The following is a 56638-nucleotide window of genomic DNA, read 5'->3' on the forward strand; positions in this document are numbered from 1 at the left end:
AGGAACTCCTCTTCACGGGGCTCGTACGGAGAAGGCGCCTGGGGAGCGAGCATGGTGCGGCCCATCAGCGTGGCACCACGGCCACTGCCCATCGCGATGCCGAGGCCGAAAGGAACGGTGATCAGGAACCACATCCACACCGGGGCGGGGCTGCCCCAGAGCCACCGCGAGGCCCCGTACACGGCGACCGTGGCGAGCCAGGTGGCGATGCCCGCGGCGATCGCTCCGCGGGGGAACACATCCCGCCAGCCCGCGCTCTCCAGTGGCTGTGGGTGGTTGAGCTGCCGCAGCCGCAGAGCCAGGTCGACACCGGCCCCGACCGGCACTCCCAGAGCCGTGACGACGGTCAGGTAACTCGTCGCGAGCGTCAGCATGTACGCCATGATCGCCAGATAGATCCAGATGGAAAGCGACCAGGTGAGGACCGCCCTGGCTCGCGGGCGGCCCCAGCAGGGAATCTGCCACCACCGCAGGTCGTACGTCTTCTCCTCGGTGAGCCGCTCGGCGATGTACCTGAGCGTCCGCTCCGCCTGCTCGGGGGAGTAGCGGGGACGCTTGCAGCCGGGTCTCGGGGTGTAGGCGGCCCGGACCGCGTGATCGAGCAGGCGGTCCTCGACGGCACGGGAGCCGCGCAGGCCGAGGATCTCCTCCACCGCCCCGCTGTCGGGGCCCAGCTCCCGCAGCAGGCTGATGGCCAGGGGTTTGGTCAGCGCCTTGGCCACGGCGCTGTTCGGCTGCTCCACCAGGCGGCGAGTGAGTTCCTGCCAGGCCTCGGGTACGGGATCGGGCAGTGGCAGCCTGAGCAGATGGTCGGCCGCGTCGGCGGGGCGGACCGACCGGAGAGCCAGGGCCACGGCGTCGCTCAGCCGCGCCTGGCCCGGGGTGTGCAGCGCCTCCACGGTGCGGGAGACCAGCAGCACGCGGTACGGGGCAGCCGCCAGCGCGGCGACCGCGTCGGCCCGCACTTCCCTGGCGACCTCGTCGAAGCCGTCCAGCAGGAGAGCGATCCGGCCGGCCTTCAGCAGCTCACGGACGTTGTGCCCGTGCCGCCGGGACAGTCTCCTGACCGCCCAGTCGATCGGCCGCTCCTCCTGCGGCTCCCACCCGTTCAGTGACATCAGCACAGGCACCGGGATGCGCGCCCGCCGCTGCGGGTCCGGCTCGTCCTGCCGGTGCCGCAGCGCGTCCAGAAGCAGCAGGACGACCGCTGCCGTCTTGCCCGATCCCTCCGGTCCCACCAGCAGGATCCGGCCGGAGGCCAGGCCCGCGTAGACCTCGAACAGCTCGGTGAGGCCACCGCCCGCGCGAAGCCGCTCCTCGGTGACCGCCGTGGCACCGGGCAGCGGAGCGAACCGGCGCCGGGTGCCCTCGGCGGTGGCCGCGGCAACCCGCGCGGTGCCGCTCGCTTCGCTCAGCTGCCAGCGCACGGGCAGCGGAGCCGGGCTCAGCAGGCCCCGGTTGCCCGCCTCCTCGTCCCACCAGGCGTACACCTGCCCCGCCAGCTTGTCGGCGGCCCGGTCCAGGGGCGAGGCGGCGAGCGTGTAGCTCGTCGTGATCTCCTGGACGCTGCCGGAGCCGTACTGGACGAAGGCCGGACCGTGGAACTCGTGGTTCGAGCCGGTCATTCCGCGGATCCGAAGCGGATGTCCTGGCGGCTGTGGTGGCCGTACTGGACGTTGGCCGGGCCGTGGAAGGTCGTGTTGACGATGGTCTGCCCCGACGTACTCGGCGCGGCACCGAACTCCTCGGCGAGAGCGCGGAGTTCGGCCATCACCCGGTTCACGTCCGCGGGCCCGGGCGCAGCGAGCAGGTCGGCGAACTCGTCCCGCCACAGCCGCGCGTGCTCCGTCCGCACCCGCTCCTGCTCGTCCCCGTCGGAGGCGGCTCGCAGGGCGGCGGCCGTGCGGTCCAGACGGTCGCCCGCCGCGCCCTCCAGAGCGGGATCGCCCCGCCCGAGGAGACGCGCGGCCCGCTCGCTGAACCGGTGCCAGCCGTCGGTGGCCGCCGCCGCCATGACCGCCGCTCCTCCGGCCTGCGCCAGAACCGCCATTTCGTCGAGCAGCGCCATGCGTACTCCCCCCAAGTCTGCCGAGCACAGTATTCCCTCGGACACTCTCCGTCCCCGGATTGCGGGAATACGCGGCGGACGCCAACCGGTCAGGCCACCACGCACTCGAACCACACCGTCTTGCCGCCCCCGGGCGCGGGCTCCACCCCCCACTTCCCGACCAGGGCATCGAGCAGCAGCAGCCCACGTCCACCATCCGCCTCCGGCGACGACCGGTCGGGAACGCACGGCAGTTGGAACCACCCGTCCGCCACCTCCACCCGCACCCCCGCCGCCTGCCGCAGCACGACAAGGGAGCAGCGGCGGTCGGGGACGTGGCGTACGACGTTGGTGACCAGCTCGCTCACGGCCAGTTCGAGGGTGTCGGTCAGGTGGGCCAACCCCCAGTCTTCGAGCAGCGACCGGACGATGCGGCGGATGTGGCGGACCGAGTGCTCGCCGACGGTGAGGTTCATGCGGTACTGGGGAAAGTGGAGGTTCACAGTACGAGGCTGACCTCGCATCACTACTCTGGGCTACGGGATGAACACAACGGGTCCGAGAGGGGACTTGGCATGGTGAACATCAACATCCTCGACCCGGGCGCCTCGCCGCTCGACTACTACGGTTTTGAGTTGCGCCGGTGCCGGGAGGCGGCGGGGCTGACGCAGCGGCAACTCGGGGACATCATCAACTTCACGGGGTCGTTGGTCGGCCAGGTCGAGACGGCTCGAAAGCTGCCAACCCTGGATTTCAGCGAGCGTGCGGATGCGGCGCTGGGGACGGGCGGGTTACTGTCACGGCTCCATCCACTGGTGATGCGAAGTCAACTTCCGGCGTGGTTTCAGCAGGTGGCGGAGCTGGAGGTGCGGGCGGTTCAAATCTGCTCGTTCCAAGAGCACTTGGTGCTTGGTCTCCTCCAGACGGAGGCGTACGCGCGTTCAGTGCTCGGCGCGCTGGACCAGAGCAACCTCGAAGACCGCACCGCCGTACGGTTGGCCCGTCAGCGCGTCTTCGAGAAGGAGGGGCCGCCCGTCTTCTGGGCAGTCCTCGGTGAGGCCGTGCTGTGCCAGGAGATCGGCGGCCCGGAGATCATGCGCAAGCAACTCGCCCATCTGTTGACCTTCGAGGACAACCCCCGAATCAACATCCAGATCCTGCCGTTCTCCGCGGGAGCGCACGCAGGTATGCAAGGCTCGTTCGACCTCTATCGCTTCGCGAGCGATCCGACCATCGTCTATACCGAGGGCTACGGCAGCGGGCATCCGACCGCGAACCCGGACACCGTCAACGACTGCTCGCTCCGTTACGATCATCTTCGAGCCGCCGCGCTCTCGATCAAGGACTCGGCGGAGTTGATCCGGCGCGTGATGGAGGACCGCTATGGAGAGCAACTGGCGTAAGTCCAGCTACAGCGGCGACCAGGGTGGCCAGTGCATCGAGGTCGCCGAATTCCCTGGCGCCACCGTAGCCGTACGCGACTCCAAGAACCCCACGGGCCCACGGCTCGGCTTCCAGCCCGAGGCGTTCAACGCCTTCCTCGGTTGGACTACAACCGCTGAATGATCGTCCCGGTCGCCAGCCCACCGCCCGCACACATCGTCACCAGCGCGAACTCCTTGTCCGCGCGCTCCAGTTCGTGCAGGGCGGTGGTGATCAGGCGAGCCCCCGTCGCCCCGACCGGATGCCCCAGTGCGATCGCACCGCCATTCACGTTGACCTTCTCCAGGTCCTGCTCGAAGACCTGAGCCCAGCTCAACACCACGGACGCGAAAGCCTCGTTGATCTCGACCAGGTCGATGTCCTTGAGGGACATCCCGGCCTTGCCGAGCACCGCCTTCGTGGCGTCGATCGGCCCGTCGAGGTGGAAGTGCGGGTCGGCACCCACCAGCGCCTGAGCCACGATCCGTGCCCGAGGCTTCAGCTTCAGGGCGCGAGCCATCCGCTTCGAGGCCCACATGATGGCCGCGGCTCCATCGGAAATCTGGGACGAGTTGCCCGCCGTGTGCACCGCCGTCGGCATCACCGGCTTCAGTCCGCCCAGCGCCTCCATCGACGTGTCGCGCAGCCCCTCGTCCTTGTCGACGAGGCGCCACATGCCCTGCCCGGCGTGCTGTTCCTCCTCGGTGGTCGGGACCTGCACGGCGAAGGTCTCCCGCTTGAAGCGCTCCTCGGCCCAGGCGTGCGCCGCCCGCTCCTGGGACAACAGCCCCAGCGCGTCCACGTTCTCCCGCGTCAGCCCCCGGTGCCGGGCGATCCGCTCGGCCGCCTCGAACTGGTTGGGCAGGTCGACGTTCCACTCGTCGGGGAAGGGCTTGCCGGGGCCGTGCTTGGAGCCCGAGCCCAGCGGTACGCGTGACATGGCCTCGACGCCGCAGCTGATCCCCACGTCGATGACGCCCGCCGCGACCATGTTGGCCACCATGTGCGAGGCCTGCTGCGAGGAGCCGCACTGGCAGTCGACGGTCGTCGCCGCGGTCTCGTACGGCAGCCCCATGGTCAGCCAGGCCGTGCGCGCAGGGTTCATGGACTGCTCGCCGGCGTGGGTGACCGTGCCGCCGACGATCTGTTCCACCGCGTCGGCGGGGATGCCGGTGCGGCCGAGGAGTTCACGGTAGGTCTCGCCCAGGAGGTAGGCGGGGTGCAGATTGGCGAGCGCGCCGCCGCGCTTGCCGATGGGGGTGCGTACGGCTTCGACGATCACGGGTTCGGCGGCCATGGGTGCGGGTCCTCTCCGAGAGGGCTCTCCTCCAGAACTAGTACGCGTTCTAGTTCCCTGTGCAGTCTGCTGACGTGATGTCCATCACCGCAAGGGTCTTGCAGGTGCCGAAGGCGTGATCTGCACGAACTCCGCACGGATTGGGGGTGCCGTACCTCTTGCCAGTTTTAGAACCCGTTACTACGTTCACGGCACTCGCTGATGGACCGTCAGATGGCTGGGAGTCGCCCATGCACTGCCCCGCGCTGCCCGACGGGTTCGACTTCACCGACCCCGACCTGTTGCACCACCGCGTTCCGCTCCCGGAGTTCGCCGAGCTGCGCCGTACCGAGCCGGTCCGCTGGATCCCGCAGCCGCACGGCCTGGCGGGCTTCGCCGACGACGGCTACTGGGCCGTGACCCGGCACGCGGACGTCAAGTACGTCTCCACGCACCCGGAACTCTTCTCCTCGACCCTCAACACCGCGATCATCCGCTTCAACGAGCACATCGAACGCGACGCGATCGACGCGCAGCGGCTGATCCTCCTGAACATGGACCCACCCGAGCACACCCGGGTGCGTCAGATCGTGCAACGCGGCTTCACGCCACGCTCCATACGCGCCCTGGAGGAGCGGCTGCGGGCCCGCGCCGGGGCGATCGTCGCGGCCGCCCGAGCGCGCTCGGGTCCCTTCGACTTCGTCACCGAGGTCGCCTGCGAACTGCCCCTGCAGGCCATCGCCGAGCTGATCGGCGTACCGCAGGAGGACCGGTCCAAGATCTTCGACTGGTCCAACAAGATGATCGCCTACGACGACCCCGAGTACGCGATCACCGAGGAGGTCGGCGCGGAGTCGGCCACCGAGATCCTCGCCTACGCGATGAACATGGCCGCCGAGCGCAAGCAGTGCCCGGCCCACGACATCGTGACGACGCTGGTGGCCGCGGAGGACGAAGGCAACCTGAACTCCGACGAGTTCGGCTTCTTCGTGCTGATGTTGGCGGTGGCGGGCAACGAGACGACCCGCAACGCCATCACGCACGGCATGCACGCCTTCCTCACCCACCCCGACCAGTGGGACCTCTTCAAGCGCGAGCGCCCGGCGACGACGGCCGAGGAGATCGTCCGCTGGGCGACCCCGGTCAACTCCTTCCAGCGCACGGCCACCCAGGACACGGAACTCGGCGGAGTCCAGGTCAAGAAGGGCGACCGGGTGGGCCTCTTCTACGCCTCCGCCAACCACGACCCCGAGGTCTTCACCGACCCCGACGCCTTCGACATCACCCGCGATCCCAACCCCCACCTCGGCTTCGGCGGTGGCGGTCCCCACTTCTGCCTCGGCAAGTCCCTGGCGGTCCTGGAGATCGACCTCATCTTCACCGCGATAGCCGACGCGATGCCGGACCTCCGCCTGGTCGGCGACCCCCGCCGGCTGCGCTCGGCCTGGATCAACGGCGTCAAGGAACTCCAGGTCACCACGGCCTGACCCACCGATCGGGGCCGACGGCTCCCAGCACCGCCGGCCCACCCCGAGGGAGGCAGGAACACCCCGTCCCTATGCCCGGTTCCTGCCTCCCCCGAGGTCGATGACCGGACCCGCCGCGGGGTGGGGTCACGTTTGTCCCGTGGAGAACAGGGGTCCTAGTCAGGCCCAACAGCAGCCGCTAATCTCATTGCAGCCGTGAAGGCAGCGGGTTACACGCGGCGGCGACGGGGGCTTGTGAGAAGTGACGCTGAACACCGACGGCCCAAAGGCGGCTGACCAACTTCGTTCACTGCACGCCTGGTTGACAGACTTGGAGATCGTCCCGCTCGAGCGCCGTGAGGACCGATGACCGATCTGGACGGCGCGGGCGTACGGGTTCTACTGATCGCCACCGCGACGCATCAGGACGGCGGACTGCCCTCGGTACCCTCGGTCGCCGACAGCTTCAGAGATCTGCGGACGGCTCTGGTCCAGCGTTGCGGGGTGCACCCGGACCATGTGACGGCGGTGCTAGACCCAGCTGACGCCCAGAGCATGGCCCTCGCCGTGGCCGAGGCGACGAGGCGGGCCGACACCGTTCTGCTGGTCTACTTCATCGGGCACGGTCTGCTTACCCCGGGCGGGGATCTCTATCTGGCCGCCGGCAACACCGCGGAGCTCACTCCCGGCATGGCCGAGCACCAGGCGTACTCCTTCGCCGCCTTGCGGGAGGCGGTGCTGGCGAGCCGGGCGGCGTCCAAAGTCGTCGTGCTCGACTGCTGTTTCTCCGGGCGCGCGTCGCTCGGTGGCACCTCATTGGTCACCGCTTTCAACGCGGCACCCGGGAACGGAATGTATCTCCTCGGGTCGGCGGAGCTACTGGCCCGCGCTCCCGAGGATGCCGAACACACCACGTTCACCGGAGCGTTCCTGGAGCTGCTGGAGCACGGCGACGCCGAGGGGCAGCAGTCGCTGACCCTGGACGCGGCCTACTACGCCTTGGACCGGAGGCTGCGGGAGAGACAGCAACCCGTACCCCGGCGGGTGAGCGGAGATCTCTCCGGCAACCTCGTCATCGCGCCGAACCCGGCTTTTCGGACCCGCGCCTCCACACCGGAACGGCAGCCGCCCGCTGACAGCGTCTGCCCCTACCCAGGGCTCACCCCCTTCACGGTGGACCGGGCCGATGTCTTCGCCGGGCGGACAACGATGACCGAGCGCCTGGTGAAGGCGACGGCGGCGGCCTTCGGCGGACCCGGCCCCCTGATTCTCGTCGGGGCGTCCGGCTCCGGAAAGACCTCCCTGCTCAATGCCGGTCTGCTGGCCGGACTGCGCACGGGTGGACTGCCCGGCCTGCCCGGGTCGACCGGCTGGCCCAGCCGGCGTCTGACCCCCGGCAGGAACCCGCTCCGGAATCTGGCCGACGCCCTCGCGCCCGAGTCGTCCGACGCCGCGGAGTCGCTGCTGGCGAACGGCGACGCGGCCGAACTCGTGGACCCGTTGCTGGACCACCCGGGGCAACGGCTGGTCATGGTCGTCGATCAGCTGGAGGAGCTGTTCACCCTCTGTACGGACCCGGAGGAACAGACGGCGTTCCTGAGGGCGGTGACCGCACTGGCCCGGCCCGGAGAAGGCCACGAGCCGCGGGCCCTGGTGGTCTTCGCCCTGCGGGCGGACTTCTACGCTCAGGCGGTCGCCCACCCCGAACTGCGGGCCGTCCTGAGCGAGAGTCAGCTGCTGGTCGATCCGATGGACGCCGGCGAACTCCGCGCCTCGATCGAGGAACCGGCGGCCACCGCTCAGTTGGAACTCGATGACGAGCTCGCCCCCCTCATCCTGAAGGAGCTGGGCAGGGCGACCGGCGGACGGTCCCCCGCAGAGGCGCTGCCCCTCCTGTCCCACGTGCTGCAGGAGACGTGGAAGGAGCGCGAGGGCCTACGCCTGACCGTCTCCGGTTACCTCGCCACCGGCGGTATCACGAAGGCCGTCGCGACCACCGCGGAGAACGTCTACGGCCGATTGAACGCGGCCGGCCAGGAGGCCGTGCGTCTCATGCTGCCCCGGCTGGCCCGGGTGAGCGAGGACGCCGCCGACACCGCACAGCCCGTCGAATGGCCCGTACTCCTGCACGGAGTGCCCGACGAGACGGTCGCCCGGGACGCGATCGAACGGTTCGCCGACGCCCGGCTGCTCACGCTCGACCTCGACACCGTCCGCATCAGCCACGAGGCGCTGCTGCGCGCCTGGCCCCAGCTGGAGCAGTGGATCGACGAGGACCGTGACGTGCTGCGCGCCCGCCAGCAGCTCGCCTCCGACGCGGAGTCCTGGGAGCACTCCGAACGGGACCCCTCCCTGCTGTACCGAGGGAACCGGCTGGCCGCGATGCGGGAGCGCACCGCCGCCCCGGGCGCCCCACCACTCGGCCCGGTGTCCGCCGAGTTCATGGAAAGCTCCTGGCGCCAGCACACACGCGAAGGCCGCCGACGCCGTGCCGCGTTCATCTTCTTCGTCGTCCTGGCCCTGCTGGCGACGACCGGTCTGGTCGGCGCCGGGATCTACTGGCGGCGGGCCGACCTGGCCCAACAGCGCGACCTCGCCCGGTATCTGGCCGCCGAGGCCGAGGGCCAGCGCGAGCTCCACCCCGGCCTGGCCAAGCAACTCAGCCTGCTCTCCTACCGGATCGACCACAAAGCCGGCCGCAGCGCCCTCCTCAACAGCCAGCGCACCCCCGGCGTGATCAACGGCGACGATCCGGCCTACGACCTCTCCTACAGCGCGGACGGCCGGGTGCTCGCCATCTCCACCGGCGACTCGATCGTGCTGCGCACCCAGAAGACCCCAAAGGTCGACGGACGGATCGGCGGCGTCCTGTCCGGCCCGATCGCGGTGGCCGCCGACGGCACGGTGCTCGCCGCGGCCACCTACGCCAACGACGCGTCCACCTCGACGACCGTACGGCTGTGGGACATCTCCCGCCCCGAGCACCCACGCGAGCTGGCCGCGCCCACGACGCCGGACACCGTCACCTCGCTGGTCTTCGGCACGGACGAGAAGACCCTGTTCGCCGGTACGTCGAAGGGCGCGATCCTCCGCTGGGACACCGGCGATCCGGCGGCCCCGCACGCCCTGTCCGCGCTGCGGGGCCACAGCAAGCAGGTCGACTCCCTGGCCGTCTCCCCCAAACGCGGGCTGCTCGCGAGCGCGAGCGTCGACGGGCGGGTACGGCTGTGGCGGGTGAACGGCACCACGCCGGTGGCCACGGTGCGCGCGGCGCCGTACACGTCGTACTCCTTCCAACGCGTACGGCCCCTGCACCGGGTCGCCTTCGACAGTACGGGCGGGATGCTGGCGGCACCGGCCGCGGAACCGAAGAAGAAAAAGGACGTCCTCGCGGAAAGTGGCGACCTGGCCCTGTGGACGCTCGACGACCCGAAGGCTCCCCGGCAGGTCGTGTCGGCGGACAAGGGCGTGTCGAGCGGCTCCAGCAGATGCTCCGACAGTGTGACCTCGATGGCGTTCGCCTCGAAGACCAAACGGATCGTCGCCAGTTGCGGCGGCGGCTGGAAGGTCTGGATCTACACCTACGGAACCGACGCCGTCCTGCCGGGCGCCTCCTTGAACTCCGAAGACGCCCCGGCCCTGGACGGCGGTGTGGCCCTGTTCGTCCCCGGCAACGCCGAACGGCTGCTCAAGGCCACCGATCGCGGCGTCCAGGTCTGGGACCTCTCCAACGGCGCCCAGCCCGGCGCGGTGGGCTTCATACCGCCGGCCCCCGGCACCGCAGGCCAGCTGTCCCTCGCGATGTCCGGGAAAAAGCTGCTCCTCGCCTACCAGGGCGTGGGCACGAACTGGCTGCGAGATCTCAATCTCCGGCATCTGCGGTCCAACGCGCTGGCCACGACGCACGCTCCCGACATGTTCACGGGCCAGGACATCGCCCTCAGCCCGGACGGCAAGCTCCTCGCCGACACCGAGGTCTACAAGCAGGGCAAGGTGACGTACGCCAATCTCTTTTTGCGCAGCACCGCCAGCCCGAAGCGGAAGCTGGGCATGATCGAGGTGAACAACGGTGTGGGTGCAATGGCCTTCAGCCCGACCAAGCCCCTCCTTGCCGTCTCCGACTACAACGGCGTCGTGGCCAGCAACCCCAAGCCCCAGGTCGTCCGGCTCTACGACATCGCCGACCCCCGGCATCCGCGGTACCTCTCCACGATCGAGACGACCGGGTACGGACTCGGCTTCTCCCCGGACGGCAGATCGCTGGTCATGAACGAGGCCGCCGAACGCGACAGGAAGGCGGCTCGCCCGCCCGCGGGCCCGCTGGTGCGCAGGTGGGACGTCACCGATCCCGCGCACCCGTCCGCGTCGTGGTCGGTGCGCCTGCCCACCGGCACCGACTACGCCAATTTCGCGTACCGGCCGGACGGGAAGCTCTTCGCGCTCTACGACGACACCGGAACGCTCCGGCTGTGGGACGTCCGCCGTGACCGCCTCGTCGGTACCCCCGTCAAGGTGTCCATCGGCAAGCTCGACGGCCCGCTGGCCTTCAGCCCCGACGGGACCCGCCTAGCGCTGATCGCGCCCAGCGGGGACTACAACCGCCGCCCCGAGGTCTGGGACGTGAGCGATCCGGATTCACCCACTCGGCAGTTCTACATGCCGGAAGCATCGGCCTTCTACTCCCTGGCATTCACTCCCGACGGCAAGACCCTCGCCGTCGTCCGCGCCTTCGCGGGCATCGACCTGTGGGATGCCGATCCCCAGCACGTCATCGCCGACCTCTGCAACTCGGTCGGCGACCCCATCTCCGAGCAGGACTGGAAGAAGTACCTGCCGGACCGTCCCTACCAACCGCCATGCCAGTGACGTGGCCTCGACGTACGGCACCGCCCCACTCTGCGCGGACAAGTACCCAAGTTCAAACTCCCGTTCGGTAACAACGCTAGAGTCTGGGCCCGATGGATCGCCCTGGGGCGGCGATCCCGGTCACAGGGGGCGTGTGCACGTGGGGAATCGGGCGGCGAGACACGGGGTGCTCGTCACGATTGCGGCTGTTCTGGTCGCGGGGTGCGGGGACGGGCGCGGACGGCCGAGCGCGACCGAGACGGCCCGAGCGCGGGCGTCTCAAGCTGCGAATGAAGCGCCGCTGAGCGTTCGGCAGCTCAAGGCCCTCTCCTTCCGCGACGGGGAAGTGCCTCAGGTGCAGGGCGGTGAGGTTCCGTTGAAGCCGAGCCACGCAGAAAAGGGCGGTGGGGGCAGGACGTTCCCTCCGGTGTCGGATCCGGCGTGCCAGGCCGTGCTCGACGCCCGTGACGCGAAGGGGGCGTTCGCCCGGATCTCGCAGATCTTCAACTGGAAGAACAGCATCTGGCCGGGGGGTTCGACCCTCGCGTCCTAAGAGGGCGGCAAGGCCGTCACGGCCTTCGGGCGACTTCAGGGTGGTCTGAAGGCCTGCCGATCCTACACCGGCACCGGCTGGGTCGGCCCGTACAAGGCGCAGTTGACGCCCGAGAAGGCACCCCGCCTGGGGGACGAAGCCGTGAGTTACCGGATCGCCATCCCCGCGCAGGAGGACCGCCGGCTCAACGAGTACCAGTACACCGTGGTGCGGGTGGGGTCCGTCATCGTCACCTTCAACGCACAGGACCTCGGCAAGCGCGCCACTTTCCCGGCCGACGTGATCCGGAAACAGGTCGAGCGGCTCAGCGCCGCGCAGCGGAATCGGTGAAGTCGGCACAGCCTCCCGGAGGCGGTCGGCTACAGGATCGCCTCCGTGGATCCGCTGTTCAGATACGTGAATCCATACTTCTCCCGTTCCTGCTCCCCTTCGGAATAGGTCGGTTCCGTCTGCTCTCCCCCCGGAGTATCCAGAGAGGCGACCAGTGTGGTGATGGGGGTGCTGTTCTCCTTACCCAGCAACCACCACAGGGTGATGCGCCTGGGCCTTCTCGTGAAGTTCAGGATCTGATTGCTGTAACGGACGGGCACCTGGTACCTGACGTAGTCGGAATCGGCGTCCGCTCCCGCGTAATCCGTGACCCACTTGGGAATTTTCTCTCTCTTGCCGGACCATGAGTAATAGGTGGTCGGGGTGGCGCTGTAGATCATTCTGTCCTTCCTCAGCAAATAAGCCTCGCTTTGGACCTGGACAGCCCGGAACGTCTGGGTGGGCAATTCGATGGTTTTCTCTTGTGTGTACTTTTCGCCTGGATTCAACTCGAAATCGCCGAGCTTCTCGAGCAATCCGATGCTGACGGTGTAAGGGTGCGGCTTGTCGGCGTACGCATGCAGATCGGTCAATGCGTCGGTGTCTATGTCCTTCTCCCACTGCTTCAGGTCTCTGGGTTTCTGGTAAGTCGACTTCCAGTCGAGCCCGGTGAGCGAGTAGCCCATCCCGACCACGTATGCGGCGACCTTGCCGGTGTTCTCCATCTGGAACGTCACCGGCACATACGTGGTGGCCTCGTCTTTTCGAATACTTCCGATCTTCACGGAGGTAGTGACCGTCATGGGAGACGAATAGGGTTCGTAGATCTGCGAGTAGACGAAGTTGGCGGCGGTGATAAGCGCAGTGAAGGAGACAACGGCCGCGAAGTTGCGTCGAAAAGTTATCTCCCGCCATGCCTGCCGGCGATGAAGGAGATCCCAGAGTGCCCAGCACGCCCACACTATGAGGCCCAGCCAGAGCCAGAGCCAGAGCGTGTACTCCCCGATCTGAACCGTCAGAAGGAGCAGGCCGACACCCAGTACGGCCAGTGCTCCGAAGAGAGTGATCGCCGTCGTGTATTTCGTTCCGCGTCCGAGGAGCCTGTCCATGACGGCGCAGACGGCCGCGGCGAGGGCCACCAGTCCCGCGGCGACCAAAAGGCCCCCGGCAAGCCGGCCGGCGTAGGACAGCGCATGAATGATGTCCTGCCGTCCCAGACAGATGAGCACGGCTGAAGCCGCGACGAGGCCGGCGATCATGAGGGCGCCGGATATCTTTCCGCGGAGATTCGCGGGAGGTCTGAGTCCCATGGGGCCATGCTCATGCCCTGCAGCTCGGTGCGCCCGGGTTATTAGTCCGAACAGTCGAGCTATTCCCGCCCCGAAGCCACCACCGCCAGCACCCCCGACAGCACCGCCGAGATCAGCAGCGGGATGCCCAGGCCGTGGCGCAGGACCAGCCAGGCGCCGAGAGCGGCGCCCGCGAGCATCGCGAGCACCGAGGCCGTGCGGCGTGGGGAGCGGTGGCCCGTGGCGTCGCCGAAGCGGGATTCGGAGGCCAGGCCGGTCAGGGTCATCGTGAGGACCGTGGTCGTCAGGTCGGGGATGCCCAGTTTGCGGACGGTCGCGTTGCGCAGGCCCATCGCGAACGCGGTGAGGGCGATGAGGGCGTAGCGGGTGCCGGGGGTGTCAGGCCAGGCGAAGGCCACCGCCGCCGACGCGCCGACCAGGAGTGTCTCCGCAGCCAGGGTCAGCCGGGCCCACCTGCGGCGCGAGCCCTTGCCGTACCGGGCCGCCACCCGGCCGCCGGCCACCGCGCCCAGCAGGAAGCAGGCCAGCGAGGTCGCGGTGTGCGGGACGGAGAAGCCGGGTGCGCCGGCCGCCGCGAAGCCGAGCACCACCACGTTGCCGGTCATGTTGGCCGTGAAGACCCGGCCCAGGCCCAGATAGCTGACCGCGTCGATCAGGCCGCTGACCACGGTCAGCACCAGGAGTACGACCACGAGCCGCACCCCCCGTTCCTCCGGGTCGGCCACGGGTGGTGACGGCGTCGTCATGCTTCCTCCGGTCAGCCGGACAGGCGGGGTGGTGGCAGGTCCACCATGGGCGCGGGGGACTCTCGGATGTCCCGGCGAAGCGTGCGTCCGTAGCGTTCGGGACATGACAGAGGACACGCGTAAAGCGGGAGAAAAGCAGCTCAGTCGGCGTATCCGGAAGGGGGGTGCGGTCGCGGCTGCGGCACTGCTCGCCGGCCTGGCTGCCGCTCCGGCCGCCGTCGCCGGGCCGCGCGGCGATCACCGGGGAGAGGTGGTGTCCGTCGTGCCGGTCGCCCGGCACAGTCGGGCGGAGGTCGCCCGCGGTCTGGAGGAACTGCACGTCGGGACCGACTCGCTGCGGTACGGCGTCCGGGCGTACCGGGTGACGTACCGCACCGTCGACCCGTACGGGCGGCCCACCACCGCAACCGGTCTGCTCACCCTTCCCGAGGGCGGCGGTCGCACCCTCGACCTCGTCTCCGACACGCACGGGACCATGGCCGACCGCGACTACGCGCCCTCCGTGTCGGAGGACGCGCGGGCTCAGTCGTATCTCTTCGCCTCGGCCGGGCACGCCGTCGCCGCGCCCGACTATCTGGGGCTGGGCAAGGGGCCGGGCCGTCATCCGTACATGGACACGCGGTCCGCCGTCACCGCCTCCGTCGACATGCTGCGCGCGGCCCGGACGGCGGCGGGGCGGCTCGGGCGCACGGTGAACGGGGATCTGTACGCGACCGGCTTCTCGCAGGGCGGGCAGGTCGCGATGGCGTTGGGGCGGGCGGTGCAGCACGGGGACGCGCCCGGATTCCGGCTGAAGGCGCTGGCACCCGTGGCGGGGCCGTACGACCTGGCGGGGACCGAAGTGCCCGCGCTCACGGACGGGCGGGTCAACGACACCAGCGGTGTGCTGTACATCTCGTACTTCCTCACCGCCCAGAACCGGCTGCACCACATCTACGACAACCCCGCCCAGGTCTTCCGGGCGCCCTACGCGGACCGGGTCGAGGGGCTCTTCGACGGGCGGCACGAGGAGGAGGACATCGTCCGGCAGCTCGCGCCGAACGTGAAGGAGCTGCTGACGGACGACTTCTACCGGCAGCTCACCCACCCCACGGGCGGGTTCCTGGAGGCGCTGCGCACCAACGACCACACCTGCGACTGGAAGCCGGACGTGCCGGTGCGGCTGTACGCGGGGGAGAAGGACACGGACGTGCCGATCGGCAACGCCCGGACATGCGCGCGCACCCTCGCCCGTCAGGGGGCGAGGGTGCGGGTACTGAATCAGGGGGACGTCGACCACGTGGGGTCGTACGTCACCGCCCTGCCGAAGATCGCTCGGTGGTTCGGCGGCGGAACGGCTTAGTACCAGCCGTTGGCCTGCCAGAAGCTCCAGGCCTGGACCGGGCTGCCGTAGCGGGAGTTCATGTAGTCCAGACCCCACTTGATCTGGGTGGCCGGGTTCGTCTTCCAGTCGGAACCGGCGGCGGACATCTTCGAGCCCGGCAGGGCCTGGACCAGGCCGTAGGCGCCGGAGGAGCTGTTGGTGGCGGCGGGGTTCCAGCCGCTCTCGTGCTCGACGATCTTGCTGAAGGCGTTGAACTGCGCGGCGTCCGGGATCATCTTGTGCGCGATCGCCTGGGCGGAGGAGGCCTGGGTGGTGGCGGCCTGGGCGGGCGCCGCGGTCAGGGCCAGACCAGCGGTGGCGGCGGCCACGGCGGCGGCGGTGAGGGCCTTCTTCGGGGAAGCGATGCGGCGGATGAAGGAGACGGACACGGAGAACCTCTTACGTCGGGGACAGGAGATCGCCCGTATGTCGTAGCCACCCGCTCTGTGGTGGCCGGGCCATACGTCGGCGCCGCGACCCGTTCGGGCTCGTGGCGCCTGGCGACGTCCTCAACAGAAACAGGCTTGAGGCGTGTCCGCAATGACCCCTTTTACTAGTTGTGGCCGGATCGGCGGGAAAGGTCGTTCGTGTGGCGTGCGTCTCAACGTGCAGGTCAGAAGGGGTGCACGAGAGGACGAATCGGACATAACGAACAACGACCCCGGATCGTAGGTGACCTGCGTCATGTGGGGTGCTTCACCGGGGAGCTGACAGCCCGGATACGGCCCCTCACGCAGCGGGAGCGTCGAATGTGACCGCGGTCTCGAAAGCGGCCCGCCGGGTGGCCCGGCGCAGCGCGCGCAGCAGCGCCGGGCCGAGGACGAGGGTGAGAACGACCGTGCAGACCGCCCGGCCCAGGTCCCAGCCCATGGAGGTGGCCAGGCAGTAGGCGGCGAACCGGGCCAGGTTGGCGGGGACCGTCCCGGCCGGGTCGAAGGCGATGTTCGAGGTCAGGGCGCCCATGAAGGGCCAGCCGGCCAGGTTCATGACCGTGCCGTAGGCGAAGGCCGCGAAGAAGCCGTAGGCCGCCAGCAGCAGCCGTTCGCCCCGGCCGCGCAGCCCGACCTGGCCCGGGAGGAGTCCGGCGCCCATCGTGAACCAGCCCATCGCCAGCATCTGGAACGGCATCCACGGGCCGACCCCGCCCGTGAGCAGCGCGGACGCGAACATCGTCACCGAGCCGAGCACGAAGCCGAAGCCGGGGCCGAGCACCCGCCCGCTCAGCACCATCAGGAAGAACATGGGCTCGATCCCGGCCGTGCCCGCGCCGATCGGGCGCAGCGCCGCACCGGTCGCGGCCAGTACGCCCAGCATGGCGACGGCCTTCGGACCGAGACCGGACTCGGAGATCGTCGCCGCCACGACCGCGACCAGCAGGATCAGCAGGCCCGCGAACAGCCAGGGCGCGTCCTCGGCGTGCGCGCCGATCTGCGAGGTGGGCGGGGCGAGGAAGGGCCAGCAGAAGCCGACCACACCGACCGCGCTGACCAGGATCAGGGCGGCCAGGGAGCGGGGGCCCAGCCGGATGGCGCGGGCCTGGGCCTGGGGGGTGGTGGTCATGCCTGGGCCTCCCGGGCGTGGGCCTTCCGGGCCTGCGCGGTGGTGGGTGGTGATGCCAGGGCATCCCGGACCTCGGTCACGGTCAGCCAGGGCTGCGGGGCCAGGATCTTGGTGACCTGCGGGGCGTAAGAGGGGGACGAGACCACGATCTCCGCCGTCGGGCCGTCGGCGATCACCTCGCCGTCGGCGAGCAGCACCACCCGGTGCGCGATCTCCGCCGCCAGCTCCACGTCGTGCGTCGCCAGCACGATCGCGTGCCCCTCGGCGGCCAGCGCGCGCAACACGGTGACCAGGCGGGCCTTGGCCGCGTAGTCCAAGCCCCGGGTCGGCTCGTCGAGCAGCAGAAGGGGAGGGCGGGCCGCCAGTACGACCGCCAGGGCGAGCGCCAGGCGCTGGCCCTCGGAGAGGTCGCGGGGATGGGTGTCGTCCGTGATGTCCGGCAGCAGCTCGGACACCAGGGCCCGGCAGGTGCCGGGCGCGGCATCCGCGTCCCGGTCGGCGGCCGTGCACTCGGCGGCCACCGTGTCCGCGTACAACAGGTCCCGCGGCTCCTGCGGAACGAGACCGACTCGGCGCACGAGATCCCGGGGCGGGGTCCGATGCGGTACGGCTCCGCCGACGTGGACGGTGCCGGCGGTGGGTTCCACCAGTCCGACGAGGGAGCCGAGGAGTGTGGACTTTCCGGCGCCGTTGCGGCCCATGAGCGCGACCGTTTCACCGGGGGCCACGGTCAGGTCGATGTGGCGGAGGGCGGTGATGCGGTCCCGGCGGACGGCTAGGGAGCGGATTTCGGCGATGTGCTGGCGCGAAAGTTCCGGGGTGGGCGTGGGGCGGCGACGGAAGAGGCGTCGGAGGGCGGGGGCGGTGCTGGTCTCGGCCGGGGGTGGGGTCGCTTGCCCGCGCTGGCGGGGTGCCGCTGCGCCCACCCGTGCCGCCCCAGCGGCACGACTGCCCGCAGCTGCGGCGGCGCGACTGCCCCCGGCTACGGCGGCGCGACTGCCCTCGGCTGCGTCGGCACGACTGCCCGCAGCTGCGTCGGCGCGACTGCCCGCAGCTACGCGAGCAGCCAGGCGTTCTCGCAGATCAGCGGCGCGGCGGCGGGCGTCTCGGACCGTCAGTGGCAGCGGGGACCAGCCCGCCAGGCGGCCCAGGTCCACCACCGGTGGGTACACCGGGGAGACGGACATCAGCTCGGCCGGGTCGCCGTGCAGGGGGGCGGCGCCGGGGGAGGGCAGCAGGACGACCCGGTCGGCGTACTGGACCACGCGTTCCAGGCGGTGCTCGGCCAGCAGGACCGTCGTACCCAGGTCGTGGACCAGGCGCTGCAGGACCGCCAGCACCTCCTCCGCGGCCGCCGGGTCGAGCGCCGAGGTCGGCTCGTCGAGGACCAGCACCTGCGGGTGCGGGGTGAGGACCGAGCCGATCGCGACCCGCTGCTGCTGCCCGCCGGAGAGCGTGGCGATCGGGCGGTCGCGCAGGTCGGCCAGGCCCAGCAGGTCCAGCGTCTCCTCCACCCGGCGCCGCATCACCTCGGGCGCGAGTCCCAACGACTCCATGCCGTAAGCGAGTTCGTCCTCCACCGTGTCCGTCACGAAGTGCGCGAGCGGATCCTGCCCCACCGTGCCGACCACGTCCGCGAGTTCGCGCGGCCGGTGGGTCCGGGTGTCCCGGCCGGCCACCGTGACACGGCCGCGCAGGGTGCCGCCGGTGAAGTGCGGGACCAGTCCGCTGACCGCGCCCAGCACCGTCGACTTGCCGACCCCGGACGGGCCGACGAGCAGCACGAGTTCACCCTCGGGCACCTCGAAGTCCACGCCCCGGACGGTCGGTTCGGCCGCGCCCTCGTACGTGACGCTGACCTCCTCGAAGCGAATCACGACGGCTCCTTGGGGACGATGAAGGCGGGCAGCGTGGCGAGCAGGACCGCGGCAGCGGGCCACAGCGGGAGAGTGGGGGCCACCAGCGGTACGACTCCGGGGTGCAGCGCCTGCGGATCGCGTACGGAGGCGAGCGCGAGCAGCGCGGCGACCGCGGCACCCGAGCCCGCGACCAGCCACGCGTGCACACCCCACGGCTCCGGGCGGTACCGGGTGCGCGGGGTACGGCGGCCGCCCAGACGCAGTCCCGCGAGCGCGGCGACGACCCCGGCCCCCAGTACCGGCAGCCCGTACGTACCGCCCTCCGCGGTGAGCAGCCCGTACGTTCCCGCACACACGCCGAGCAGGCCGCCGAGGGTGAGCGCGGTCGTCGTACGGCGCACCCGGGCGGGGACGGCGGCGGTACGGCCGTAGCCGCGGGCGTCCATCGCGGCGGCGAGGGCGACCGAACGCTCCAACGCGCCCTCCAGGACCGGCAGTCCGACCTGGAGCAGGCCCCGTATCCCCCGGTCCGGGCGGCCGCGCAGCCGGCGCGCGGCGCGCAGCCGCTGGACGTCGGCGATCAGGTGCGGCGCGAAGGTGAGCGCGACGACCACGGCCACGCCGACCTCGTACAGGGCGCCGGGCAGGGACTTGAGCAGGCGGGCCGGGCTGGCCAAGGCGTTGGCGGCGCCGACGCAGATGAGGAGGGCGGCGAGCTGCAGGCCGTTGTAGCCGGAGAAGAGGAGGGCCTCCGCGGTGACTTCGCCGCCGAGGCGGATGCCCTGCGCCCAGTGCGGGAGGGGGACTTCGGGGAGGGTGAGCAGGACGTGCGTGCCGGGGATGGGGGAGCCGAGGACGACCGTGAAGGCGAGGCGGATGAGGAGGACGGCGGCGGCGAGTCTGGCGAAGGCGGTGTAGGAACGGGCCCAGGGGGCTGCGGAGCGGTGGGTGGCCACTACGTAGCCCGCTGCGGCTATGAGGAGGGCGAGGAGGAGGGGGTTGGTGGTACGGGTGGCCGCGGTACCGAGCCCGAGCGACCAGAGCCACCAGGCACCGGGGTGCAGGTGCGCACGGCGCTGCTGCGGGCCGGGGCCGGGCTCCGCTTGCCCGCGCTGGCGGGGTACCGCCGAGCCCACCCGTGCCGCCCCAGCGGCACGACTGCCCGTAGCTGCGGCGACCTTGGTGCCGACGGTGGCGCAACTCCCTAGGGGCGCGGGGAACTGCGCGACCAGCCACCACGGACCCGCGGTCGGGCGACGGCCGCCAGTCCAACGGCGGTACCAAGCGGCGCGACTACGCATTCCTGCGCCGCCGCGCCTGCCACACCGCCGCCCCGGCCAGGATTGCGACCACGCCGACACCGATCGGAAGCCCCAGCGAGGGGCCACCGTCAGACGCCTTCTTCTCCTGCTTCGCCGAGCCGTCGGCAGACACCTGTTCCCCGCACCCCTTCCGCGGATACCCGGCGATCGCGCACAACAGGGCGTTGGTGTCGTAGCGGAGCGGCTTGGCGGTGGCTGCCAGGGCCTCGGCCGTCGTCGCGTCGGGGGAGACGCGGGCGCAGGCCGTGCGCCCGGCGGGCGGGGCCTCGCCGGACGGCGCGTCCGCGGACGTGCCGAAGTCGAGGACGAGGGCCACCCGCTTCGTACCCGGCTTCGCGGGCGTCCCCGCGCAGATCGTGGCGAAGTCCGCCGTGCCGCGCGGCCGGCTCGCGTCCGCGGAGTCCTCGCTCACCGCGAAGCGGAAGCCCTGGACCGCGCCGTCGTCGGGACGGGCGGTCGACGGGCCCTCGGTGGCGTACGTCCAGCGGCCGCCGTCCCGCTCCCAGAACGACCAGTAGCGGTAACCGGCGGCATGCGCCTGGGCGGCGCCGGCGACGAGGACGAGCGCGGCGACCAGCAGGGCCGCGGCACGGCGGACGGCGGTCACAGCTGCTGCCGCTTCCGGCGGCCGCTGAGCAGGATGCCGATGCCGACGCCGAAGACGAGGCCGGCTCCGACGATCCACCAGACACCGATGCCCGACTTGTGCTCGACGCGCTTGCCGGGCTCCGCGGTGGCGGCGGCCTTCTGCGGTGCCGGGCCCGTCGCGTTGAGCGCCTGCACCAGGTCCGTGCCGCCGAAGTCGTGCGGGTCGTCGCCCATCGCGTGCGCCGCGAAGACCAGTTCCGCGTAGGCGGCCGGGCCGCTCTGCTCCGCCCACTTCGCCGCGTTCTTCTCCAGCCAGGCGTACGGCTTCTTCGCCGGCCGGGTCCAGCCGGTCGCGGCGAGCGCGACGACCGAGTCCGCCGTGTTGCCGTAGTCGGGCTGGTCCTTGGCCCCGGGCAGGACGGACTTCAGGTACCCGTCGCCGGTCATGGCGTCCCCCAGGTAGGCGGAGCCGTTGCTCGCCACCTCCACCGGGGTGAGCGGCTTGTCGGAGTTGGCGCAGACGTAGCCCTGCTCCGGGGCCTTCCCGGCCTTCGGCGCGAACCCCTTGCCGAGCGCGCCCAGCACACCGGCCGCCGTCGCGTCCGCGTTGGCGACCAGCTTGCCCTTCTTGTCCGGCTGGTAGGCGAGCGCTCCGCCCTCGGCGCCCTCGCACGAGAGGGACCACTTGGCCAGCAGGTCGTACGGGCTCTTGCCCTGGAGGTGCAACTGGGCGGGATCCTGGCCGACCGCGGCGAACGCGCCGACGACGACGCCGGTGGAGTTGGTGTCGCTCGGGGCGCCGGGTGAGTAGCCCCAGCCGCCGTCCTTGTTCTGCAGCGTCGTCAGCCAGACCAGGGCCTTGCGGACCTCGGCGTCGTGACCGCCGACCGCCTGCAGCGCCTGGACGGCGGCGGCCGTGCTGTTGGTGTCGGGCTGGGCACCGCCCTTGCCCTCGCAGGGCTTGGCGGTGTCGGCCCGGAACGCCGCGAAGCCGCCCTTGTCGCACTGCTGCCCGACCAGCCAGTCGACGGCCGAGGCGGCCGGGCGGTAGCCGAGCGTCCGCTGGGCGAGCAGGGCGAGCGACTGGCGCCAGACACCGTCGTACGTCGGGTCCGTCTTGCCGAACAGCCCGGTCGGGAGCGTCACCTTCGGGGATGCGGACGGGGACGGGTCGGCGGCCATGGCGGGTGCGGCGGCGGCCAGCACACCCAGGGCGGCGAGAACCGCGGCACTGCGGCGGACGTTCATGGTCGGCGACGACCTCTCCCTGCGGGGAACCGGCAGCGCACGGGAACACCCCGGGCGGCTCGGCTCCGTAAACCTCGACGGTGCCGTGCGCTGCGGGTCGCCGCGCACGCGAGCCGGTCAACGTCCCGGCGGGGCAGTCCGGCTCACCGTCTGGGGCGGACGGCTCACGGTTGCGGGTCAGCGCCGGAATTGCACCGGCTTCCCCCCGTACGGGTGTGATGACGACCCGCCCACTTTACCGGCAGCCCCGCGCGGCCTGAGGGGTGGCTGTGGGCACACGGAGACGGTGACCGGCGTCACTGCCATGTACGGGTCCGCTAGGCCGCCGCGTGCGGCCGGGCCGCCGGGTTGACGGCCGCGCTCAGGTGGTGGGCCATGCGGCGCAGGGTGTCCGCGCAGTCCGTCGGGGTCTCGCCCTCCGCGACCCAGTGCGCGAGGCGGTCGTCCGGGTCCGCGTGCGCGGCGGCCACGACGTGGTCGCCGGGCTGCCGGGTGAGGACCATGCGCTCGGCGTACGGCTCGTACGCGGCGGCCGGGTCCATGTCCAGGTGGGTCAGCCGGCCGGTCGTGGCGGGGTAGGCGAACTGGATCGCGGCCGCCCGCTGCCGGGTCGGCGCCGCGTCCGGGAGCCGGCCGGTGGCCAGCGCGGCGGCGGCGCGCGCGAGGTCGACTCCGGTGGCCCGTTCCACCAGCAGCGGGATCAGATCGCCGGGCAGGTGCGGGACGACGTCCGTGACGCGGGGGCCGCGGGCGGTGAGCCGCAGCCCGATGTGGACGACGGTGTGCGTGAGACCGAGCGCGCGCACGGTCCGCTCCACCGTGTGCCGCAGGAAGGGGTTGTGCAGCAGCCCGTCGTGGGCGTGCACGGAGTGGCGCATCGACTGCCGGGCGGGCGGCGGGCCCGGAGCCGTACGCGTCAGTGCGGCGATGCGGACCTCGTCGTCCAGGACGACGGCCTCGGCCCCGACGAGCGGGGCGTCGGTGTCCTCCCGGCCCGCCGGGGGGATCTTGTGGCGGGCGAGCAGCATCTGTAACGCGGCCGGGTCGGTGCAGGCCGCGGCCGTCTCGTACGGGATGCCGGGTGACGCCAGCCGGGCCGCGACGCGTGCGGCGCCGGGGAGATACTCCCTGGTCCAGGTCAGTACGCCGCTCACCTCGTGCCGTAACGCGTAGCGCCCGACCGCCTCGGCGGTGGCCGCCTCCTCGCCGGGGTCCGCCGCGATGTGGCCTGCCAGGTACGGGCGCGCCCAGGCGGGCGGAGCCGTGTCGACCAGTACCACCGGGTGGACCGCCGCGATCCGCGCCAGCGGGTACGCGTCGTACGCGCACCGGTGACTCACCCCGAGGAGAAGGACGGACGGCGGCATCGGATCCTCACCTTCGTGGGGAGAAGGCGGACAGAGCTACGCACAGAGACGCCCCGGATGCTGCTCCCCCATAGGCAGCACCCGAGGCGGGTCGATCTTGCTCTCTGTGCCCCGATCCTCACCTACCGCACCCCCAACTGTCAACGATTGCTGCCTATTTCCGCAGCGGGCGTTGTCACGTCTGGTCGGCGCCCGGGCGACCGGGTAGCCTCGCGTCAGCTCAGCCATGGAACGGACGACACGCCCAGGGGGGACCTCGGTGAGTGACGCCTACGCCCCGCTGGCCGACCTACTCGACCGTCTCGGCGAGCTGACCGGCCGGCCCGGCCGGCTGCCGGAGGTCCTGGACGTCGCCGGCCTCTCCCACCGCACCGGCATCCCGGTCGGCGTCGTCGTCGAGCTGCTCTCGGGCGGCCGGGCGCCGGAGGTCGGTCTCGCCCAACGGGTGCGGCAGCGGCTGGACTTCATCCGCGAGACCCGGCGCCGGCCCGACGGCAAGCGGTACTCGCTGGACGAGCTGGCCCGGATCGCCGGAACCAGCCGGCAGTGGCTGAGCGAGTGGCGCAAGAGCGGTATGCCGAGCCTCGAACACACCGACCGGCTGCGCAGGTTCTTCGGGCTGTCCGCGGGCTTCTTCACGGCGGACGAACAGGAGGCGCTGCACGAGGCGTTGCAGCCGGTGCTGCAGGGCCTTGAGGTGGACGCGGACCCGTTGCTGCGGCTGCGGGAGAGCGGGCTGGTCCGACTGGCCGCGCGTGCCCCGCAGATGAACGCGCATCAGCTGGCCACGCTCGCGGACCTGGCGGAGATGATCATCACGTCGGAGCAGGCCGGGCGTGCCTGACGGGGTTCCGGCCGTACCTGATCCAGTTCTGGCCGTAAATGATCGTTGCGGGGGCGGGAACGTGCTGTTACCGCCTTCCTCGTCTTATGGTCGCCGCACGCCCGCCGACCGCAAGGACGACGCATGAGCCCCGACAGATCGCCCAGATCGCCGAAGTCCCGCAGACCGACGAGATCACCGAAGCGGTTCCTCGACCGGCTCGTCCGTGACACCGCCCGGACACTGACCCCGCCCACCGAGGCGACGGCGTTTCTGCACGCCATCTGCGCCACGCTCAGCCCGCAGCTGGACCGCCCGGTCCGCCTGAAGTTCGTCACCTTCCCGTCGGGCCTGGACGTCTCCGGGGTCACCTTCGCCATGGACGAGCAGTACATCGTCGTGGTCGAGGAAAGGGCGCCCGACGAGCACAAGTTCGTCATCGCGGGGCACGAGATCGGCCACATCCACTACCAGACGCTGGACGTGCACTACCCGGCCGGCATGCCCGCGGCGGCACGCCGGCTGCTGTCCCAGGCCGAGGAGGACATCCCCTGGGACCAGGTGGTCGCCATGGCCACCCGGTCGCCCGCGGCCGCGGCGGCCGCGGCGGAGTGGGAGGCCGAGGAGTGCGGGCTGCGGCTGGCGGCGAAGTTCTCCCGGGTCGTGGGTCCGGGCGCGGCGGCCGGCCGTACGACCCAGGACACCCTCACCGGCCGGCTGTCGTCCTCGCTGGGCAACATCGGCGGCCCGTGATGCGCTGGGACCTCGCGGGTTCCTTCACCGCCTACGCCGTCCCGGCCGCGCTGCTCGCCGTGGCCTTCGTCATCAAGCTGCCGCTGCTGCGGCGGGCCTGGCAGGACCCGATCCTGCGGGCCACCGCGCTGCTGCTCGGCATCGGCGCGGTCGTCTTCGCCTCGCTGCCGCCGGGCAACCTGCACCGCATCAACGAGATCACCGGCATCCCCAACTTCGCGGGCCTCTGGGTCTATTCGCTCCTCACCGCCTACTGCGGGGCCTGTCTCTGGCTGATCATCACCTGGCGCGAACCCCCGTCCGCGGCGCGCCGCCGGCGTACCCGCACGGTCTGGATGGTCTACAGCGCCATCATCCTCGGCCTGTGGACGACGTTCCTGCTCGGCGACCACCAGGTGGAGCGGCTGCGGGACCTCGACACCTACTACGCCAACACGCCCTGGATGCGGGAGTTCGCGCTGCTCTACCTGGTCGCGCACATGGTGTCCGCGGTCGTCGCCGCGGGCATCCTGTGGGCCTGGTTCAAGGAGGTCGAGGACACCTGGCTGCGCCGGGCCGTGGTCTTCCTCCAGGTCGCCTACGCGCTCGGGCTCATCTTCGACGTCGCCAAGCTCGCCGCGATCGGCGCGCGCTGGAGCGGCCGGGACTGGGACTGGCTGTCGACGTACGTCGCCCCGCCGTTCGCCATCGCCGAGGCGGGCCTGGTCGCCGTGGGCTTCATCGCCGGGCAGGCCGGCCCGGTCGTCGAGGAGCGCCGCGCCCTGGTCCGCACCCACCGCCGCCTCAAGCCCCTGTGGCAGGCGATGCTGACCGTCACGCCCCCCTCCGCCCCCGCAACCGGCCGGGTCTCCGGCGCCGCCCTCCGCCTGGAACTACGCCGAGCCGCCATCAACGACGGCCTCCTCAAACTCTCCCCCCACCTCAACCCCACCCGCCGCCACCGAGCCCACCAGTCGGCAACAGCGGCCGGCTTCCCCGACTCGGCGGCCAGGGGTATCGCGGGGGCGGTGGACATCCTGGTCGCGGCGGAGATCCTGTGCTTGCCGGGGGTGGGGGACGAGCCGTCGACGACGGGACACGAGCCTGTCCCCGTCGGCAGGTTCGAGTCCGCTGGTTCCGCTCAGCCCGGGGCTGTCCCCGCTCCCCGCCCTGAGCCCGTCCGCGCCGCACAGCCCGAACCCCCGACCGACGTCCCCGACAGCGAGCTGGAGTGTGTCGCGCTCGCCCTGCGCTATCACTCGCCGGTTGTCGAAACGTTCCGCCGGGAGGCGGTCGTCACAGAAGGTCTCACCTCTTATGCCTGACATAGCCACCGCCCGCCGTACCGCGATCGTCATCGGCGGGAGTACGGCCGGCATGCTCGCCGCCTCCGTGCTCGCGAGCCGCTTCCACGAGGTCACGATCGTGGAGGCGGACCGGCTGCCGCAGGGCCCCGAGCCGCGCAAGGGGCTGCCGCAGGCCCGCCACGCCCACCTGCTGTGGTCCGGCGGGGTGGCCGCGCTGGAGGAGCTGCTGCCGGGTGTCACCGGGGAACTGGTCGGCAAGGGCGCCGGGCTGATCGACGTGATGACGGACCTGGTGAGCAAGGCGCCCTCGGGCCAGTGGTTCCGGCGGTTCACCGACTCCCGGCACCACATGATCGTCTGCAGCCGGGACCTGCTGGACGCGGTGATCCGCGCCGACGTCCTCGGCCGGCGCCGGATCACGCTGCGAGACGGCACGCGGGTGGCGGGTCTCGCGGGTGACAAGGGGCGGGTCACCGGAATCCGGGTGCCGGACGGGCCCGGCGGACAACTCACCACCCTCCACGCCGACTTGGTCATCGACGCCGGCGGCCGCGCCTCCCAGGCGCACAAGTGGCTGCGGGAGATGGGCCACGCCCCGGTGGAGGAGCGGGTGGTCGACGCGGGCGTCGCCTACGCCAGCCGCGTCTACGCGGCCCCCGACGGCACGGCCGCCCTGCGCTACCCGGTCGTGAACGTCCAGGCCGACCCGCGCGACGCGCCCGGCCGGGGCGGAGTCGTCGTACCGATCGAGGGCGACCGCTGGCTGGTCACGCTCTCCGGCACCCGGGGCGGCCAACCGACCGCCGACCCCGAGGAGTTCGAGCACTTCGCGCTCACCGGACTCAAGGACCCGATCATCGGCCGCCTCATCGCCGGGGCCAAGCCGCTCACCGACCCGGTCACCACCCGCAGCACGGCCAACCGCCGCCGCTACTACGAGAGTTCCGAGACCTGGCCGGACGGCTTCGCGGTCATCGGGGACGCCGTCGCCGGCTACAACCCCGTCTACGGCCACGGCCTCTCCGTCGCCGCGCAGAGCGTGCAGGAACTCGGCCGGGTCCTCGACCGCCACGGCCCCACCGCCCCCGGCACCGCCCGCCGCATCCAGCGCGCGGTGGCCCGGCCGGTCGGCAACGCCTGGAACCTGGCGGTGGGCCAGGACGCGTACTACCCCGGCGCCGCACCCCAGCCGCCGACCGCCGTCGAGCGGCTGCTCACCGCCTACGTCGACAAGGCGGTCGCCGCCGGCTCCGGGAACCCGCGCGCCCTGCGCGGCCTGCTCGACGTGATGAGCCTGAAGACCCCGCCGACCCGCCTCTTCGCCCCCGACATGCTGTGGACCATCTGCTTCGGCCCCCGCAGGGGCCCCCTGCCCGGCCCGCCACTGAGCAGGACCGAACGGGAGGCGGCGGGCCTCAGCTGACCTTGGGGGTCGGACCGCCGAAGGGCAGATGCAGGGTCCGGGAGGCGAGCAGCCAGGTGCCGTCGCCCACCCGGCGAAAGGTGTCTTCATAGTGGCCGACCTGGACGGGTGGCCCCGCGGGGACGATTCCGCCGTCGTATCCGTCGTATCCGTCGACGCGGTAGGTCGAGAAGTACGAGACCGCGCTCGCCGCGTCCGCGGAAGTCACCGTGACGAGGACGTTGGACATCAGACGGCGGGAGAGCCGATCGACGGGACGGGAACCGAAGTACGACCCCAGCGCCTCCCGGCCCACGACCCGCCGGCCGTCCCCCGGCGGAGGCCACTCCCAGCTGCCGTCCTCGGTGAACAGCCCGGCCACGGAGGCCGGTTCACCGAGGTCGAGCCGGTGGACGAAGTCCAGGATCAGGCGCTCGCAGGCACGTTCGGCGAGGAGCTGCTCCAAAGGGTCCATGAGGCTGTCTATCAGCCCCGGTCTCCGGCCGACGACCCATTTACACCGCCACGTACGCCACCGGCTCGCCCCCCGCCACCGGCTCTGCCCGCCCCAGCTTCACCAGGCGCCGTAGATGCGCCTCGGCCTCCGAGACCGCGATGTTCCTTGAGGCGTACGGGATTTCGGGCCAGGGCCGGTTCCACTCCATGCGCTCGGCCAACTGCCAGGGGGTGAGCGGCTCGGAGAGGAGATCGAGCAGGCCGGTGAGGCGCTCCTCGTGGTGGGTGAGCAACTCCCGCACCCGGCCGGGCGCGTCGGTGAACGCGTACTGGTGCGCGGGCAGCACCTCGGCCGGGGTCAGACGCCCCACCCGCTCCAGGGAGTCGAGGTAGTCACCGAGCGGGTCGGTCACCGTGGCGTCGTCGGGGTCCTCGTACAGGCCGATGTGCGGGGTGATCTCGGGGAGGACGTGGTCACCGCTGAACAGGCGGCCATGACCCGGCAGTTGAGCCGGATGCTCCTCCTCCAGGTGCAGGCAGACGTGGCCGGGTGTGTGCCCCGGGGTCCAGATCGCGCGCAGCCTGCGGCCCGGCAGGTCGAGGAGTTCGCCGGGGACGATCTCGCGGTCGGGCAGGGCGGGCGCGAGTCCGGGCAGGGTACGGCGGCCACGGGCGGCGCGCAGCGGAGCGACGTGCTCCTCGGGCGCGCCCGCCGCCGCCAGCTTGGCCGCCATGTACGCGTACCAGCGCCCCGGACGCGTCTCCCGCGTCCTGCGCACGATCGCCGCGTCGGCCGCGTGCATCGCCACCCACGCCCCGGAAGCCTCACGGACCTGCCCCGACAGCCCATGGTGGTCCGGGTGGTGATGGGTGACGACCACCCCGTGCACCTCCGCGACCGACGTCCCACAGGCCGCCAGCCCGGCCGCCAGCACCTCCCAGGACGCCGGATCGTCCCAGCCCGTGTCCACCAGCACCGGACCCCGGTCGGTGTCCACGACGTACACCAGCGTGTACCCGAGCGGGTTGTCCGGAATGGGCACCCGGATGGACCGTACGCCCCCGCCGTGATCGAACGTCTCCGTCATCCGTCCTCCACCCCGCCGCCCGTACCTCACGACCATTGCTCACTATAACTAGAACTGATATCAGTTCTGAAACAGCGTCAGAAACATGCGGTGCGGTGGGAGGCAGTCGGCCATGACCGAACTCGTGGAGCACGGACAGCTGTTCATCGGCGGGGAGTTGACCGACCCGCTGGGCAGGGACGTCATCGAGGTGATCTCCCCGCACACGGAGGAGGTCATCGGCAGGGTGCCGCACGCCTCCCGGGGGGACGTCGACCGGGCGGTGGCCGTCGCGCGCCGCGCCTTCGACGAAGGGCCCTGGCCGCGCGCCTCGTTGGCCGAGCGGATCGAGGTCGTCGGCCGGATCAAGGACGGCATCCTCGCCCGGCACGAGGAGATCGCCCGGGTGATCTCCTCGGAGAACGGCTCCCCGTACTCCTGGAGCGTCCTCGCCCAGGCGCTCGGCGCGATGATGGTCTGGGACTCGGCGATCAAGGTCGCGCAGGGCTTCACGTACGAGGAGCGCCGCGACGGTGTCCTCGGCCCGATCCTCGTGACGCGCGAACCGGTCGGCGTGGTCGCGGCCGTCGTCCCGTGGAACGTCCCGCAGTTCGTCGCCGCCGCCAAGCTCGCGCCCGCGCTGCTGACCGGCTGCACGGTCGTACTCAAGCCGTCCCCGGAGTCGCCGCTCGACGCCTACCTGCTCGGCGAGATCGCGCGGGAGGCCGGGCTGCCCGAGGGCGTGCTGTCGATCCTGCCCGCCGACCGCGAGGTCAGCGAGTACCTGGTCGGGCACCCCGGCGTCGACAAGGTCTCCTTCACCGGCTCGGTCGCGGCCGGCAAGCGGGTGATGGAGGTGGCCGCCCGCAACCTCACCCGGGTCACGCTTGAGCTGGGCGGCAAGTCGGCGGCGGTCGTGCTCCCGGACGCGGACGTCCAGGCGGCCGTGTCGGGCATCGTCCCGGCGGCCTGGATGAACAACGGGCAGGCGTGTGTCGCCCAGACCCGCATCCTGGTCCCGCGCACTCGCTACGACGAGTTCGCGGACGCCTTCGCGCAGGCGGCGAACGCCCTGAAGGTCGGCGACCCGCTGGACCCGGCCACCCAGGTCGGCCCCCTGGTCGCCCGGCGCCAGCAGCAGCGCAACCTCGACTACATCCGCGTCGGCCAGGAGGAGGGCGCCAAGATCCTCACCGGCGGCGGCCGCCCGGCCGGTCTCGAACGCGGCTGGTACGTGGAGCCCACCCTCTTCGGCGGCGTCGACAACTCCATGCGCATCGCCCGCGAGGAGATCTTCGGCCCCGTGATCTGTCTCCTGCCCTACGGCGACGAGCAGGAGGCCGTGAAGATCGCCAACGACTCGGACTACGGCCTGTCCGGCAGCGTGTGGACGGCCGATGTCGAGCACGGCATCGAGGTCGCCCGCCAGGTCCGTACCGGCACCTACTCCGTCAACACCTTCAGCCTGGACATGCTGGGCCCGTTCGGCGGCTACAAGAACTCCGGGCTGGGGCGGGAGTTCGGGCCCGAGGGCTACGGCGAGTTCCTCGAACACAAGATGATCCACCTGCCGGCGGGGGCCTAGGGATGGGCGACCGCTGGCACGTCGAGGTCGACCGGTCCGTGTGCATCGGTTCCGCCCAGTGCCTCCATCACGCCCCGGACGGCTTCCGCCTCGACTCCGCCCGCCAGTCCCACCCCGTCGAACCGGACACCGACGCGAGCGAACAGGTCCTGGAAGCCGCCGAGAGCTGCCCGGTGGAGGCGATCATGATCACGCTGGTGGGGAGCGCGGAGCCGGTGTTCCCGCCTGAGGACTAGCGGTGTTCCCACCCGAGGGCCGGCGGTGTTCCCACCCGAGGATCAGCGATGTCGGAGCCGCGGGATACGCTCCTGCGGTTCCGATGACGTTTGATGTTCGTCCCGACCAGGGTGGGAAGCGTGCACGAGTCCGAGGCCGAGCGGCTGATCGACGAGGCCTACGAGGCGTGGGACGCCGAGGAGTGGCTCACCGCGGCCGGCCTGCTGGAGCAGGTCCTCGCGCACTTCCCGGACGCGCCCAAGAGCCCGGTGTGGTGGTACGACGCCGCGCTCGCCCACAAGTTCCTGCGCAACTGGGCGAAGGCGTACGAGCTGGGCCGCGAGGCCGCTGCCCGCGCCCCGCGCGGCGAGGGCGAACCGGCGTTCTGGAACCTCGGTATCGCCGCCACCATCCAGCGCGACTGGGCCACGGCACGGGAGGCCTGGGCCGGCTTCGGCATCGAACTCCCGGACGGCGAGGGCGAGATCAACGCCCGCTTCGGCCCGGCCTGTGTGCGCCTGGACACCGGCGGCGAACGGGAGGTCGTCTGGATCGACCGGCTGTGCCCGACCCGTGGCCGGGTGATGAACGTGCCCGTGTCCGGTGGGCGCCGCTTCGGCGAGGTCGTCGTCCACGACGGCGAACCCAAGGGCCGCCGGGTCGTCGACGGCCGCGAGTACCCCGTCTTCGACGAACTCCTCCTCTTCGAGGCCTCCGACCTGCCGACCCTGTCGGTCACGGTGGACGCGGGCGAGGCCGCCGACGTCGACGCCCTGGTCGACCTGTTCGTGGAGCAGGGCTACGGCGCCGAGCCGGCGAGCAGCTTCGAGATGCTGTGCGCCTGCTGCAGCGAGGGCACGTACGAGCGGGAGCGGAAGGTCCACGCCGGCACCCAGCGGGTGTCCCTGGCCGCCCCGGAGCAGGAGGCCCGCCGCCTGCTGGACCAGTGGGCCGGACAGGCGGCGGAGGGGCGTGGCTGGGCGGGTCTGGAGCCGGTCGCCTAGGCGTACGGGCGGACCCCCGCTGCGGTGGAAATTGTCCCTATTTGTCGGGTTCCGTCACGCCCGTCGGGGCTATCCTGATAGAGCCTACGAGGCGAGTGAGGGAGTCCGACCGGAGTAGCCGATTTTGGCGAGACGCACAGGCATCCGCCGAGGCCGACAGCGACGGTAGGGCTGAGAGGCCGGAAAGCAGCAGTCAGGCTCGAAGGCGACCCCCATTACCTGATCCGGACCATGCCGGCGAAGGGAACCCGTCTCGTAGGTTTTTTGTGCCCTTTCGGCCCCTCTACGTGCGCCCTTCCGGCTCCGTCAGGTCGATCAGGCGGCACACCGTCTCGATGTCGATCTTCACCTGGGCGATGGAGGCGCGGCCCGAGAGCCAGGTGATCAGGGCCGAGTGCCAGGTGTGCTCGATGACGCGGACCGCGGAGAGCTGCTCCGGGGTCGGGTGCTCCAGGCCCATCGCGTCCAGGATGATCACGGTGGTCTGCCGGGAGACCTGGTCGACCTCGGGGGAGACGCTGCGGTCGGCGAAGGTCAGGGCGCGGACCATCGCGTCGGCCAGGTGAGGCTCGCGCTGCAGCGCGCGGAAGGCCCGCATCAGGGTCTCCGCCACCCGCTCGGCCGCCGTGTCGCCCGCCGGCGGCTTCTTGCGCAGCGTGCCGTGCATGTGCTCCAGCTGGTCCTGCATGGTGGCGACCAGCAGATGCACCTTGGACGGGAAGTAGCGGTACAGCGTGCCGAGCGCCACCTGCGAGGACTCGGCGACCTCGCGCATCTGTACGGCGTCGAAACCACCCCGGCTGGCCAGCTGCGCGCTCGCGTGCAGGATCCGGCGGCGACGGGCCTCCTGCCGCTCGGTGAGGGGCGGCGTGGCAGGCCTCGAACTACTCGCTTCCGCAGGCATGGGTCCCGTTCCGTGGCAGTCGGTGAGGACATCTGTAGGGCACGTGATCATCCTGCACGGCGGGGGTCCGAGCCGTGGCGTGAATCACCTGATCCACTGCTCACAGCGCCCCTACCTGCCGGTAGATTCAGAGCCTCTTGAACGATCAAGTCTGAAACTTGTTCTAGATTAGCGTCCCGTCGTAGTCTCGCGGGACAGTGCAGGGAGAAGGGGGTCCAGAGTGACCGCTGAGGCCAGGGAGGCCGGGTCCCCGAAGGGCCTTGCTGCCGACGGCGAGCGACCGCTCAACATCGCGCTTCTCACCTATAAAGGGAACCCGTTCTGCGGCGGCCAGGGCGTCTACGTACGGCACCTCTCCCGCGAACTGGCCCGCCTCGGCCACCGGGTCGAGGTCATCGGCTCGCAGCCGTACCCCGTACTCGACGAGGGGTATCCCCAGCTCACCCTGACCGAGCTGCCCAGCCTCGACCTCTACCGCCAGCCCGACCCCTTCCGCACCCCGGGGCGGGACGAGTACCGGGACTGGATCGACGCCCTCGAAGTGGCCACCATGTGGACCGGCGGCTTCCCCGAGCCGCTGACGTTCTCCCTGCGCGCCCGCCACCATCTGCGCGCCCGCCGCGGCGAGTTCGACGTCGTCCACGACAACCAGACCCTCGGCTACGGCCTGCTCGGCGACATCGGCGCCCCCCTGGTCACCACGATCCACCACCCCATCACCGTCGACCGGCAGCTGGAGCTGGACGCGGCCGAGGGCTGGCAGCGCCGCTACTCGGTGCGCCGCTGGTACGCCTTCACCCGCATGCAGAAGCGCGTCGCCCGCCGCCTGCCCTCCGTGCTCACCGTCTCCGGCACCTCCCGCCAGGAGATCGTGGACCACCTCGGTGTCCGGGGCGACCGCATCCACGTCGTCCACATCGGCGCCGACACCGATCTGTTCGCGCCGAATCCGGCCGTGGCCGAGGTGCCCGGCCGGATCGTCACCACCTCCAGCGCCGACGTGCCCCTCAAGGGCCTGGTCTTCCTCGTCGAGGCGCTCGCGAAGGTGCGCACCGAGCACCCGGCCGCCCACCTCGTCGTCGTCGGCAAGCGCCCCACCGAGGGCCCGGTCGCCCAGGCCATCGAGCGCTACGGCCTCGAAGGCGCCGTCGACTTCGTCAAGGGCATCTCCGACGCCGAACTCGTCGACCTGATCCGCTCGGCCGAGGTCGCCTGCGTGCCCTCTCTCTACGAGGGCTTCTCGCTGCCCGCCGCCGAGGCCATGGCCACCGGCACCCCGCTGGTCGCCACCACGGGCGGCGCGATCCCCGAGGTCGCGGGACGCGACGGCGAGACCTGCCTGGCCGTACCCACCGGCGACGCGGGGGCGCTGGCCGCTGGGCTCGGCCGGTTGCTGGGGGACCCGGAACTGCGTGCGCGGCTCGGCCGCGCGGGCCGTGAGCGGGTGCTGGCGAAGTTCACCTGGGCCCGCGCCGCAGAGGGAACGGTCGCCCGCTACCGCGAGGCCATCGCCAGCTCTGCGGACCCGGCCGCACGCCCCTCCACGGCACGCCCCGGCGAGGTGACCCAGGCCGTCAAGGCGACCCCAGCCGTGCAACTGACCGAGGCCGTCAAGTGACCGCCGCCCCCGTGACCGTCGATTCCCCTCCCGAAAGCAGGGCCACGTGCTGACCGTCGACTTCTCCCGGTTCCCGCTCGCCCCGGGCGACCGTGTCCTGGACCTCGGCTGCGGGGCCGGCCGGCACGCCTTCGAGTGCTACCGGCGCGGCGCGCACGTCGTGGCCCTCGACCAGAACGGTGAGGAGATCCGCGAGGTCGCCAAGTGGTTCGCGGCGATGAAGGAGGCGGGCGAGGCCCCGGCCGGCGCCACCGCGACCGCGATGGAGGGCGACGCGCTCGCGCTGCCCTTCCCGGACGAGTCCTTCGACGTCGTCATCATCTCCGAGGTGATGGAGCACATCCCCGACGACAAGGGCGTGCTCGCCGAGATGGTGCGCGTGCTCAAGCCCGGCGGCCGGATCGCCATCACCGTGCCGCGCTACGGCCCCGAGAAGGTCTGCTGGGCGCTGTCCGACGCCTACCACGAGGTCGAGGGCGGCCACATCCGCATCTACAAGGCCGACGAGCTGCTCGCCAAGATCCGCGAGGCGGGCCTCAGGCCGTACGGCACCCACCACGCGCACGCCCTGCACTCGCCGTACTGGTGGCTGAAGTGCGCGTTCGGCGTGGACAACGACAAGGCGCTGCCGGTGCGGGCGTACCACAAGCTGCTGGTCTGGGACATCATGAAGAAGCCGCTCGCCACCCGGGTCGCCGAGCAGGCGCTGAACCCGCTGATCGGCAAGAGCTTCGTCGCCTACGCGACCAAGCCCCACCTGCCCAAGCTCGCCGAGACCGACGGGGCGGCCGCCAAGTGACGACGCCCCGGACAGAACACCTCGTCCTGCCCGGGGTCCTCACCGCCGAGCAGGCCGCCGCGACCGTACGCGGCATCCTCGCCGTACAGCGGGAGGACGGGGCGATCCCGTGGTTCCGCGGGCACCACCTCGACCCGTGGGACCACACCGAGGCCGCGATGGCCCTGGACGCGGCCGGCGAGCACGAGGCCGCCGCGCGGGCGTACACCTGGCTCGCCACCCACCAGAACGAGGACGGCTCCTGGTACGCCGCCTACGCTGACGGCGCCCACGACGACGTCACCGACCGCGCCCGCGAGTCGAACTTCGTCGCCTACATAGCCGTAGGCGTCTGGCACCACTACCTGTCCACCGGTGACGACATCTTCCTGGACCGCATGTGGCCCACCGTCTACGCGGCCATGGAGTGGGTGCTGCGCCAGCAGCAGCCCGGCGGCCAGATCGGCTGGCGGCGCGAGGACGACGGCACGCCCACCGCGGACGCGCTGCTCACCGGCAGCTCCTCGATCCACCACGCCCTGCGCTGTGCGCTCGCCATCGCCGAACAGCGTGAAGAGCCGCAGCCGGACTGGGAGTTGGCGGTGGGCGCACTCCGCCACGCGATCCGCCTCCACCCCGAGCGCTTCCTCGACAAGGACCGCTACTCGATGGACTGGTACTACCCGGTCCTCGGCGGCGCCCTGACCGGAGCGGAGGCCAAGGCGCGCATCGAGGCGGACTGGGACCGCTTCGTCGTACCCGGCCTCGGCGTGCGCTGTGTGGTCCCCAACCCCTGGGTGACCGGCGGCGAGTCCAGCGAGCTGGCCCTGGCCCTGTGGGCGATGGGCGAGTCCGACCGCTCCCTGGAGATCCTCCAGTCCATCCAGCACCTGCGCGACGCGGACACCGGCCTGTACTGGACGGGCTACGTCTTCGACGACGACGCGATCTGGCCCCGGGAACTCACCACCTGGACAGCGGGCTCCCTCCTGCTGGCCGTCGCCGCCCTGGGCGGCCACGACGCCACGTGCGCGGTCTTCGGAGGCGAGCACCTGCCGTCCGGCCTGGACCCGGACTGCTGCGGCTGACGGAGCAGTCGGATTTCCCCTTCCGGGGCGGCGAAACCCCGGCCGGGACGCCGAACGGGACCCCGTCCGGGACCACGTCCGGGCCCCCGGACGGAGTCGTCCGAGTGGCGGGCACCGGCCGTCCGGGTGACGCTGCCGGAGGAAACACCCGCTCGGGGAGACACGTCCGGAGGACCTCGTGCCCGTACCGATACGGCGTCTCTGTGTGGCGCTCACTCTGTGCTGCGCCCTGCTGGCCGGTTCCACCGCCTGCGGAAGCAGTGAGAAGACCAGTACGAAGGACAGTGCGCAGATAGCGGCCGTCGACGCCGCCACGCCCAGTCCGAGCACGTCGGCCGAGCGCCAGAAGTTCGCCAAGGCCCGGTTCGTGGCGAACGCGGGCCTCGCGGCCGGCGCCGTCTACCAGTGGATCGTCAAACCCTGGAAGGCGGGCAAGTTCAAGAAGGGCGCCAAGGGCCGCAAGCTGACCCTGGTCAAGGCCGGCCTGGCCGGCGGCTTCGCCTACAACCGGCTCAAGGCGGCCAAGAAGAACGCCCAGGGCGACCCGCTGCTCTCCAAGGCCCTCGCACCGCTCACCGCGGGCATCGAGAGCCTGAAGAGCCTGCCGTCCAAGCTGCGCAGCGGCGACGAGGGCGCGGCCGGTGTCTTCGACGACATCATCAACAAGGTCAAGGACGCGGGCCAGAGCGCCGGCGCCCCGGTCAAGGACCAGGTGCCCTCGGCCTCCCAGCTGAGCGGCGGCTAGGCGTTCAGCTCCGCCAGCACCCGGAGGGTGAGCGGGTCCGGTGACAGGGCCAGCAGGTCCGTCACCGGACCCTTGCGCCACAACTCCAGCCGCTCGGCGATGCGTTCACGCGGTCCGACCAGGGAGATCTCGTCGGCGAACGCGTCCGGCACGGCCAGCACGGCCTCCTCGCGGCGCCCGGCCAGGAACAGCTCCTGGATCCGCCGGGCCTCCTCCTCGTACCCCATGCGCGCCATCAGATCGGCGTGGAAGTTGCGGGCCGCGTGACCCATCCCGCCGATGTAGAAGCCGAGCATGGCCTTGACGGGCAGCAGCCCCTCGGCGACGTCGTCGCACACCTTCACCCGCGCCATCGGCGCCACCAGGAACCCCTCGGGCAACTCCCGCACCGCGTCCCCGTACACCTCGGGCCGGCTGGGCGCCCAGTACAGCGGCAGCCAGCCGTCGGCGATCCGGGCCGTCTGCGCCACGTTCTTGGGGCCCTCCGCGCCCAGCAGAACGGGCAGGCCGGAGCGCAGGGGATGGGTGATCGGCTTCAGCGGCTTGCCCAGACCCGTGCCGTCCGGCCCCAGGTACGGCAGCGGATGGAAGCGCCCCTCCGACCGCACCGGCGCCTCCCGCCGCAGCACCTGCCGTACGACGTCGACATACTCCCTGGTCGCGGTCAGCGGCGACTTCGGGAACGGACGGCCATACCAGCCCTCCACCACCTGCGGCCCGGACAACCCCAGCCCCAGCATCATCCGTCCGCCGGAGAGGTGGTCCAGGGTGAGCGCGTGCATCGCGGTGGTGGTCGGCGAGCGGGCCGCCATCTGGGCAACGGCCGTACCCAGCATGATCGTTGAGGTCTGCGCGGCGATCCAGGTCAGCGGGGTGAAGGCGTCCGATCCCCAGGACTCGGCCGTCCACACGGAGTGGTAGCCGAGCCGCTCCGCTTCCTGCGCGAGGGGCACATGGTCCGTGGAAGGGCCGCGGCCCCAGTAGCCGAGCGCGAGACCGAGCCGCATGCCTGCCTCCTGACGGTACGTCAGTTACTGCACGGGAGGCGACTGTACGGCAACGGCCCCCCGCCCGGAAGGGCGAGGGGCCGTCGGCGACGTACGGGTGGGGCTCAGCCGCGCTGGATCCCGGAGGTGTCCTGGAGCACGCCACGGCGGCCGTCCTGGGTCTGCGCGATCAGCGCGGCACCGCGCTGCTCGACGGCCAAGTACCAGGTGCCCGGCGCCAGTTCGGCAATCGGGGTCGGCGAGCCGTCCTCGGCGAACAGCTGCCGGGCCACCGGCACGGCGAACCAGAACGGCGAGAAGTCCGCACCGGCGGCCGGCTGCGGAGCCGGGGCGGCGGCACCCTGCGGGGCCGGGGCCGGCTGCTGCCCGAACGGCTGACCCGGCTGCGGCTGGGCACCGTACGGCTGCTGCGGCTGGGCACCCGGGTAGCCGTAACCACCGGGCGGCTGGGCGCCGTACGGCTGCGGGGCGGCCGGCTTGGGAGCCGGGACCAGGCCCGCCTGCAGGGCGGGGACCAGGGGGGTGGCGATGGCGGCTGCGGCCATGATCAAGGCGGCGATGAGCGCGATGACCAGGCCCGTGCCGGCGCTCGGCCCCTTGTCGGAGGAGCTGCCGATGTTGTTCACGCCGCCGGACGGGTCGATGACGTTACCGAGAGCGCTCCATGCGGCGAAGACGGTGAACGCCACGCCGAACTGGCCGAGGTCCAGGCCCGCCACCTTGAGCGGCTGCGGCTTGGTCCGGGCGAAGACGACGAGCCCCGCACCGATGATCCCCGCCAGCACGACACTGAGCAGAACCGGTCCGCTTTCCCACAGGTTCGGGATGTCGAAGCCGTCCGGTAGATCGTCCGTGGAGTAGTTGTTGAGGAACGACGCGATGAACAGCAACACCGCTGCTCCGATCACCACGCCGTCGCCTCTAGTGAGGGAGCGGATATTCACTTCAGCAGGTCCTTCGTGAGTCGTCTCGTCGTCGGTAGACACTATCGTCCACAAGATCCCGCTGTCCGGCCGGTTCCGCCCGCCGGTCACGACTCGCGCAGGAAACTCACGATTCCCTCAGAGATCCCTTGCGCCGCCTTCTGCCGCCAGGCGCCGCTGGTCAGCAGTGCCGCGTCCTTGCTATCGCGCATGTTGCCGCACTCGATGAAGACCTTGGGAACCGTTGACAGATTGAGACCGCCCAGGTCCTGACGTGTGACGAGACCGGTACCTTTGCCTACGTAGTTGGAGGGCGGCTCACCAGTGACCCGGAGGAAGTTGCCCGCGACGCGTTCGCCGAGGTCGCGCGAGGAGGCGACGATCGGGCGGGTGTCGGCGGCGCCCGCGTGCACGGACGCCGGGAGGATGACGTGGAAGCCGCGGTTGCCCTCCGCCGAGCCGTCGGCGTGGAGGGAGATGGCGGCGTCCGCGTGCGCCGTGTTGCCGATCCGGGCCCGCTCGTCGACGCAGGGCCCCCACGGCGGGGAGTCCCCGTCGTGCGTCAACTTCACCGTGGCGCCCTGCTGTTCCAGGATCGTGCGCAGCCGGTGGGCCACGTCCAGCGTGAACCGGGCCTCCGTGTAGCCCGAGTTGGTGGACGTGCCGGTGGTGTCGCACTCCTTCTTGTTCGTGCCGATGTCCACCTGGCGGTTGATCTCGGCCGCGTGGGAGAAGTTGCCCGGGTTGTGGCCCGGGTCGATGACGACGACCTTGCCCTTGAGGGGGCCGGAGGCGGCGGGGGCGGACGTGGTGGGCGTCGGGCTCGCCTGCTTGGCGTCGTCGGTCGCGGGCGCCGACCAGGGCTTGGCCGTGCTGGGCGAGGCGGCGGAGGTATGCGCGCCCGCGCTGTCCGAGCCGCCTGAACCGCCCGAACCTCCGGACCCGCCCACCGCCTCGTACACCAGCCAGCCCAGCAGCGCACCGGGTACGAGCGCGGCGAGCGCGACGGTCAGCGGCCCGCGCCGGGGCCGGCGGGGCTGCGGGGGATCGAAGTCCGGGCCTACGTACGACACGCCTGCCACCCTAGCGGCCGCACAGGTCCCGCACATGGCAGAGAGGGCCGGGCGGGTGGCCGGGCCGAGGACGACGGCGGCCGGCCCTCGGGAAACTGTGAGAACCGCCTCAGAAACTGTCGACGATCAGCCACCCGGCGACCCCGAGCACGACCAGGTACAAGCCGATACCGATGGCCCGGCCCACCCCCTTGCGTCCGCTGCCCTGGAGGACGGTGCCGAGGATGCCGACGAGCGGCGCCCCGAAGACGATCAGCAGGAGTCCGATCAGGAACTGCACAGCCCCACCCCCGTTGCGGACCACTCCCCGGTGATCCGAGCTGAGCGTAGGTCAGATCCCCGCCCCGGTCCGCCGCAGCACGCGCAACGATCCGGTGACGGAGATCTCCGTGAACGCGCCCGACTCCAGCGCGCGCAGATAGACGCGGTACGGCGCCTGGCCGGTGAACTCGTCCTCGGGGTCCGGGAAGACGTCGTGGATGACGAGCAGACCGCCCTCGGCGACATGAGGGGCCCAGCCCTCGTAGTCGGCGGTCGCGTGCTCGTCGGTGTGACCGCCGTCGACGAAGACGAGGCCGAGCGGGGAGTTCCAGATCGCCGCGATCTGCGGGGACCGGCCGACGAGGGCGACCACGTGCTCCTCCAGGCCCGCCTGGTGCAGGGTCCGGCGGAAGGTCGGCAGCGTGTCCATCAGGCCGATCTCGGGGTCGACGGTCTCCGGGTCGTGGTAGTCCCAGCCCGGCTGCTGCTCCTCGCTGCCCCGGTGGTGGTCGACGGTGAGCGCGGTGACGCCGCTCTGCCGGGCCGCGTCGGCGAACAGGATGGTGGACCGCCCGCAGTACGTCCCGACCTCCAGCAACGGCAGCCCCAGCCGCCCCGCCTCCACCGCCGCCGCGTACAGCGCCAGCCCCTCGTCCACGGGCATGAACCCCTTGGCGGCCTCGAACGCGGCCAGGATCTCGGGCTTGGGTGCGGCGGGGCCGGGCATGGGGCGCCTTTCGGTCGTACGACTGTTTGGGCGCCCATGCTGCCGCACCCCCGGCCACTTATGTGACAGGGGGTGCGTTCCGAAGGGGCGCGGGGCTGTGTCGATATGCGGCTCCGCCGCGCGGGCGCGACAAGCCACGACGAAGCCGCAGCCGCCAGACGCCAGATCCCCCCCCGAGCTCTACGCGCTCACAGTCTCCCCAGGCAACGAAAGATCCAGCTCGACAGCCCGCTCCTCCCCGGAATGCGTGGCAGAAGAAGCAAGCGGCCCATGGCCGGAGGCCTTCGCGGCCAGCACATACGCCCCCTGAGCCGGAACGGCCACCGCATAGCTACCGTCCTCGTCGGAGACGGCCGCACCCGCCTGGCGGCCCCGGTGGTCGATCAGGGTGACCTTGGCGCGGGCGACGGGGGTGCCGCCGGCATCCAGAACCCGCCCCCGGAAGCCCCGCAGCAACTCCTCGGCCCGTTCCAGCACAGCGTCCTCCTCGCTGCTCACCCGCAGCTGCGTGTGCTGAGCAGGCCGCCCGGCCTTCGGCAGGAAGATCGCCAGCAGCAGACCCACCGCCACCGCACCCGTGGCGATCAGGAAGGACACATGGAAGCCGTGCATGGTCGGGATCTCGACCCCGCCCACGTTGTTCGCCGTGTTGGCCAGCACCATGCCGATGACGGCGCTGGAGACGGACGTACCGATGGACCGCATCAGGGTGTTCAGACCGTTCGCCGCGCCGGTCTCCGAGGCCGGGACCGCGCCGACGATCAGCGCGGGCAGCGAGGAGTAGGCGAGGCCGATGCCGGCGCCGAGGACGACGGAGGTGACGATGGTCTGCCAGGCCGCGTCCATCAGGCCGAGGCCGCCGCCGTAGCCGATCGCGATGATCAGCATGCCGATGATGAGGGTGGTCTTCGGGCCGTACCGGGCGGACAGGCGGGCGTACACCGGCGCCGTGAACATCATCGTCAGGCCCAGCGGGGCCACGCACAGGCCCGCGACGACCATGGACTGGCCGAGGCCGTAGCCGGTGGCCTTCGGCAGCTGGAGCAGCTGGGGCAGGACGAGCGAGACGACGTAGAAGCTGACGCCGACCATGATCGAGGCGAGGTTGGTGAGCAGCACCTCGCGGCGGGCGGTGGTGCGCAGGTCGACCAGGGGCGCCTGGACGCGCAGCTCGTACAGGCCCCACAGGACGAGCACGACGAGGGACGCGGCGAACATGCCGAGCGTCGTACCGGAGGACCAGCCCCAGTCGCTGCCCTTGGTGATGGGCAGCAGGAGCAGCACCAGGCCCGTGGACAGGCCTATCGCGCCCAGCAGATCGAAGGAGCCCTCGGCGCGCATCGGGGACTCCGGTACGACGAGGAGGGTGAGCACGATGGAGAGGACGCCGAGGCCGGCGGCGCCGTAGAACAGGGCGTGCCAGTTGGTGTGCTGGGCGACGAGGGCCGCGGCGGGCAGGGCGAGGCCGCCGCCGACGCCGATCGAGGAGCTCATCAGGGCCATGGCCGAGCCGAGCTTCTCGCGCGGCAGCATGTCCCGCATCAGGCCGATGCCGAGCGGGATCGCGCCCATGGCGAAGCCCTGGAGGGTGCGGCCGACGATCATCGTGAGCAGCTGGCTGGTGAGCGCGCTGACCAGGGCGCCGACCACCATCACGGCGAGGCTGAGGATCAGCATGCGCCGCTTGCCGTAGAGGTCGCCGAGCCGGCCCATGATCGGGGTGGCCACGGCGCCGGACAGCAGGGTCGAGGTGAGGACCCAGGTGGCGTTGCTGGGGGCGGTGTCCAGCAGCTGCGGCAGGTCCTTGATGACCGGTACCAGCAGCGTCTGCATCACCGCGACCACGATGCCCGCGAAGGCGAGCACCGGGACCACGGCTCCGCCGGCCTTCCGGTCAGGCTGGTCGGTCGTCGTGTGCGTCATTGAGTGAGGCCTCCCGCGTGACATAAGTGCTGGCTAAACCTCGTATGCACAGGCAACTATTCCGTTGCTTCGGGCCTCTAATAAATCCTTGACCGATCCATGGGTTTCTGATCTGTTGTCAGGTCTGGTGTGTTAGTGGAACACGTTCTACTCTGGCGCGCCATGAAGGCCTATGTCGCCGGGGTCGGGATGACCCGCTTCGAGAAGCCCGAGACCCGGGAATGGCAGTACTGGGACATGGTGCGGGAGGCGGGGAGTGCGGCGCTCGCCGACGCCGGGGTCGCGTACACCGAGGTGGAACAGGTTCCCGTCGGCTACTGCTTCCAGCCCTCGACCGCCGGCCAGCGCGCCGCCTACGAACTCGGTCTGACCGGCATCCCCGTCTACAACGTCAACAACAACTGCGCGACCGGCGCCACCGCGCTGATGCTGGCCCGGCAGCTGGTCGAGGGCGGGGCGGCCGACTGCGTCCTGGCGCTGGGCTTCGAGAAGATGAAGAGGGGGGCGCTCGGGGGAGGGGCGGACGGGGGCGACTTCTCGACGTCCCCTGTCGCCCGGCACTACGGGATCATGGCCGCCCGGCACGGCTTCGAGATGACCCCGCCGACCGCGCAGATCTTCGGTGACGCGGCCCGCGAGCACATGGAGAGGTACGGCACCACCGAGGCCCAGCTCGCCGCGGTCGCCGCCAAGAACCACCGCCACTCGGCGCACAACCCCTACGCCCAGTTCCGCGACGTGTACGACGTCGACGACATCCTGGCCGCGCGCATGGTGCACCGGCCGCTGACCAAGCTGCAGTGCTCGCCGACCTCGGACGGCGCGGCGGCGGCCGTGGTGGTGTCGGAGCGGTTCGCCGCGGAGCGCGCGCTGACCGGCCTGGTCGAGATCGCCGGGCAGGCCATGACCACCGACACCGAGGAGTCCTTCACGTCCGGCTCGTGCGTCGACGTCGTCGGACAGCCGATGTCCCGCGAGGCGGCACGGCAGGCGTACGAGCGGGCCGGGCTCGGCATCGAGGACGTGGACGTCGTGGAGCTGCACGACTGCTTCTCCGTCAACGAACTGCTGACGTACGAGGCGCTCGGCATGTGTCCCGTCGGCGAGTCCGGCAAGCTCGTGGAGTCCGGGGCGACGACGTACGGGGGCCGCTGGGTGGTGAACCCGTCCGGCGGGCTGATCTCCAAGGGCCACCCGCTGGGCGCGACCGGCCTCGCCCAGGCCGCCGAGTTGGTCTGGCAGCTGCGCGGCGAGGCGGGGGAGCGGCAGGTGCCCGGAGCCCGGGTGGGCCTCGCCCACAACATCGGGCTCGGCGGGGCGGCGGTGGTGACGCTGCTGCGGGCGGTCTAGGCCGTACGACCCAGAGGGCGGTGGTCCGAAATGCCGATGCAAGGACCGTAACCGGGTTGAGAGCATGACACCCATGCTGGAAGCCGCCGACACCCCTCCCCTCATATCCCGCCGCGTCACGCCTGCCACCTGGGTGGTGGTGGCGCTGGCCTGCGCCGGGCAGTTCCTGGTCGTGCTCGACGTGTCGGTGGTGAACGTCGCCCTGCCGTCGATGCGCACCGACCTCGGGCTGAGCGCGTCGGGCCTCCAGTGGGTGGTGAACGCGTACGCCATCGCCTTCGCCGGGTTCATGCTGCTCGGCGGGCGGGCCGGTGACCTCTACGGCCGCAAGCGGATGTTCCTCGTCGGGCTCGGCCTGTTCACGCTGGCCTCGCTGGCCGGCGGCATGGCCCAGGACGGCTGGCAGCTGCTGGTGGCGCGCGCCGTGCAGGGGCTGGGCGCGGCGGTGCTGGCGCCCTCGACGCTGACGCTGCTGACCGCCGCGGTGCCCGACGGTCCGGCCCGGGCCCGGGCCATCGCGACCTGGACCGCGGTGGGCGCCGGCGGCGGGGCCGCGGGCGGACTGGTCGGCGGGGCCCTGGTGGACGTGCTGTCCTGGCGGTGGGTGCTGCTGATCAACGTGCCCGTCGGCGCGGTGGTGCTCGCCGGCTCGCTGAGGTGGCTGGCGGAGAGCCGGGCGGGGGACGGGCGCCGGCTCGACCTGCCGGGCGCGGTGCTGGTGACGGCGGGTCTGGCGACGCTGGCGTACGGCATCTCGCAGACCGAGGCCGAGGGGTGGACGTCGGCGGCCACGCTGGTTCCGCTGGTCGCCGGGCTTGCGCTGGTCGGGCTGTTCCTCGCCGTCGAGGCCCGCACACCGGCCCCGCTGATGCCGCTCGGGCTGTTCCGGCTGCGCTCGGTGGCGTCGGCGAACGCGGCGATGTTCCTGAGCGGTTCGGCGATGTTCTGCATGTGGTTCTTCATGACGCTGTACGCGCAGAACGTGCTCGGGTACTCGCCGCTGCTCGCCGGACTCGCGCTGGTGCCCAGCTCCCTCGCGGTGGTGCTCGGCTCCAAGCTGGCGCCCCGCTTCCTGCCGGCGCTGGGCGCGCGCACCGTGGCCGTACTGGGGGCGCTGATCGCGGTCGCCGGGTTCGCCTGGCAGTCGACGATGACCGCGCACGGCGCCTACCCGACCTCCGTCATGGGCCCGGGGATCCTGATGATGCTGGGTGCCGGGCTCTCGGCGACGCCGCTGGCCGCGCTCGCCACGGCGGGGGCGGCGCCCTCGGACGCCGGGCTGGTGTCCGGTCTGGTCAACACCTCGCGCACGATGGGCGGTTCGCTGGGGCTCGCGGTGATGTCGACGATCGCGGCGGCGCGTACGGCGCACACCGGGAGCGGCGTCGGGGCGGAGGCGCTGACCGAGGGGTACGCGCTGGCGTTCCGGGCCGGGACCGGGGTGCTGCTGGGCGGGGTGGTGCTGATGCTGCTGTGGCTGCCGAAGAAAATTTCCGCGAGTTCCGCGAACTGAGGCAACGGTACGGGCGGCCCGTGGACTCCTTTTGACATCTAGGAGGTGCCCATGGGGGATCGGAAGCAGGCTCGGAACGAGGAGTTCCAGAGCTTCATGGTCGGCCGCTGGCCGCGGCTGATGCGTACGGCATTTCTCCTCACGGGGGAGCAGCACGCGGCGGAGGACCTGGTCCAGTCGACGCTCGAACAGGTCTATGTGGCCTGGCGCAGGGTCGGCTCGGCCGACGATCCGGAGGCGTACGTACGGCGCGTGATGATCAACGCGCACGCGCGCAAGCACAGAAGAAGGCTGAAGGAGTTCCTCGCGCCGAGGGACGACTCGGGTCTGGTGCACGAGGCGCCCGACACGGGCGACCGCATCGCGCAGGCCGACGACCGCAGCGCCCTGCTCAAGGCGCTCGCCCAACTGCCCGCGCGGCAGCGGGAGGCGGTGGTCCTGCGCTACTGGGAGGACCTGACGGAGACCCAGACGGCGGAGGCGATGGGCTGCTCGGTCGGCACGGTGAAGAGCAACGCGGCCAAGGGGATCGCGAAACTCCGCGCCATACCGGGACTGGCCGAGATGGTGACGCAGGGAGGGCGGAAGTGATGAGCGCGGACCAGAACAGGAACCACGACATGAGCCAGACGGACATCGCCCTCCTCCTCGCGGACGCCGCGGACGAGGTCGAGATCGGTATAGCCCCGGTCCAGGCGGTCATCCGCGGCGGCCGGCGACGCAGAGCGCGGCGCTGGGCGGTGGCGACGGTTACGGCGCTGGTGGTGGCCGGGTCGACGGGAGCGCTGGCGGTGACGGGGCTGCCGGGCGGCGGCCACGGGGACCGGCAGACGAACGTGGCGAAGCCGCCGGCCTCGGCGGAGGCACGGCATGTGTACGAGCCGCAGCGGACCGAGCTGGCGCGCGGGACCTACAAGGGCAAGGAGTGGCACGTCACCGTCCAGGTGTGGGGAGCACCGCGCAACGAGGCCGAGGCGGACCGGCAATTCGACGCCATGGCCGAGCTGGGCATCGAGCCGGCGGATGCGCGCAAGCCCGCCGACCTGATCGGCAAGATCTCGTACTTCGCGACCCGGGGCTGGGGCGAGAACCGGCCGCAGCAGGTCATGTTCAACACGGTCGAGAAGTTCGAGAAGTACTCCGGCACTGACCTGGAGGCCGCGGCGACCCGTCTGGGATATGGCGGCGAGAGCTCCGGACGGCTGGTGATCGGCATCGTCGCCAAGACGGCCCGGCAGGTGACCTGCCACTGGAAGGACGGCACGACGGCCGTGGCCGAGCCGACCGAGGGCTTCTCCGCCCACGACACGGGATCGGCGATCCGCGTGGTCGACGGCTTCCAGGGCGCCAACTGGTTCGTGTGCACGGGACCGGCGGGAACGTCCTACGCGTCGGCGGAGGTGACGAAGTAGGACCGCCGGGAGGTCACAGCCACCCCTGCTGCCGGGCCTCCCGCACCGCCTCGGCCCGGTTCCGTGTGCCCGTCTTGCCGATGGCGGACGACAGGTAGTTGCGGACCGTGGACTCGGACAGATGGAGCCTGCCCGCGATGTCGGCGACCGTCGCCCCGTCCGCCGACGCCTTCAGCACATCGCACTCCCGGGCGGTCAGCGGATTCGGCCCGGCGCTGAGCGCGGCCGCGGCCAGGGCCGGATCGACCACGGTCTCCCCGGTGAGCACGCGCCGGATCGCCTGGGCCAGCTCCTCCACCGGCCCGTCCTTGACCAGGAATCCGGCCGCTCCGGCCTCCATGGCCCGGCGCAGATAGCCGGGCCGGCCGAAGGTGGTCAGGATCAGCACCCGGCAGTCGGGCGCCTGCTCGCGCAGCTCGGCCGCCGCGTCCAGGCCGCTGATGCCCGGGAGTTCGATGTCCAGCAGGGCCACGTCCGGCCGGCGCAGCAGCGCTTCCGCCACGATCGCGTCGCCGGTCGAGACCTGGGCGACCACCTCGATGTCGTCCTCCATGCCGAGCAGCAGGGCGAGCGCGCCGCGCATCATGCCCTGGTCCTCGGCGAGGAGGACTCGGATGTTCTTCACGGTCCAAGCGTAGCCAAGGGCGGGAAATTAAAGACTCGTCATGGTTCCGGTCCGCAGGGGTTGACGGCCCCTGGGGACCCGCAAACAATCGCCTCTGCATTTCCGGTAATTGTTCGGCATTTCGACGTCGAATGGGTTCGGTATTTCGATCGAACGACGTCCGGTATTTCGACCAACACCCCGCACCGCCCTACCAGGAACCGAAGAGGTGCACGTGCTCCCCACACTCCTGCGCTCATGTCCACGGCGGCTCAGAAGCGCCGTCCTCTCCGTGCTCGCGGCCTTCGCGACCATCGCCGCGCTCGTCGTCGGCGTCGGCGCCCCACAGGCCGCCGCCGCGAGTTCGCTGCCCTGTGACGTCTACGCGGCCGCCGGCACGCCCTGCGTCGCCGCGCACAGCCTGGTCCGGGCGCTGTACTCGTCGTACAGCGGCTCGCTCTACCAGGTGAAGCGGGCCTCCGACGGCGCCACCGCGAACATCGGCCTGCTGGCCACCGGCGGATACGCCAACGCGGCCGCCCAGGACTCCTTCTGCTCCGGCACGACCTGCATCATCACCGAGATCTACGACCAGTCCCCGCGCCACAACCATCTCACCATCGAGGGCGCGGGCGGAGCCGGCGCGGCCGACGTCGGCTCGCCCGCCGACGCCCTGCCGGTGACCGTCGGCGGACACCAGGTCTACGGCCTGGAGATATCCGCCGGCATGGGCTACCGGGACAACTCCACCTCGGGCGTGGCCGTGAACGGGCAGGCCGAGGGGATGTACATGGTGACCTCGGGCACCCACGTCAACAACCGCTGCTGCTTCGACTACGGCAACGCCGAGACGAACAACACGGACACCGGCAACGGTCACATGGACGCCATCAACTTCGGCACCGAGTGCTGGTTCTCGCCCTGCTACGGGCAGGGACCGTGGGTGCAGGCCGACCTGGAGAACGGGCTGTTCCAGTCCGACGCCGGGTACAGCAAGAACACCTCCAACACCGGCACCGGACCCCTGCCGTTCGTGACCGCGCTGCTGAAGAACAACGGGCAGAACCATTTCGCGCTGAAATACGGCAATGCGCAATCCGGCGGGCTCACGACGACCTATTCCGGCGGTGAGCCGACCACGAGTGGCTACTCGCCGATGCACCAGGAGGGCGCGATCGTCCTCGGCACCGGCGGCGACAACAGCAACGGCTCCATCGGGTCCTTCTTCGAGGGCGTGATGACCTCCGGCATCCCGACGGACGCCGCCGACGACGCCGTCCAGTCCAACATCGTCTCCGTCGGCTACGGCGGTTCGACCGGCAGCACCGGCACACTCAACGCCGGCTCGGAGATCTCGCTGCGCGCGACGACCTCCTGCTGCACCACCGACTACGTCCGCCATCAGAACGACGCGGCCGTCATCTCCCCGCTGACGTCGAGCAGTTCGTCCCTCGACAAGAGCGACGCCACCTGGATCGTCCGCAAGGGCCTCGCCGACAGCTCCTGTGTCTCCTTCGAGTCGCGGAACTACCCCGGTGACTTCCTGCGCCACTACAACTACCGGCTCTACCGGCAGCCCATGGACGGCACCAGCCAGTTCCGGGCGGACGCCACCTTCTGTCCGCAGACCGGCAAGAGCGGCACGGGCACCTCGTTCGCCTCGTACAACTACCCGACGAAGTACCTGCGCCACTACAACAACAACGTCTACATAGCGAGCAACGGCGGCTCCAACGCCTGGGACAGCAGCACCTCCTGGAGCGACGACGTCAGCTGGGCGGTCAGCGCGCCCTGGGCGCCGTAGCCACTGCCACAGCGGTCAGATCCGTCGGCTCCACCGGGAGTTCGGCGGTGACCGCGAAGCCGCCGCGCGGCGACGGGCCGGCCCTGAGGGAGCCGCCCGCCGCCGCGAGGCGCTCGGTCAGACCCTTCAGACCGGTCCCGCCGATGCCCTCGGCGGGGCGTGTGACGGCCTTGCCGGAGCCGTTGTCGGTGACGGTGAGCCGGGCCTGCTCGGCGGTGCTCTCGACGGTGATCTCGCAGCGGGTGGCGTCGCTGTGCCGGACGACGTTGGTGACCGCCTCGCGCACCACCCAGCCGAGCAGCGCCTCGGTCTGCGGGGCCAGCGGCGTCCCGGACTGGCGCACCTCCGGCTCCACGCTCGACGCGGACAGCGCCGAGCGGGCCCGGGTCAGTTCGGTGGCCAGGCTGCCCTCGCGGTAGCCGGTCACCGCCTCGCGGATCTCGGTCAGCGCCTGCCGGCCCACCGACTCGATGTCACCGATCTGCGTGAGCGCCGCGTCCATGTCGCGCGGGGCCAGCCGCCGGGCCGCCTCCGACTTCACCACGATCACCGACAGGGTGTGGCCGAGCAGGTCGTGCAGATCGCGGGAGAAGCGCAGCCGCTCCTTCTCCACCGCCCGCCGGGCCAGCTCCTCCCGGGCCGCGCGCAGCTCCCGCACGGCCTCGGACAGGCCGAGGATCGCGGCGGTCACCATGCTCGACAGGAAGGTCGCGTACCCGATGTTCGTCGCGTCCCCCCAGTTGTCGCGGACGCCGGACACGGCCGTCGCGTACACCGCGAGCAGCACTCCGGTACGGCCCAGCCAGGGACCGCGCAGAGTGGCGCCGGTCGCGAGGCCCAGCAGTGGGAAGAACATCAGCCAGTTGCCGCCGTATCCGACGGCCAGGCCCGTGGTCACCAGGCCCATCAGCCCCAGCGCCACCCGGGTGGAGACCGACTCGCGCCTCTCGCGGTCGAAGGCGCGGAAGGTGACGTAGATGTACAGCGAGTTGAAGGCGAGCAGCCCCAGACCGCCGACCCACGGGTTCGGGGTCTCGCCCTGCAGCAGATTGGAGAAGGACCCCATGCCCATCAGCAGCCAGGGCAGCAGCGCGAAGCCGGTGGGCGGCGGCCCCGGGTGGTCGACGTCCGGGGTCTTCCCGTTCTTCCGGGCGGCCTTCTGCGCGGCTTGGAACCGCTCCATGTCCGCCCGCCATCGGGCTCGCGCCTCCTGCACGGCCTGGAAGTGGCATCTCGCCCCTGTCCACCACGACATCTCTCTGTCCCCCGATCAGATGGTTGCCGCCCTGCGGCGGTACGACAGCACAGCGTACGAACCGAACGCCGGCAGCCGGATGGTCAGCACGATGATCGCACCGGGGCCGGCGCGCCGCGTCTGCCTCATGCCTACGACGGTAGGAGTCCGGGACCGCCACCGGCAGATGCGGATGTCCGCACTCGGGCAGTACAAATGTCACAGCCACGCCGCCTGACACAGTGTCAGGAGTCTTCACAACTGCGGAGTGCTGGGCTATACAGGGGGCGCCGGACTGGAACGCGTTCTAGATCCGCCCCTGGACGACCTCGGTGCGGCCGACGGTGCGGACGTCCGCGCCGAGGTCTTGAGACCCGTCAGGAGCCCCATGCCCATCGACGCAGCCAAGGCCCTCGCCGCCGAGCCCCGGACCGGCGAGATCACCTGGACCGCCAAGGACGTCCAGCTCTACCACCTCGGCATCGGCGCCGGCGCGAACCCGGACAAGGACAGCCCCGCCACCGACCCCGACGAGCTGCGCTACACCCTGGAGTCCCGGCTGCACGTGCTGCCGAGCTTCGCGACCGTCGCCGGTGCCGGCTCGCCCGGGGTGATCAGCGGCCTGTCCATGCCCGGCGTCGACGTCGACCTGGCCAAGGTGCTGCACGGTGGCCAGACGCTGCGCATCCACCGGCCCCTGCCGGCCGAGGGCACCGCCACCGTCACCGGCCGCATCGCCGCCGTGTACGACAAGGGCAAGGCCGCCGTCCTCGTCATGCGCACCGAAGTCACCGACGCCGAGGGCCCGCTGTGGACCAACGACGCCCAGATCTTCGTACGCGGGGAAGGCGGCTGGGGCGGCGACCGCGGCCCCTCCACGCGCCTGGAACCACCCACCGGCGAACCCGACCGGACCGTCGAGCGGCCCGTCCGCGCCGACCAGGCCCTGCTCTACCGCCTCTCCGGCGACCACAACCCCCTGCACGCCGACCCCGAGTTCGCCAAGCTCGCCGGGTTCGACCGGCCCATCCTGCACGGGCTGTGCACCTACGGCATCACGCTGAAGGCGGTCGTGGACACGCTGCTCGGCGGCGATGTGACCCGGGTGCGCGAGTACACCACCCGGTTCGCCGGGGTCGTGTACCCGGGGGAGACCCTGCGGATCCGGATGTGGCGGCGGGAGGGCGAGGTCCGGGTCGCGGTCAGCGCTATCGAGCGGGAGGACGCGCCCGTCCTGGCCGACACCATCGTTCAGCACTCCTGAAGAGCCTCCGAGGGGAGCCGCACCATGCGCGCAGCCGTACTGCACGAGATCGGCCAGGAAAAGCTGGAAGTCATCGAGGACATCGAGGCGGTGGGCTTTGGCCCCGGCAAGGTGAGGGTCCGGGTGCGGGCCACCGGGCTGTGCCACTCGGACCTGTCGGCGATGAACGGGGTGCTGCCCCAGCCGGCCCCGTTCGTGCCCGGGCACGAGGGTGCGGGCGAGATCATCGAAGTCGGCGAGAACGTAAGCCACTTGAAGCCCGGCGACCGGGTCGTCCTCTGCTGGCTGCCCGCCTGCGGCGCATGTCCCGCCTGCAAGCGCGGCCAGACCGAGCTGTGCCTGGCCGGGTTCATGAACGCGGGCACCCCCAACTTCAAGCGCCCCGGCGGTGACGTCTTCGGCTTCGCGGGCACCGGCACCTTCGCCGAGGAGGTCGTCGTGGACGCGGGCTGCGCGGTGCCCATCCCGGACGACGTGCCCTTCGACATCGCCGCCCTCATCGGCTGCGGCGTGACGACCGGACTCGGCGCCGCCCTCAACACCGCCGATGTGGAAGCCGGTTCGTCGGTCGCCGTCATCGGCTGCGGCGGCGTCGGCATCTCCGCCATCCAGGGCGCGCGGCTCAAGGGAGCCGCCGAGATAGTCGCCGTGGACCCGGTCGCCTCCCGGCGCGAGTCCGCGCTCCGGTTCGGTGCCACGAAGGCCGTATCACCGGAGGAGCTGGCCGACGCCAAGCAGCAGGTCACCGGCGGCGAGGGCTTCGACTACGTCTTCGAGGTCGTCGGCCGGTCCGCCACCGCCCGCACCGCGTACGAGAACACCCGGCGCGGCGGCACCCTCGTCGTGGTCGGCGCGGGCGCCATGGACGACTTCCTGCAGCTCAACATGTTCGAGCTGTTCTTCGACGAGAAGCGGATACTGCCCTCCATGTACGGCGGCGGAGACGTCCTGCGCTCCTACGAGCGCACCATCGCCCTGTGGCGGGCGGGCCGCATCGACCTGGAGGGCCTGATCACCCACCGGGTGCCGCTGGCGGAGATCAACGAGGCCCTGGACCAGATGCGTACCGGGACGGCCCTGCGTACGTGCATCGAGATCTGAGGACGGACGGGCATGCCACTGCCACTTGAGGGACTGTCCGCCGTCGTCACCGGCGCCGGGCGCGGTCTCGGCCGGGCCGAGGCACTCGAACTCGCCCGGCTCGGCGCGGCCGTCGTCGTCAACGACTACGGACAGACCGGCCGCGACGGCTCCGGCGAGGCCTCGGCGGGGCCCGCCGAGGAGGTCGCCGCCGAGATACGCCAGACGGGCGGCCGGGCGGTCGCGCACACCGGAGACGTCGCCGACTTCCAGCAGGCCCGTGAACTCGTCGACCTGGCCGTCGCCGAGTTCGGCAAGCTGGACATCCTCGTCAACAACGCGGGCATCCTGCGCGACCGCATGGTCTTCTCCATGACCGAGGGCGAGTGGGACTCGGTGATCCGCGTCCACCTCAAGGGACACTTCAACACCACCCGCTTCGCCGCCGCACACTGGCGCGAGCGCTCCAAGGCGGCCGGGGCGGCGGTGTACGGGAGGATCGTGAACACCTCCTCGGAGGCGTTCCTGGCCGGCTCCGCCGGACAGCCCAACTACGCGGCGGCGAAGGGCGGAATCGTCGGCCTGACCACCTCCACCGCCCTCGCCCTCGCCAAGTACGGCGTCACCGCCAACGTGATCTGCCCGCGCGCCCGGACCCGGATGACCCAGGACGTCTTCGCGGGCTTCCAGGAGCCGGACGAGGGCCTCGACCCGCTCGCCCCCGAGCATGTCGCCCCGCTCGTCGGCTACCTGGCCTCACCCGCCGCCGCCCGGGTCAACGGCCAGCTGCTCGTCGTCCACGGCGGCATGGTCGCCGTGGTGGAACGGCCGCGGGTGCAGGCGAAGTTCGACAGCAAGCAGGAGACGTTCACGTACGACGAACTCGACGCGCTGCTCACCCCGCACTACGCGGACCGGCCGCCGGGGGAGACGTTCGCGGCCGCGGAGGTGCTGGGCCTCAAGCGCGGCTGACGCAAAGGAAAGAGGCAAAGGAAAGAGGGGGTGCCCGTCGTGCGACGGGCACCCCCTCTTCTCTCTCCTGCTACCGCCAGGCAGCCGCCTCGGTGGTCTCCTCGGCCGGCTTGCGGTGACGCCCACGCGGAGCCGTCTCGCGGTCCTGGACCGCGATCGGGCCCCGGTGTCGGCCGTGTCCGGCCGCGTCCTGAGAGTCGGCAGACAGCGGCTGAGTCGTGCTGGTGTCGCTCATCGGAAGAATTCACCCCGTCAACAAGATCTCTTACAGCCGGGCGAGTGTAACCGGCACACCACGGGCCGAATCCAGGCGGGCACGCCGACCGGTGCTACTTCGTTACAAGTCGGCCGAGAGGTGCCTGTTGCAGCGGTACCGGACGGACCGTCACCGGTCCCGGAGGATCCGGTTCCGCCGTTTGCCAGGACGCCTCGGGCACCCCGGCAGCCATGCCGTCCCGGACCGGATCCCCCGGCCCCGCGTCCCCCGGTACCCCCGTTCCCCCCGGCCCCGCGACGGCCGTACCGCCCGCGGCCCCCAGGCCCCCCGCTTCCCCCCTGGGTGCCGTCAGCTCCGCCACGCCGCACGGGACCTCCCCCGTGGCGTACGGCAGCCGCAGCACCCCGTCCGGCGTCCACAGCCCCGACCCGGTCAACCACCCCTCGGGCGCCGGAAGATGACGTACCTGCCGCTCGGCCGGCCGCCAGGTGCCGACCCAGCTGCCGAACGGCCCGTCGATGCACAGCGCCACCGCACAGCTCTCCGGCATCAGCACCTGCCCCGGCTGGATCGCGAACGGCGTCACCGCGCAGTCCCGGACGCGCAGACACTCCGGGAAGCGCACCGGCAGCATGCTGCCCATGACCCCCCAGCCCAATCGTTCCTGCCCCGGGGAGGGCGCGTCCGAGGAGATCAGCAGCAGCCCGCTGTCCGGGTCGGCGAGCAGCAACCGGTCGTCACTGCCCTCCGCGATCTGCAGCAGCGGCGAGATCTCGCCGCCGCGCCCCAGGTCGACCACGACCGTCTTGGTGCGCCCGCCCAGCTCCCGGTCCAGCGCGAGCAGCCGCCCGCCCCGGTCCAGCCAGACCCCGCCCGAGCAGCGCCCCGGCACCTCCGCGAGCAGCTCGGGCCCGAAGGCGCCGCCCGCCACCAGCCACACCGCCGTGGCCCGCGGACCGACGGAGAGGGCGTAGGCGCGCACCCCGCCCGGCGCCGGCGGCAGCAGCCGGAGCCGGGTGCCCGGCTCCGCGCACTCCACCGCGCCCAGCGGCAGCTCGCCGGTGCCGGGGCCGGTCGGGTACAGCAGCGAGAAGGTGTGCCGGCGCTCCACCATCCGCTGGATCAGCACCCGCCCGTCCGCCATCGGCTGCACCTGGGTGCCGGGCTCCTCCGGCTGGTTGCCGGGCAGCGGCACCGCGTACGGCTCCGGGCCGTCCAGGGTCCAGCGCTCCGGGAACCAGGAGTCACCGCCCAGCGCGAGGCGGGCGGCGTACGCGCCGTCCACCGTGATGGCGCACCGCGTCCCCGGCACACCGTCGTCCTCACCGGTGGAGGGGGGTTCGATCGCACAGGCTGTCATCGTTCGGTCACCTCCGGCGACGAAGCTAGTTTTCGCACGCACGGGCGTGGGATAGGCCCGACCCCGGCTTCACACATACGGGTGGCGCAGAAGCGATTCCTCTGAGGAACCGGGGCGTATGTGCTGAGCGGGACCAGGGGAAGCGGATGCGGTACAGCCCGGCAGAACAGCCAGGTAGCCTTTTCCCCGTGCCCCGTCTGTCTGAAGTCATCGCCGCGCTGGAGAACCTGTGGCCCGCCGCGCGGGCCGAGTCCTGGGACGCGGTCGGCACGGTCGTGGGCGACCCCGGCCAGGAGGTCACCCGGGTCCTGTTCGCCGTCGACCCCGTCCAGGACATCGTCGACGAGGCCGTGAAGCTCGGCGCCGACCTGCTGGTCACCCACCACCCGCTCTACCTGCGCGGTACGACGACGGTCGCGGCCACGCACTTCAAGGGCCGGGTCGTGCACACGCTGATCAAGAACGACATCGCGCTGCACGTCGCCCACACCAACGCCGACACCGCCGACCCGGGCGTCTCGGACGCCCTCGCCGGCGCGCTCGACCTCCGTGTCGTACGACCCCTCGTGCCGGACCCGACCGACCCCGAGGGGCGCCGGGGCCTGGGCCGGATCTGCGAACTCGACCACCCGGTGACCGTGCGCGAACTGGCCGCCCGGGCCGCCGAGCGGCTGCCCGCCACCGCGCAGGGCATCCGGGTGGCCGGCGACCCCGAGGCCGTCGTCCACACGGTCGCCGTCAGCGGCGGTTCCGGCGACAGCCTCTTCGACCAGGTCCGCGCGGCCGGCGTCGACGCCTTCCTCACCGCCGACCTGCGCCACCACCCGGCCTCCGAGGCGGTGGCCCAAAGTCCTCTCGCGCTGCTCGACGCGGCGCACTGGGCCACCGAGTGGCCCTGGTGCGAGCTG

53 protein-coding genes and 1 riboswitch (2 of these 54 cut by a window edge) are annotated in these 56638 nt (G+C 71.3%); of the genes, 27 read left to right on the top strand and 26 right to left on the bottom strand.

Annotated features, from left to right (window positions below):
- The 3 genes from BEK98_RS20510 to BEK98_RS20520 form a co-directional block, all read right to left on the bottom strand.
- Nucleotides 1–1625: the 5' portion of a hypothetical protein gene (locus BEK98_RS20510; protein ID WP_094218044.1), read on the bottom strand. The gene continues 391 nt to the left of window position 1, outside the view; the window shows 1625 of its 2016 coding nt (coding positions 1–1625); it begins with the start codon at nucleotides 1623–1625; its stop codon lies beyond the left edge, outside the window.
- On the bottom strand, nucleotides 1622–2068 hold the full coding sequence (locus BEK98_RS20515; protein WP_094218045.1) for a hypothetical protein: 447 nt from the start codon (nucleotides 2066–2068) through the stop codon (nucleotides 1622–1624). Before BEK98_RS20515 ends, BEK98_RS20510 begins: the two co-directional genes overlap by 4 nt.
- 89 nt (nucleotides 2069–2157) lie before the next feature.
- Nucleotides 2158–2571, bottom strand: coding sequence for an ATP-binding protein (locus BEK98_RS20520; RefSeq protein ID WP_094218046.1), 414 nt, complete (start codon nucleotides 2569–2571; stop codon nucleotides 2158–2160).
- Between the two features lie 51 nt (nucleotides 2572–2622).
- Between BEK98_RS20520 and BEK98_RS20525 the strand changes: the two genes are divergently transcribed.
- Together BEK98_RS20525 and BEK98_RS20530 are read left to right on the top strand one after the other, a co-directional pair.
- Nucleotides 2623–3450: a helix-turn-helix domain-containing protein gene (locus BEK98_RS20525; RefSeq protein WP_094218047.1), complete on the top strand. Its 828-nt coding sequence runs from the start codon at nucleotides 2623–2625 to the stop codon at nucleotides 3448–3450.
- Nucleotides 3431–3613, top strand: a complete 183-nt coding sequence (locus BEK98_RS20530) for a DUF397 domain-containing protein (RefSeq protein ID WP_094218048.1) — start codon at nucleotides 3431–3433, stop codon at nucleotides 3611–3613. The genes BEK98_RS20525 and BEK98_RS20530 overlap by 20 nt, the downstream gene beginning before the upstream one ends.
- On the opposite strand, the gene BEK98_RS20535 is transcribed toward BEK98_RS20530, so the two are convergent.
- On the bottom strand, nucleotides 3597–4766 hold the full coding sequence (locus tag BEK98_RS20535) for a steroid 3-ketoacyl-CoA thiolase (protein ID WP_094218049.1): 1170 nt from the start codon (nucleotides 4764–4766) through the stop codon (nucleotides 3597–3599). The genes BEK98_RS20530 and BEK98_RS20535 overlap by 17 nt on opposite strands.
- 230 nt (nucleotides 4767–4996) lie before the next feature.
- Here BEK98_RS20535 and BEK98_RS20540 point away from each other — a divergent pair, with 230 nt between their 5' ends.
- From BEK98_RS20540 to BEK98_RS20550, 4 genes are all read left to right on the top strand, one after another.
- Nucleotides 4997–6232 (top strand): cytochrome P450, encoded by a 1236-nt coding sequence (locus BEK98_RS20540; RefSeq protein ID WP_094218050.1) that lies wholly within the window; start codon nucleotides 4997–4999, stop codon nucleotides 6230–6232.
- Nucleotides 6233–6577: 345 nt separating this feature from the next.
- Nucleotides 6578–11077 (top strand): caspase, EACC1-associated type, encoded by a 4500-nt coding sequence (locus tag BEK98_RS20545; protein WP_094218051.1) that lies wholly within the window; start codon nucleotides 6578–6580, stop codon nucleotides 11075–11077.
- 406 nt (nucleotides 11078–11483) lie between these two features.
- Nucleotides 11484–11609, top strand: a complete 126-nt coding sequence (locus BEK98_RS50890) for a hypothetical protein (RefSeq protein ID WP_279635471.1) — start codon at nucleotides 11484–11486, stop codon at nucleotides 11607–11609.
- 102 nt (nucleotides 11610–11711) lie between these two features.
- Nucleotides 11712–11939, top strand: a complete 228-nt coding sequence (locus BEK98_RS20550) for a hypothetical protein (protein ID WP_143684139.1) — start codon at nucleotides 11712–11714, stop codon at nucleotides 11937–11939.
- 29 nt (nucleotides 11940–11968) lie between these two features.
- On the opposite strand, the gene BEK98_RS20555 is transcribed toward BEK98_RS20550, so the two are convergent.
- Nucleotides 11969–13228 carry a hypothetical protein gene (locus BEK98_RS20555; protein WP_143684140.1) on the bottom strand — a complete coding sequence of 420 codons (1260 nt, stop codon included), beginning with the start codon at nucleotides 13226–13228 and terminating at the stop codon, nucleotides 11969–11971.
- 59 nt (nucleotides 13229–13287) lie between these two features.
- Nucleotides 13288–13974, bottom strand: a complete 687-nt coding sequence (locus BEK98_RS20560) for a YoaK family protein (RefSeq protein WP_094218054.1) — start codon at nucleotides 13972–13974, stop codon at nucleotides 13288–13290.
- A gap of 103 nt (nucleotides 13975–14077) precedes the next feature.
- On the opposite strand from BEK98_RS20560, the gene BEK98_RS20565 reads away from it, so the two are divergent.
- Complete coding sequence (locus BEK98_RS20565) at nucleotides 14078–15316, top strand: alpha/beta hydrolase family protein (protein ID WP_094218055.1); 1239 nt, start codon at nucleotides 14078–14080, stop codon at nucleotides 15314–15316.
- On the opposite strand, the gene BEK98_RS20570 is transcribed toward BEK98_RS20565, so the two are convergent.
- From BEK98_RS20570 to BEK98_RS20600, 7 genes are all read right to left on the bottom strand, one after another.
- Entirely contained in the window at nucleotides 15313–15726 is a 414-nt protein-coding gene (locus tag BEK98_RS20570; protein ID WP_094218056.1) for an aggregation-promoting factor C-terminal-like domain-containing protein, read from the bottom strand. The genes BEK98_RS20565 and BEK98_RS20570 overlap by 4 nt on opposite strands.
- Before the next feature lie 340 nt (nucleotides 15727–16066).
- Nucleotides 16067–16897 carry an ECF transporter S component gene (locus BEK98_RS20575; RefSeq protein WP_094218057.1) on the bottom strand — a complete coding sequence of 277 codons (831 nt, stop codon included), beginning with the start codon at nucleotides 16895–16897 and terminating at the stop codon, nucleotides 16067–16069.
- Nucleotides 16894–18774, bottom strand: a complete 1881-nt coding sequence (locus BEK98_RS20580; protein WP_094218058.1) for an ABC transporter ATP-binding protein — start codon at nucleotides 18772–18774, stop codon at nucleotides 16894–16896. The genes BEK98_RS20575 and BEK98_RS20580 overlap by 4 nt, the downstream gene beginning before the upstream one ends.
- Nucleotides 18771–19892 (bottom strand): CbiQ family ECF transporter T component, encoded by a 1122-nt coding sequence (locus BEK98_RS20585; RefSeq protein WP_208643167.1) that lies wholly within the window; start codon nucleotides 19890–19892, stop codon nucleotides 18771–18773. The genes BEK98_RS20580 and BEK98_RS20585 overlap by 4 nt, the downstream gene beginning before the upstream one ends.
- A 157-nt stretch (nucleotides 19893–20049) precedes the next feature.
- Nucleotides 20050–20685: an SCO2322 family protein gene (locus BEK98_RS20590; RefSeq protein WP_094218059.1), complete on the bottom strand. Its 636-nt coding sequence runs from the start codon at nucleotides 20683–20685 to the stop codon at nucleotides 20050–20052.
- Nucleotides 20682–21914, bottom strand: a complete 1233-nt coding sequence (locus tag BEK98_RS20595; RefSeq protein ID WP_094218060.1) for an SCO2321 family membrane protein — start codon at nucleotides 21912–21914, stop codon at nucleotides 20682–20684. The genes BEK98_RS20590 and BEK98_RS20595 overlap by 4 nt, the downstream gene beginning before the upstream one ends.
- A gap of 95 nt (nucleotides 21915–22009) precedes the next feature.
- Nucleotides 22010–22118: riboswitch (cobalamin riboswitch) on the bottom strand.
- Nucleotides 22119–22231: 113 nt separating this feature from the next.
- Nucleotides 22232–23281, bottom strand: a complete 1050-nt coding sequence (locus BEK98_RS20600; protein WP_094218061.1) for an ATP-grasp domain-containing protein — start codon at nucleotides 23279–23281, stop codon at nucleotides 22232–22234.
- A 259-nt stretch (nucleotides 23282–23540) separates the two neighbouring features.
- Here BEK98_RS20600 and BEK98_RS20605 point away from each other — a divergent pair, with 259 nt between their 5' ends.
- From BEK98_RS20605 to BEK98_RS20620, 4 genes are all read left to right on the top strand, one after another.
- Nucleotides 23541–24125 carry a helix-turn-helix domain-containing protein gene (locus BEK98_RS20605; protein ID WP_094218062.1) on the top strand — a complete coding sequence of 195 codons (585 nt, stop codon included), beginning with the start codon at nucleotides 23541–23543 and terminating at the stop codon, nucleotides 24123–24125.
- Nucleotides 24126–24248: 123 nt separating this feature from the next.
- Nucleotides 24249–24857 (top strand): M48 family metalloprotease, encoded by a 609-nt coding sequence (locus tag BEK98_RS20610; protein ID WP_244201910.1) that lies wholly within the window; start codon nucleotides 24249–24251, stop codon nucleotides 24855–24857.
- Nucleotides 24857–26161 (top strand): MAB_1171c family putative transporter, encoded by a 1305-nt coding sequence (locus BEK98_RS20615; RefSeq protein ID WP_094218063.1) that lies wholly within the window; start codon nucleotides 24857–24859, stop codon nucleotides 26159–26161. The genes BEK98_RS20610 and BEK98_RS20615 overlap by 1 nt, the downstream gene beginning before the upstream one ends.
- The gene (locus tag BEK98_RS20620; RefSeq protein ID WP_094218064.1) at nucleotides 26154–27566 is read left to right on the top strand and encodes an FAD-dependent oxidoreductase; all 1413 of its coding nucleotides are present in this window, start codon (nucleotides 26154–26156) and stop codon (nucleotides 27564–27566) included. The genes BEK98_RS20615 and BEK98_RS20620 overlap by 8 nt, the downstream gene beginning before the upstream one ends.
- Here BEK98_RS20620 and BEK98_RS20625 read toward each other — a convergent pair.
- Complete coding sequence (locus BEK98_RS20625; protein WP_208643168.1) at nucleotides 27559–28020, bottom strand: nuclear transport factor 2 family protein; 462 nt, start codon at nucleotides 28018–28020, stop codon at nucleotides 27559–27561. The genes BEK98_RS20620 and BEK98_RS20625 overlap by 8 nt on opposite strands.
- A gap of 40 nt (nucleotides 28021–28060) precedes the next feature.
- Nucleotides 28061–29089 carry a Strvi_7410 family MBL fold metallo-hydrolase gene (locus tag BEK98_RS20630; protein WP_094218066.1) on the bottom strand — a complete coding sequence of 343 codons (1029 nt, stop codon included), beginning with the start codon at nucleotides 29087–29089 and terminating at the stop codon, nucleotides 28061–28063.
- 112 nt (nucleotides 29090–29201) lie between these two features.
- Here BEK98_RS20630 and BEK98_RS20635 point away from each other — a divergent pair, with 112 nt between their 5' ends.
- From BEK98_RS20635 to BEK98_RS20645, 3 genes are all read left to right on the top strand, one after another.
- A complete protein-coding gene (locus BEK98_RS20635; protein WP_094218067.1) occupies nucleotides 29202–30653 on the top strand; it encodes an aldehyde dehydrogenase in 1452 nt (483 codons plus the stop codon).
- Nucleotides 30654–30655: 2 nt separating this feature from the next.
- A complete protein-coding gene (locus BEK98_RS20640) occupies nucleotides 30656–30889 on the top strand; it encodes a ferredoxin (protein ID WP_094218068.1) in 234 nt (77 codons plus the stop codon).
- A gap of 120 nt (nucleotides 30890–31009) precedes the next feature.
- Nucleotides 31010–31873: a tetratricopeptide repeat protein gene (locus BEK98_RS20645; RefSeq protein WP_094218264.1), complete on the top strand. Its 864-nt coding sequence runs from the start codon at nucleotides 31010–31012 to the stop codon at nucleotides 31871–31873.
- 283 nt (nucleotides 31874–32156) lie between these two features.
- Here the strand turns inward: BEK98_RS20645 and BEK98_RS20650 are convergent, their stop codons facing one another.
- Entirely contained in the window at nucleotides 32157–32777 is a 621-nt protein-coding gene (locus BEK98_RS20650; RefSeq protein WP_094218069.1) for a TetR family transcriptional regulator, read from the bottom strand.
- A 220-nt stretch (nucleotides 32778–32997) separates the two neighbouring features.
- Between BEK98_RS20650 and BEK98_RS20655 the strand changes: the two genes are divergently transcribed.
- From BEK98_RS20655 to BEK98_RS20670, 4 genes are all read left to right on the top strand, one after another.
- Nucleotides 32998–34395: a glycosyltransferase family 4 protein gene (locus BEK98_RS20655; RefSeq protein WP_244201911.1), complete on the top strand. Its 1398-nt coding sequence runs from the start codon at nucleotides 32998–33000 to the stop codon at nucleotides 34393–34395.
- Nucleotides 34396–34441: 46 nt separating this feature from the next.
- Nucleotides 34442–35194, top strand: a complete 753-nt coding sequence (locus BEK98_RS20660) for a class I SAM-dependent methyltransferase (RefSeq protein ID WP_094218070.1) — start codon at nucleotides 34442–34444, stop codon at nucleotides 35192–35194.
- Nucleotides 35191–36261 (top strand): prenyltransferase/squalene oxidase repeat-containing protein, encoded by a 1071-nt coding sequence (locus tag BEK98_RS20665; RefSeq protein WP_094218071.1) that lies wholly within the window; start codon nucleotides 35191–35193, stop codon nucleotides 36259–36261. The genes BEK98_RS20660 and BEK98_RS20665 overlap by 4 nt, the downstream gene beginning before the upstream one ends.
- Before the next feature lie 178 nt (nucleotides 36262–36439).
- Entirely contained in the window at nucleotides 36440–37006 is a 567-nt protein-coding gene (locus BEK98_RS20670) for a hypothetical protein (protein WP_094218072.1), read from the top strand.
- Here BEK98_RS20670 and BEK98_RS20675 read toward each other — a convergent pair.
- From BEK98_RS20675 to BEK98_RS20695, 6 genes are all read right to left on the bottom strand, one after another.
- Nucleotides 37003–38013, bottom strand: coding sequence for an LLM class F420-dependent oxidoreductase (locus BEK98_RS20675; protein ID WP_094218073.1), 1011 nt, complete (start codon nucleotides 38011–38013; stop codon nucleotides 37003–37005). The genes BEK98_RS20670 and BEK98_RS20675 overlap by 4 nt on opposite strands.
- 104 nt (nucleotides 38014–38117) lie before the next feature.
- Complete coding sequence (locus BEK98_RS20680) at nucleotides 38118–38957, bottom strand: hypothetical protein (RefSeq protein WP_094218074.1); 840 nt, start codon at nucleotides 38955–38957, stop codon at nucleotides 38118–38120.
- A gap of 86 nt (nucleotides 38958–39043) precedes the next feature.
- Nucleotides 39044–40009, bottom strand: coding sequence for an N-acetylmuramoyl-L-alanine amidase (locus BEK98_RS20685; protein WP_094218075.1), 966 nt, complete (start codon nucleotides 40007–40009; stop codon nucleotides 39044–39046).
- 109 nt (nucleotides 40010–40118) lie between these two features.
- On the bottom strand, nucleotides 40119–40289 hold the full coding sequence (locus tag BEK98_RS49070) for a hypothetical protein (protein WP_167444215.1): 171 nt from the start codon (nucleotides 40287–40289) through the stop codon (nucleotides 40119–40121).
- Between the two features lie 51 nt (nucleotides 40290–40340).
- Nucleotides 40341–40997 (bottom strand): class I SAM-dependent methyltransferase, encoded by a 657-nt coding sequence (locus BEK98_RS20690; protein WP_094218076.1) that lies wholly within the window; start codon nucleotides 40995–40997, stop codon nucleotides 40341–40343.
- A gap of 180 nt (nucleotides 40998–41177) precedes the next feature.
- Nucleotides 41178–42920, bottom strand: coding sequence for an MFS transporter (locus tag BEK98_RS20695; RefSeq protein WP_094218077.1), 1743 nt, complete (start codon nucleotides 42918–42920; stop codon nucleotides 41178–41180).
- Between the two features lie 162 nt (nucleotides 42921–43082).
- Here BEK98_RS20695 and BEK98_RS20700 point away from each other — a divergent pair, with 162 nt between their 5' ends.
- The 4 genes from BEK98_RS20700 to BEK98_RS20715 all read left to right on the top strand — a co-directional run bounded on the left by BEK98_RS20700 (nucleotide 43083) and on the right by BEK98_RS20715 (nucleotide 47195).
- On the top strand, nucleotides 43083–44270 hold the full coding sequence (locus tag BEK98_RS20700; protein ID WP_094218078.1) for a lipid-transfer protein: 1188 nt from the start codon (nucleotides 43083–43085) through the stop codon (nucleotides 44268–44270).
- Between the two features lie 64 nt (nucleotides 44271–44334).
- Nucleotides 44335–45783 carry an MFS transporter gene (locus BEK98_RS20705; RefSeq protein ID WP_094218079.1) on the top strand — a complete coding sequence of 483 codons (1449 nt, stop codon included), beginning with the start codon at nucleotides 44335–44337 and terminating at the stop codon, nucleotides 45781–45783.
- Between the two features lie 51 nt (nucleotides 45784–45834).
- Nucleotides 45835–46374, top strand: a complete 540-nt coding sequence (locus BEK98_RS20710) for a SigE family RNA polymerase sigma factor (RefSeq protein WP_094218080.1) — start codon at nucleotides 45835–45837, stop codon at nucleotides 46372–46374.
- Nucleotides 46374–47195, top strand: a complete 822-nt coding sequence (locus BEK98_RS20715; protein ID WP_208643169.1) for a hypothetical protein — start codon at nucleotides 46374–46376, stop codon at nucleotides 47193–47195. The genes BEK98_RS20710 and BEK98_RS20715 overlap by 1 nt, the downstream gene beginning before the upstream one ends.
- Before the next feature lie 13 nt (nucleotides 47196–47208).
- Here the strand turns inward: BEK98_RS20715 and BEK98_RS20720 are convergent, their stop codons facing one another.
- On the bottom strand, nucleotides 47209–47820 hold the full coding sequence (locus tag BEK98_RS20720; protein ID WP_094218082.1) for a response regulator: 612 nt from the start codon (nucleotides 47818–47820) through the stop codon (nucleotides 47209–47211).
- Nucleotides 47821–48034: 214 nt separating this feature from the next.
- On the opposite strand from BEK98_RS20720, the gene BEK98_RS20725 reads away from it, so the two are divergent.
- Complete coding sequence (locus BEK98_RS20725; protein ID WP_094218265.1) at nucleotides 48035–49603, top strand: alpha-L-arabinofuranosidase B; 1569 nt, start codon at nucleotides 48035–48037, stop codon at nucleotides 49601–49603.
- On the opposite strand, the gene BEK98_RS20730 is transcribed toward BEK98_RS20725, so the two are convergent.
- On the bottom strand, nucleotides 49581–50858 hold the full coding sequence (locus BEK98_RS20730; protein WP_208643170.1) for a sensor histidine kinase: 1278 nt from the start codon (nucleotides 50856–50858) through the stop codon (nucleotides 49581–49583). The two genes, BEK98_RS20725 and BEK98_RS20730, sit on opposite strands and share 23 nt — an antisense overlap.
- Nucleotides 50859–51225: 367 nt before the next feature.
- On the opposite strand from BEK98_RS20730, the gene BEK98_RS20740 reads away from it, so the two are divergent.
- The 3 genes from BEK98_RS20740 to BEK98_RS20750 are packed head-to-tail and all read left to right on the top strand — an operon-like array spanning nucleotide 51226 to nucleotide 54153.
- A complete protein-coding gene (locus BEK98_RS20740; protein ID WP_094218085.1) occupies nucleotides 51226–52101 on the top strand; it encodes a MaoC/PaaZ C-terminal domain-containing protein in 876 nt (291 codons plus the stop codon).
- A 24-nt stretch (nucleotides 52102–52125) separates the two neighbouring features.
- The gene (locus BEK98_RS20745; protein ID WP_094218086.1) at nucleotides 52126–53202 is read left to right on the top strand and encodes a Zn-dependent alcohol dehydrogenase; all 1077 of its coding nucleotides are present in this window, start codon (nucleotides 52126–52128) and stop codon (nucleotides 53200–53202) included.
- 12 nt (nucleotides 53203–53214) lie between these two features.
- The gene (locus BEK98_RS20750) at nucleotides 53215–54153 is read left to right on the top strand and encodes a 3-oxoacyl-ACP reductase (RefSeq protein ID WP_094218087.1); all 939 of its coding nucleotides are present in this window, start codon (nucleotides 53215–53217) and stop codon (nucleotides 54151–54153) included.
- A 70-nt stretch (nucleotides 54154–54223) separates the two neighbouring features.
- Here the strand turns inward: BEK98_RS20750 and BEK98_RS49075 are convergent, their stop codons facing one another.
- Together BEK98_RS49075 and BEK98_RS20760 are read right to left on the bottom strand one after the other, a co-directional pair.
- Nucleotides 54224–54388 carry a hypothetical protein gene (locus BEK98_RS49075; RefSeq protein ID WP_094218088.1) on the bottom strand — a complete coding sequence of 55 codons (165 nt, stop codon included), beginning with the start codon at nucleotides 54386–54388 and terminating at the stop codon, nucleotides 54224–54226.
- Between the two features lie 94 nt (nucleotides 54389–54482).
- Nucleotides 54483–55730: a hypothetical protein gene (locus tag BEK98_RS20760; RefSeq protein ID WP_094218089.1), complete on the bottom strand. Its 1248-nt coding sequence runs from the start codon at nucleotides 55728–55730 to the stop codon at nucleotides 54483–54485.
- A 188-nt stretch (nucleotides 55731–55918) separates the two neighbouring features.
- On the opposite strand from BEK98_RS20760, the gene BEK98_RS20765 reads away from it, so the two are divergent.
- Nucleotides 55919–56638: the 5' portion of a Nif3-like dinuclear metal center hexameric protein gene (locus BEK98_RS20765; RefSeq protein WP_094218090.1), read on the top strand. The gene runs 117 nt beyond the window's last position; only the first 720 of its 837 coding nucleotides appear in the window; the start codon lies at nucleotides 55919–55921; its stop codon lies beyond the right edge, outside the window.

Source organism: Streptomyces diastatochromogenes, from assembly GCF_002242805.1.
GTDB classification, from domain to species: domain Bacteria; phylum Actinomycetota; class Actinomycetes; order Streptomycetales; family Streptomycetaceae; genus Streptomyces; species Streptomyces diastatochromogenes.

Bases quoted from the DNA above. Each gene is read 5' to 3' on its own strand.
- BEK98_RS20710 (WP_094218080.1), top strand. From the start codon at position 45,835: ATGGGGGATCGGAAGCAGGCTCGGAACGAGGAGTTCCAGAGCTTCATG.
- BEK98_RS20730 (WP_208643170.1), bottom strand. From the start codon at position 50,858: ATGTCGTGGTGGACAGGGGCGAGATGCCACTTCCAGGCCGTGCAGGAG.
- BEK98_RS20545 (WP_094218051.1), top strand. From the start codon at position 6,578: ATGACCGATCTGGACGGCGCGGGCGTACGGGTTCTACTGATCGCCACC.
- BEK98_RS20535 (WP_094218049.1), bottom strand. From the start codon at position 4,766: ATGGCCGCCGAACCCGTGATCGTCGAAGCCGTACGCACCCCCATCGGC.
- BEK98_RS20575 (WP_094218057.1), bottom strand. From the start codon at position 16,897: ATGACCACCACCCCCCAGGCCCAGGCCCGCGCCATCCGGCTGGGCCCC.
- BEK98_RS20705 (WP_094218079.1), top strand. From the start codon at position 44,335: ATGACACCCATGCTGGAAGCCGCCGACACCCCTCCCCTCATATCCCGC.
- BEK98_RS20740 (WP_094218085.1), top strand. From the start codon at position 51,226: ATGCCCATCGACGCAGCCAAGGCCCTCGCCGCCGAGCCCCGGACCGGC.
- BEK98_RS20530 (WP_094218048.1), top strand. From the start codon at position 3,431: ATGGAGAGCAACTGGCGTAAGTCCAGCTACAGCGGCGACCAGGGTGGC.
- BEK98_RS20760 (WP_094218089.1), bottom strand. From the start codon at position 55,730: ATGACAGCCTGTGCGATCGAACCCCCCTCCACCGGTGAGGACGACGGT.
- BEK98_RS20515 (WP_094218045.1), bottom strand. From the start codon at position 2,068: ATGGCGCTGCTCGACGAAATGGCGGTTCTGGCGCAGGCCGGAGGAGCG.
- BEK98_RS20560 (WP_094218054.1), bottom strand. From the start codon at position 13,974: ATGACGACGCCGTCACCACCCGTGGCCGACCCGGAGGAACGGGGGGTG.
- BEK98_RS20525 (WP_094218047.1), top strand. From the start codon at position 2,623: ATGGTGAACATCAACATCCTCGACCCGGGCGCCTCGCCGCTCGACTAC.
- BEK98_RS20700 (WP_094218078.1), top strand. From the start codon at position 43,083: ATGAAGGCCTATGTCGCCGGGGTCGGGATGACCCGCTTCGAGAAGCCC.
- BEK98_RS20745 (WP_094218086.1), top strand. From the start codon at position 52,126: ATGCGCGCAGCCGTACTGCACGAGATCGGCCAGGAAAAGCTGGAAGTC.
- BEK98_RS20520 (WP_094218046.1), bottom strand. From the start codon at position 2,571: ATGCGAGGTCAGCCTCGTACTGTGAACCTCCACTTTCCCCAGTACCGC.
- BEK98_RS20615 (WP_094218063.1), top strand. From the start codon at position 24,857: ATGCGCTGGGACCTCGCGGGTTCCTTCACCGCCTACGCCGTCCCGGCC.
- BEK98_RS20675 (WP_094218073.1), bottom strand. From the start codon at position 38,013: ATGCGGCTCGGTCTCGCGCTCGGCTACTGGGGCCGCGGCCCTTCCACG.
- BEK98_RS20540 (WP_094218050.1), top strand. From the start codon at position 4,997: ATGCACTGCCCCGCGCTGCCCGACGGGTTCGACTTCACCGACCCCGAC.
- BEK98_RS20750 (WP_094218087.1), top strand. From the start codon at position 53,215: ATGCCACTGCCACTTGAGGGACTGTCCGCCGTCGTCACCGGCGCCGGG.
- BEK98_RS20635 (WP_094218067.1), top strand. From the start codon at position 29,202: ATGACCGAACTCGTGGAGCACGGACAGCTGTTCATCGGCGGGGAGTTG.
- BEK98_RS20625 (WP_208643168.1), bottom strand. From the start codon at position 28,020: ATGGACCCTTTGGAGCAGCTCCTCGCCGAACGTGCCTGCGAGCGCCTG.
- BEK98_RS20695 (WP_094218077.1), bottom strand. From the start codon at position 42,920: ATGACGCACACGACGACCGACCAGCCTGACCGGAAGGCCGGCGGAGCC.
- BEK98_RS20620 (WP_094218064.1), top strand. From the start codon at position 26,154: ATGCCTGACATAGCCACCGCCCGCCGTACCGCGATCGTCATCGGCGGG.
- BEK98_RS20555 (WP_143684140.1), bottom strand. From the start codon at position 13,228: ATGGGACTCAGACCTCCCGCGAATCTCCGCGGAAAGATATCCGGCGCC.
- BEK98_RS20595 (WP_094218060.1), bottom strand. From the start codon at position 21,914: ATGAACGTCCGCCGCAGTGCCGCGGTTCTCGCCGCCCTGGGTGTGCTG.
- BEK98_RS20600 (WP_094218061.1), bottom strand. From the start codon at position 23,281: ATGCCGCCGTCCGTCCTTCTCCTCGGGGTGAGTCACCGGTGCGCGTAC.
- BEK98_RS20715 (WP_208643169.1), top strand. From the start codon at position 46,374: ATGAGCGCGGACCAGAACAGGAACCACGACATGAGCCAGACGGACATC.
- BEK98_RS49075 (WP_094218088.1), bottom strand. From the start codon at position 54,388: ATGAGCGACACCAGCACGACTCAGCCGCTGTCTGCCGACTCTCAGGAC.
- BEK98_RS20690 (WP_094218076.1), bottom strand. From the start codon at position 40,997: ATGCCCGGCCCCGCCGCACCCAAGCCCGAGATCCTGGCCGCGTTCGAG.
- BEK98_RS20630 (WP_094218066.1), bottom strand. From the start codon at position 29,089: ATGACGGAGACGTTCGATCACGGCGGGGGCGTACGGTCCATCCGGGTG.
- BEK98_RS20650 (WP_094218069.1), bottom strand. From the start codon at position 32,777: ATGCCTGCGGAAGCGAGTAGTTCGAGGCCTGCCACGCCGCCCCTCACC.
- BEK98_RS20640 (WP_094218068.1), top strand. From the start codon at position 30,656: ATGGGCGACCGCTGGCACGTCGAGGTCGACCGGTCCGTGTGCATCGGT.
- BEK98_RS20565 (WP_094218055.1), top strand. From the start codon at position 14,078: ATGACAGAGGACACGCGTAAAGCGGGAGAAAAGCAGCTCAGTCGGCGT.
- BEK98_RS20610 (WP_244201910.1), top strand. From the start codon at position 24,249: ATGAGCCCCGACAGATCGCCCAGATCGCCGAAGTCCCGCAGACCGACG.